50 protein-coding genes (1 of these 50 running past the window's edge) are annotated in these 56,198 nt (G+C 69.7%); 14 read left to right on the top strand and 36 right to left on the bottom strand.

Annotation, left to right across the window (positions count from 1 at the left end):
• Positions 1 to 185 precede the first annotated feature (185 nt).
• The 16 genes from H629_RS0104575 to H629_RS13965 all read right to left on the bottom strand — a co-directional run bounded on the left by H629_RS0104575 (position 186) and on the right by H629_RS13965 (position 15,669).
• Positions 186 to 1,670 carry an ATP-binding protein gene (locus H629_RS0104575; RefSeq protein ID WP_024356151.1) on the bottom strand — a complete coding sequence of 495 codons (1,485 nt, stop codon included), beginning with the start codon at positions 1,668 to 1,670 and terminating at the stop codon, positions 186 to 188.
• A complete protein-coding gene (locus tag H629_RS13970) occupies positions 1,667 to 2,518 on the bottom strand; it encodes a hypothetical protein (protein WP_017883884.1) in 852 nt (283 codons plus the stop codon). Before H629_RS13970 ends, H629_RS0104575 begins: the two co-directional genes overlap by 4 nt.
• A 61-nt stretch (positions 2,519 to 2,579) precedes the next feature.
• Complete coding sequence (locus H629_RS0104565) at positions 2,580 to 4,043, bottom strand: SCO6880 family protein (protein ID WP_017883883.1); 1,464 nt, start codon at positions 4,041 to 4,043, stop codon at positions 2,580 to 2,582.
• A 3-nt stretch (positions 4,044 to 4,046) separates the two neighbouring features.
• Positions 4,047 to 5,369 (bottom strand): TrbL/VirB6 family protein, encoded by a 1,323-nt coding sequence (locus H629_RS0104560; protein ID WP_017883882.1) that lies wholly within the window; start codon positions 5,367 to 5,369, stop codon positions 4,047 to 4,049.
• A gap of 17 nt (positions 5,370 to 5,386) precedes the next feature.
• Entirely contained in the window at positions 5,387 to 5,659 is a 273-nt protein-coding gene (locus tag H629_RS0104555) for a DUF6112 family protein (protein ID WP_017883881.1), read from the bottom strand.
• 83 nt (positions 5,660 to 5,742) lie between these two features.
• Complete coding sequence (locus tag H629_RS0104550; protein WP_024356150.1) at positions 5,743 to 6,009, bottom strand: DUF6112 family protein; 267 nt, start codon at positions 6,007 to 6,009, stop codon at positions 5,743 to 5,745.
• Positions 6,006 to 7,175 carry a M23 family metallopeptidase gene (locus H629_RS0104545; protein ID WP_024356149.1) on the bottom strand — a complete coding sequence of 390 codons (1,170 nt, stop codon included), beginning with the start codon at positions 7,173 to 7,175 and terminating at the stop codon, positions 6,006 to 6,008. Before H629_RS0104545 ends, H629_RS0104550 begins: the two co-directional genes overlap by 4 nt.
• A 16-nt stretch (positions 7,176 to 7,191) precedes the next feature.
• Positions 7,192 to 7,854 carry a hypothetical protein gene (locus H629_RS0104540; RefSeq protein ID WP_024356148.1) on the bottom strand — a complete coding sequence of 221 codons (663 nt, stop codon included), beginning with the start codon at positions 7,852 to 7,854 and terminating at the stop codon, positions 7,192 to 7,194.
• Positions 7,855 to 7,941: 87 nt separating this feature from the next.
• Positions 7,942 to 9,045 carry a ParB N-terminal domain-containing protein gene (locus H629_RS0104535; RefSeq protein ID WP_017883877.1) on the bottom strand — a complete coding sequence of 368 codons (1,104 nt, stop codon included), beginning with the start codon at positions 9,043 to 9,045 and terminating at the stop codon, positions 7,942 to 7,944.
• Positions 9,032 to 9,910 carry a hypothetical protein gene (locus H629_RS0104530; RefSeq protein ID WP_024356147.1) on the bottom strand — a complete coding sequence of 293 codons (879 nt, stop codon included), beginning with the start codon at positions 9,908 to 9,910 and terminating at the stop codon, positions 9,032 to 9,034. The genes H629_RS0104535 and H629_RS0104530 overlap by 14 nt, the downstream gene beginning before the upstream one ends.
• Positions 9,911 to 10,003: 93 nt before the next feature.
• Entirely contained in the window at positions 10,004 to 10,480 is a 477-nt protein-coding gene (locus tag H629_RS0104525) for a hypothetical protein (protein ID WP_024356146.1), read from the bottom strand.
• Complete coding sequence (locus tag H629_RS0104520; protein ID WP_200115068.1) at positions 10,453 to 11,313, bottom strand: DUF2637 domain-containing protein; 861 nt, start codon at positions 11,311 to 11,313, stop codon at positions 10,453 to 10,455. The genes H629_RS0104525 and H629_RS0104520 overlap by 28 nt, the downstream gene beginning before the upstream one ends.
• A 2-nt stretch (positions 11,314 to 11,315) precedes the next feature.
• Complete coding sequence (locus H629_RS0104515; RefSeq protein ID WP_029746569.1) at positions 11,316 to 12,221, bottom strand: bifunctional DNA primase/polymerase; 906 nt, start codon at positions 12,219 to 12,221, stop codon at positions 11,316 to 11,318.
• On the bottom strand, positions 12,221 to 13,327 hold the full coding sequence (locus H629_RS0104510) for an ArdC-like ssDNA-binding domain-containing protein (RefSeq protein WP_017883872.1): 1,107 nt from the start codon (positions 13,325 to 13,327) through the stop codon (positions 12,221 to 12,223). The genes H629_RS0104515 and H629_RS0104510 overlap by 1 nt, the downstream gene beginning before the upstream one ends.
• 232 nt (positions 13,328 to 13,559) lie before the next feature.
• Complete coding sequence (locus tag H629_RS0104505) at positions 13,560 to 14,507, bottom strand: helix-turn-helix domain-containing protein (RefSeq protein WP_051137809.1); 948 nt, start codon at positions 14,505 to 14,507, stop codon at positions 13,560 to 13,562.
• A gap of 379 nt (positions 14,508 to 14,886) precedes the next feature.
• On the bottom strand, positions 14,887 to 15,669 hold the full coding sequence (locus H629_RS13965) for a DNA cytosine methyltransferase (protein WP_017883870.1): 783 nt from the start codon (positions 15,667 to 15,669) through the stop codon (positions 14,887 to 14,889).
• Between the two features lie 334 nt (positions 15,670 to 16,003).
• On the opposite strand from H629_RS13965, the gene H629_RS14445 reads away from it, so the two are divergent.
• Entirely contained in the window at positions 16,004 to 16,447 is a 444-nt protein-coding gene (locus H629_RS14445) for a hypothetical protein (protein ID WP_017883869.1), read from the top strand.
• 342 nt (positions 16,448 to 16,789) lie between these two features.
• On the opposite strand, the gene H629_RS0104490 is transcribed toward H629_RS14445, so the two are convergent.
• From H629_RS0104490 to H629_RS0104480, 3 genes are all read right to left on the bottom strand, one after another.
• On the bottom strand, positions 16,790 to 18,979 hold the full coding sequence (locus H629_RS0104490; protein WP_076623916.1) for a heavy metal translocating P-type ATPase: 2,190 nt from the start codon (positions 18,977 to 18,979) through the stop codon (positions 16,790 to 16,792).
• Positions 18,980 to 19,084: 105 nt separating this feature from the next.
• The gene (locus H629_RS0104485; RefSeq protein ID WP_017883867.1) at positions 19,085 to 19,354 is read right to left on the bottom strand and encodes a YHS domain-containing protein; all 270 of its coding nucleotides are present in this window, start codon (positions 19,352 to 19,354) and stop codon (positions 19,085 to 19,087) included.
• A gap of 180 nt (positions 19,355 to 19,534) precedes the next feature.
• On the bottom strand, positions 19,535 to 21,109 hold the full coding sequence (locus tag H629_RS0104480; protein WP_024356143.1) for an MFS transporter: 1,575 nt from the start codon (positions 21,107 to 21,109) through the stop codon (positions 19,535 to 19,537).
• 162 nt (positions 21,110 to 21,271) lie between these two features.
• Between H629_RS0104480 and H629_RS0104475 the strand changes: the two genes are divergently transcribed.
• Positions 21,272 to 21,910, top strand: a complete 639-nt coding sequence (locus H629_RS0104475; RefSeq protein WP_024356142.1) for a TetR/AcrR family transcriptional regulator — start codon at positions 21,272 to 21,274, stop codon at positions 21,908 to 21,910.
• A gap of 27 nt (positions 21,911 to 21,937) precedes the next feature.
• Here the strand turns inward: H629_RS0104475 and H629_RS0104470 are convergent, their stop codons facing one another.
• The 4 genes from H629_RS0104470 to H629_RS0104450 form a co-directional block, all read right to left on the bottom strand.
• A complete protein-coding gene (locus H629_RS0104470; RefSeq protein WP_017882575.1) occupies positions 21,938 to 22,186 on the bottom strand; it encodes a hypothetical protein in 249 nt (82 codons plus the stop codon).
• A gap of 30 nt (positions 22,187 to 22,216) precedes the next feature.
• Positions 22,217 to 23,722: a multicopper oxidase family protein gene (locus H629_RS0104465; protein WP_017882576.1), complete on the bottom strand. Its 1,506-nt coding sequence runs from the start codon at positions 23,720 to 23,722 to the stop codon at positions 22,217 to 22,219.
• A gap of 44 nt (positions 23,723 to 23,766) precedes the next feature.
• Positions 23,767 to 24,531, bottom strand: a complete 765-nt coding sequence (locus H629_RS15545; protein WP_238560272.1) for a M23 family metallopeptidase — start codon at positions 24,529 to 24,531, stop codon at positions 23,767 to 23,769.
• Positions 24,532 to 24,963: 432 nt separating this feature from the next.
• The gene (locus tag H629_RS0104450; RefSeq protein ID WP_152424142.1) at positions 24,964 to 25,422 is read right to left on the bottom strand and encodes a DUF6153 family protein; all 459 of its coding nucleotides are present in this window, start codon (positions 25,420 to 25,422) and stop codon (positions 24,964 to 24,966) included.
• A gap of 788 nt (positions 25,423 to 26,210) precedes the next feature.
• Between H629_RS0104450 and H629_RS0104445 the strand changes: the two genes are divergently transcribed.
• The 3 genes from H629_RS0104445 to mobF all read left to right on the top strand — a co-directional run bounded on the left by H629_RS0104445 (position 26,211) and on the right by mobF (position 31,586).
• A complete protein-coding gene (locus H629_RS0104445; protein WP_024356141.1) occupies positions 26,211 to 26,819 on the top strand; it encodes a DUF305 domain-containing protein in 609 nt (202 codons plus the stop codon).
• Between the two features lie 141 nt (positions 26,820 to 26,960).
• A complete protein-coding gene (locus H629_RS0104440; protein WP_024356140.1) occupies positions 26,961 to 27,842 on the top strand; it encodes a sialidase family protein in 882 nt (293 codons plus the stop codon).
• A gap of 195 nt (positions 27,843 to 28,037) precedes the next feature.
• Complete coding sequence (gene mobF / locus H629_RS0104435) at positions 28,038 to 31,586, top strand: MobF family relaxase (RefSeq protein WP_476738431.1); 3,549 nt, start codon at positions 28,038 to 28,040, stop codon at positions 31,584 to 31,586.
• Positions 31,587 to 31,668: 82 nt separating this feature from the next.
• On the opposite strand, the gene H629_RS0104430 is transcribed toward mobF, so the two are convergent.
• The gene (locus H629_RS0104430; protein WP_017882583.1) at positions 31,669 to 31,866 is read right to left on the bottom strand and encodes a hypothetical protein; all 198 of its coding nucleotides are present in this window, start codon (positions 31,864 to 31,866) and stop codon (positions 31,669 to 31,671) included.
• Between the two features lie 262 nt (positions 31,867 to 32,128).
• Between H629_RS0104430 and H629_RS0104425 the strand changes: the two genes are divergently transcribed.
• Positions 32,129 to 32,506, top strand: a complete 378-nt coding sequence (locus tag H629_RS0104425) for a hypothetical protein (RefSeq protein ID WP_017882584.1) — start codon at positions 32,129 to 32,131, stop codon at positions 32,504 to 32,506.
• Positions 32,507 to 32,878: 372 nt separating this feature from the next.
• Here H629_RS0104425 and H629_RS0104420 read toward each other — a convergent pair whose 3' ends face one another.
• A complete protein-coding gene (locus H629_RS0104420) occupies positions 32,879 to 33,358 on the bottom strand; it encodes a hypothetical protein (RefSeq protein ID WP_051137801.1) in 480 nt (159 codons plus the stop codon).
• 68 nt (positions 33,359 to 33,426) lie between these two features.
• Between H629_RS0104420 and H629_RS0104415 the strand changes: the two genes are divergently transcribed.
• Both H629_RS0104415 and H629_RS0104410 read left to right on the top strand, forming a co-directional pair.
• Positions 33,427 to 34,752: a cryptochrome/photolyase family protein gene (locus H629_RS0104415; RefSeq protein ID WP_024356137.1), complete on the top strand. Its 1,326-nt coding sequence runs from the start codon at positions 33,427 to 33,429 to the stop codon at positions 34,750 to 34,752.
• Positions 34,753 to 34,790: 38 nt separating this feature from the next.
• Positions 34,791 to 35,246 (top strand): DUF3817 domain-containing protein, encoded by a 456-nt coding sequence (locus H629_RS0104410; protein ID WP_024356136.1) that lies wholly within the window; start codon positions 34,791 to 34,793, stop codon positions 35,244 to 35,246.
• A gap of 108 nt (positions 35,247 to 35,354) precedes the next feature.
• Here H629_RS0104410 and H629_RS0104405 read toward each other — a convergent pair whose 3' ends face one another.
• The 5 genes from H629_RS0104405 to H629_RS0104385 are packed head-to-tail and all read right to left on the bottom strand — an operon-like array spanning position 35,355 to position 42,379.
• Complete coding sequence (locus tag H629_RS0104405) at positions 35,355 to 37,040, bottom strand: dipeptide ABC transporter ATP-binding protein (RefSeq protein ID WP_024356135.1); 1,686 nt, start codon at positions 37,038 to 37,040, stop codon at positions 35,355 to 35,357.
• On the bottom strand, positions 37,037 to 37,942 hold the full coding sequence (locus H629_RS0104400) for an ABC transporter permease (protein WP_024356134.1): 906 nt from the start codon (positions 37,940 to 37,942) through the stop codon (positions 37,037 to 37,039). Before H629_RS0104400 ends, H629_RS0104405 begins: the two co-directional genes overlap by 4 nt.
• Entirely contained in the window at positions 37,939 to 38,979 is a 1,041-nt protein-coding gene (locus H629_RS0104395) for an ABC transporter permease (RefSeq protein ID WP_024356133.1), read from the bottom strand. The genes H629_RS0104400 and H629_RS0104395 overlap by 4 nt, the downstream gene beginning before the upstream one ends.
• Positions 38,979 to 40,640: an ABC transporter substrate-binding protein gene (locus tag H629_RS0104390; RefSeq protein WP_024356132.1), complete on the bottom strand. Its 1,662-nt coding sequence runs from the start codon at positions 40,638 to 40,640 to the stop codon at positions 38,979 to 38,981. Before H629_RS0104390 ends, H629_RS0104395 begins: the two co-directional genes overlap by 1 nt.
• Positions 40,637 to 42,379: an amidohydrolase gene (locus H629_RS0104385; RefSeq protein WP_051137800.1), complete on the bottom strand. Its 1,743-nt coding sequence runs from the start codon at positions 42,377 to 42,379 to the stop codon at positions 40,637 to 40,639. Before H629_RS0104385 ends, H629_RS0104390 begins: the two co-directional genes overlap by 4 nt.
• A 101-nt stretch (positions 42,380 to 42,480) precedes the next feature.
• Here H629_RS0104385 and H629_RS0104380 point away from each other — a divergent pair, with 101 nt between their 5' ends.
• A complete protein-coding gene (locus H629_RS0104380; RefSeq protein WP_240471040.1) occupies positions 42,481 to 43,185 on the top strand; it encodes a TetR/AcrR family transcriptional regulator in 705 nt (234 codons plus the stop codon).
• A gap of 216 nt (positions 43,186 to 43,401) precedes the next feature.
• Positions 43,402 to 44,787: a M20/M25/M40 family metallo-hydrolase gene (locus H629_RS0104375; protein WP_024356129.1), complete on the top strand. Its 1,386-nt coding sequence runs from the start codon at positions 43,402 to 43,404 to the stop codon at positions 44,785 to 44,787.
• A 33-nt stretch (positions 44,788 to 44,820) separates the two neighbouring features.
• Here the strand turns inward: H629_RS0104375 and H629_RS0104370 are convergent, their stop codons facing one another.
• Positions 44,821 to 46,011: an RsbRD N-terminal domain-containing protein gene (locus H629_RS0104370; protein WP_240471038.1), complete on the bottom strand. Its 1,191-nt coding sequence runs from the start codon at positions 46,009 to 46,011 to the stop codon at positions 44,821 to 44,823.
• 150 nt (positions 46,012 to 46,161) lie between these two features.
• On the opposite strand from H629_RS0104370, the gene H629_RS0104365 reads away from it, so the two are divergent.
• From H629_RS0104365 to H629_RS0104350, 4 genes are read left to right on the top strand one after another with little or no spacing between them, the layout of a single operon-like run.
• Positions 46,162 to 47,493 carry an MFS transporter gene (locus H629_RS0104365; RefSeq protein WP_024356127.1) on the top strand — a complete coding sequence of 444 codons (1,332 nt, stop codon included), beginning with the start codon at positions 46,162 to 46,164 and terminating at the stop codon, positions 47,491 to 47,493.
• A 53-nt stretch (positions 47,494 to 47,546) separates the two neighbouring features.
• Complete coding sequence (locus H629_RS0104360; protein ID WP_024356126.1) at positions 47,547 to 49,202, top strand: thiamine pyrophosphate-dependent enzyme; 1,656 nt, start codon at positions 47,547 to 47,549, stop codon at positions 49,200 to 49,202.
• 52 nt (positions 49,203 to 49,254) lie between these two features.
• The gene (locus H629_RS0104355; protein ID WP_024356125.1) at positions 49,255 to 50,904 is read left to right on the top strand and encodes an amidohydrolase; all 1,650 of its coding nucleotides are present in this window, start codon (positions 49,255 to 49,257) and stop codon (positions 50,902 to 50,904) included.
• Between the two features lie 24 nt (positions 50,905 to 50,928).
• Positions 50,929 to 52,203 carry a M20 family metallo-hydrolase gene (locus H629_RS0104350; protein ID WP_024356124.1) on the top strand — a complete coding sequence of 425 codons (1,275 nt, stop codon included), beginning with the start codon at positions 50,929 to 50,931 and terminating at the stop codon, positions 52,201 to 52,203.
• Here H629_RS0104350 and H629_RS0104345 read toward each other — a convergent pair.
• The 5 genes in view from H629_RS0104345 to H629_RS14440 are tightly spaced (at most 49 nt apart) and all read right to left on the bottom strand, a layout consistent with a single transcriptional unit that may run on beyond the window.
• Entirely contained in the window at positions 52,154 to 53,026 is an 873-nt protein-coding gene (locus tag H629_RS0104345) for an amino acid ABC transporter permease (protein ID WP_024356123.1), read from the bottom strand. The two genes, H629_RS0104350 and H629_RS0104345, sit on opposite strands and share 50 nt — an antisense overlap.
• Positions 53,023 to 53,670 (bottom strand): amino acid ABC transporter permease, encoded by a 648-nt coding sequence (locus H629_RS0104340; protein ID WP_024356122.1) that lies wholly within the window; start codon positions 53,668 to 53,670, stop codon positions 53,023 to 53,025. Before H629_RS0104340 ends, H629_RS0104345 begins: the two co-directional genes overlap by 4 nt.
• 49 nt (positions 53,671 to 53,719) lie before the next feature.
• Positions 53,720 to 54,622 carry a transporter substrate-binding domain-containing protein gene (locus H629_RS0104335; protein WP_024356121.1) on the bottom strand — a complete coding sequence of 301 codons (903 nt, stop codon included), beginning with the start codon at positions 54,620 to 54,622 and terminating at the stop codon, positions 53,720 to 53,722.
• Positions 54,623 to 54,666: 44 nt separating this feature from the next.
• Positions 54,667 to 55,425: an amino acid ABC transporter ATP-binding protein gene (locus H629_RS0104330; protein ID WP_024356120.1), complete on the bottom strand. Its 759-nt coding sequence runs from the start codon at positions 55,423 to 55,425 to the stop codon at positions 54,667 to 54,669.
• Positions 55,422 to 56,198 carry the 3' portion of an amidase gene (locus H629_RS14440; protein WP_024356119.1) on the bottom strand. Its footprint extends 411 nt past the window's final position, so only the last 777 of its 1,188 coding nucleotides appear in the window; its start codon lies off the right edge, out of view; its stop codon occupies positions 55,422 to 55,424. Before H629_RS14440 ends, H629_RS0104330 begins: the two co-directional genes overlap by 4 nt.

Raw genomic sequence — 56,198 nt, 5'->3', positions numbered from 1 at the left:
TGCACCCGCGACCCAGCAGCGGCACTCCCGCCCCCGCGGAGCCCTCACGACACCCGCACCGGCGGGCGCGGTACAGTCGCAGAGGAGGCAGTTCCTCGAACATCCACCCGCACCCACACCAAAACGACGGCACGGGCGGAAGTTCCCGCCAAAACCGTCAATATTCACCGGAACATCTAGGTTTTTTAGAGCATTCGGGCGCGGGTGTCGAAGAGTTCCAGTTCGGCGGGGTGTAACTGCACTTGCACGACGAAGCTGCGGTCTTTGATCTTCCAGAGGCCCTGCCCGATGCCGAGCCCAGGGAGAAGTGAGCGTTCGGTTCCGGTGAGTCCGAGGGTTTGTGCGGTGACGCCGAGCTGATCGCTCTCTTGCCGGTACACGATCCTCGTTTCGGCGTTCGCGAGCAGCGACGATGCGAGGGCGCGCATTCTGGAGCCTTGGTCGCCGACGTTCTCCAAGTCGGTGAGCTTGTGGAAGATGAGCAGGTTGCTGATGCCGTAGTGGCGGGCGAGCCGCCATTGCGCATCCATGCGGGCAAGCAAGCTTGGGTAGGACATGAGGCGCCAGGCTTCGTCGTAGACGACGAAGCGCTGACCGCCGGACGGGTCTTGGAGCGCTGATTCCATCCACGCCGCAGAGCAGGTCATGAGCACGGCGAGCAGGGCGCTGTTCTCCGAGACGCGGGACAGGTCGAGGGAGAGCATCGGCAGCGTCGGGTCGAACTTCTCCGTCGACGGCCCATCGAACAAGCCGCTGAGATCCCCGGCGACCAGCCGTCGGAGCGCGTGCCCGAGCATCCGCCCGTCTTCTGCGAGCCGGCCGTCGGGATCGTCCGCCGATGAGGGCGAGAGGATGCGGTCGACGACCATCGGTAGGATCGGCACCTCCGCTGATCTGACGGCGTCTGCGAGAGCGATATCGATCGCGGTGTGCTCGACCGGAGAGAGCCGCCGGTCGAGCACGGTCTCCGCGAGGGCGCCGATGAGATCCCGGCGGCGGGCTGCGACCTGTGTAGCCCAGTCGGCGTCCGGGATGCCCGCGGCCCGGTATCCCTCATCGAGCGGGTTCAAACGGGTCGGGAGCGAGGGGCCGAGGACGATCGCGCGGCCCCCGACGGCGCGGGCGACGGGGGTGTGCTCGCCTTTCGGGTCGCCGGGAACGTAGACGCGCCGCCCGAACGGGAGCGCCCTCGTGTAGAGCGCTTTCGCAAGCGACGACTTCCCGCTTCCGACGATCCCGGCGAGGATCAGGTTCGGGGCGGTGATGACGCCTTGCCGGTACAGCTCCCACGGGTCGTACACGAAAGATCCGCCGGAGTAGAGGTCTTGTCCGATGAAGGTGCCGGCGGAGCCGAGCCCGCCTTCGGCGAGGAACGGGTAATGCCCCGACAGCGTGGCCGAGGTGTCCTGGTGGCGCGGGAGCCGGAACCGGCCCGGCGTGCACAACGCCGCCGGTCCCTCCTCTCCGGCACGAGGCAGGTAGCGAGTGGCACGGCGGGCTTCGCGTGCTGCTGCCGCCTCCGCCCGCAACTTCGCCACAGTTTCGGCGCGGGCTTCGGCGTGGATGCGGGCGGCGGCCTGGGCGCGGGCTTTCCGGTGCCGGCGGAGCTCTCCTTCGGGCCCGACGAGCACCGAGGTATGCAGACGTCCCGGATCGGTGTCGTCGCTCATCGGCCGAGCCCCCGCCCCGTCTGCCTGCCGGGCTGCTCGCGGCGGATGGCCGGGGTGCCGAGGCGGTCTCGCCGCGACTGCTCCCGCGCGGCCTCGCGCGCGAGGATCGGCCCCGCCCGCACCCCAGACGGGGCGGCGATCGCAGACGACGGCGATTCGGTAGTGGTGGCGGCGTGGCGGGGGTCTTCGAGGCCGAGCAGCACCGGGGACGGGAGGACGTCCATGTGCCGGTAGAGGGCGAGGTGCCGGTGATCCTGGTTGTAGACCAGCGTGTAGGCGTCCAACTGGGCAGTGCAGTCGAGGAGGCCTTGCGGCGGCGTGTCGTAGACGTACCCGTTCTCGAGCGCGGCATCCACGGTCTCGTCACCGTAGTCGTAGCCCGCGAGTTCCTGGATCACGGCATCGGCGCCGCCCTGGTCGATGAGGTCGAGGAGCCGGTCGGCTTCGCCGCCTTGCAGGAAGACCACGTTGATCAGATGCCCGACTTCCGGCATTTCTGCGGCGGGGTGCCAGGCGATCCGGCCCGCCGCCGCGGATGCCGCATCGAGGCGTCGTTCCGCCTCACCGATGAGCGCCGCCGCCTGCCGCAGCTCCCCGGCGGTCGTGAGTGCATCGCGGACGCCCGTGGCGCGGTCTCCGGCGTCGTCGGCGGCGCGGTCGCGCGAGCTCTCGTGGGCGGTGGCGATCTGGGTGAGGACTTGTTCGAGGGATCGGACGCTGCCGAGGAGATCGCCGAGCACCCCGTACATGTCCTCCGGCTGCTCGAAGGTGCGGCTGGCGTGCGCGAGCGCCCGCATCGCCTCATAGGCTTCCTCCGCGTCAGCGACGGGATCGGTGAAGGTCAGCATGTCCGATGCTCCAATCGTGAAGATGATTCGTATGCCAGGTGCGCGAAGGTTCGCCGCTGGTTCAGATGGGGCGGCAGAGCGGGAGCGCGGCCGCGGTGAAGGCCTGCGCCTGCTGGCCGACCAGGCGGCGGGTTTCGCAGGACGCCTGGATCGCGGCCTGCTCGATCTGCGATACCGCGGCATCCAGTTCCCCATTGGTGGGTGCGGAGACGGAGACGAGGCCGACGACGCGGAGCACCCCGTGCCCCGCGGTCAGCTCAGATTCTTGTTGCAGCACGTCGCCGTATTCGGCGGTGGCCTGGGTGTCTTCGACCTGGCCGATCTTCCGGCGCTGGGCGGCGTCGGCGACCATCTCGGTCTTCTTCCGCCGCAAATCCCTGGCGGCCTGATCCGCCCGCACCGGCAGATAGTGCAGCGACAAGGAGCGCAGCACCCCGCCGGTCAGCACGAGCGGGGCGAGGAACCCGGGGAAGGTCTGCGCCCTCGGCCATTCGCTGATCCACAGCACCGCGTGGTGCGCGCTGTCGGAGCGCAGCCGGTCCCAGGCCTCGTTCACCGCAACCGGGCCCGCGGTCGCGAGCTCCCGGCCGAGCGCGCCGTGACGTTCCAAGGCGGGGCCGGCGGCGGGGTCATAGGCGGTGCGGAGGATCAGGGCGACATCACCCGGGGTGAGCCATCCCGTCATCTGCAGCTCGGCGGAGCGCAGCGCGGTCTGGAACGACTGCATCTCCTGCCCGAGCACCACCGCCGCTCCCTTCATGCCGCCGCCCGCGGAACGGATCTGCCGGGTAGCGGCTCGCATGTCAAGGGAGAGCGACACGGTGGTGGCGTGGCGTTCCCCGGCGGGGCCCGCCCGTTCGATGAGCTCCCGGTAGGTGTTCGCCGCCCAGGAGCCGTCGTCGTGGCCGTGTTCGCGCCACCACTCGGTCAGCCCCGACCCGGAATCGGGCAGGGTGCGCTCTTGCACCTGGATGCGGGCGATCCTCCCGGACCGGCACGCGGCCGCAAGGACGCGACCCCAGCCGGTGACACGGCGCTGCTGCTCGCCGGGGTCGAGAAGCACGAACGCGGGATGCGCCACCCCGCACACGACGGTGAGGGTCTGGGCGTGCGGGTCGTGGATCATCGCCGCCCCCGTCTCGGGGTCCACCCATTCCCGGAGCGCGGCGAGGTCGCCGGGGAGCGCGAGCGTGCCCGCCGGGCGCGGCTTCACCACCCTGCGCCGATACTGGGTTTGCTTCGCGCGGGTGCGGAGGAGCCAGCGGGTGACGATCGGCGCCCACTCGATCAGCTTCCGCCCGCCGACGGGCACCCACGCGATCACCACCAGGGATGCCCACGCCGGCGACGACCAGGCAAGGCCCTGTCCGCCGCCCGTGTAGAGGCCGGTGACGATGATGCCGAGCGCGGTCGCGAGGACGAGAAGCTGTGGCAGGGAGAGGCCGAGGAGCAGGCCGCGCTTGGTGAGGCGAGAGAACTGCACCGGACGCAGCTCGAGCGACGCTTCGGAGGTGTTCGCGCTCATGGGTTACTGCTTCCCGGTCGGGGCGGGCGGATCGGTCCTTGGCGGCGAGGGCGGCGGGAGCACCGCGGGCGGCTGCTGCACCGGCGGCCCAGGCGGCGGAGCCGCCGGCTCGGACGCACTACCCGCGTGCCCGTCCGCTGCGTCACCGATGGCCTCGCCGATCTTCGGGCCCGCGGTCGCGGTCTCTTTCACGACGACTCCTGCGGCGACGGCCGCCGCGACCGGCGGCGCAGCAGCCGCAGCCGGGGCGGCCGGTGCGGCCGTGCCTCCGGTGGCAGCCGGGGCTGCGGTGCCGGCCGCGGCAGGCGCCGCCGCTGGTGCTGGGGTGGGTGTGGGCTTCGGCGTTCCGGCGCCCTTGCCGGTGTCTGCGCCGTTGAGCACTTGCTTCGGGGCGGGGCCGTTCGGCTTCGACGGGAGCGGGACGGGCCGGTTGAGGGCGTTCTTCGCCTCCTGCTCCATCGAGGACGCCTGATACATGTCGAAGCCCACGAAGCTCAGGAACTTGTACGCCAGGTACGGGGCGAACGCGGCGACGAACAGCAGCACGATCCCGGCGATGGGTTCGGACAGGGATTTCAGGTCGAGGCTGATGGGTGCGGCGACCTGGGTGGTGGCGATGAGGAAGATCACCACGATCACGAGCTTCGACGCGATCAGCGCGACCACGAACGTCGCCCACTTCCCGAACCAGCCGCGGGACGCTTCCCAGGTGAGGCCGGCGAGCGCGACCGGGCCGAACACGATCGCGACCAGCAGCAAGGCCTTCCGGATGAGGAGGCTGAACCAGAGGATGAAGATCGCGGCGATCATGAGGCCCGCGAGAAAGATCGTCAGCAGCGCCCCCGCACCCCCAGCAACCGAGGTGATGGTGACCGCGGTGATGAGGAGCGCGAGCCGGTCGTCCATGCTCTCGATCGTCTGCCCGGTGGCCTGGATGATGCCGACGCAGAGCTGATCGGTGATTTCGAGCAGCAGGGCGGTGCAGGTGATGAGCACGAACGAGCCGAGCACCGATTTCGCGACCCCGAGCGCGGCGCGGGTGAGTGCGGACGGGTCGCGGCGGGCGAGGCCGGTGATGAGCTGGAAGCAGAAGAACAGGAGCGTCACGAACACGGCGATGCCGAACAGGATGTTGTAGACCTTCACGTATCCGTCGCTGGTGACGTCGACCGAGGTGGTGGTGGAGAACACGTCCCACATGCCCTGGAACAGGGTGGACACGGCGAGCCCCATCGCGGAGGCGATCCACCCGAAGAAGAGGCCGGCGGGGCCCTCGCCGATCGCGGTGCAGACGGTGGAGACGCCGGGGATGTCGCAGATACTCACCCTGAACCACCACCCGGCTAGTTGACGGCCTGGCCGACGGTCCAGAAGAAGTTGATGAGCGTGACGGCCGCACCAGCGAGCACCGCCGCACCGCACGACACGAGCACGCCCGTCTTTCCCCTCGACGCGAGGTGCGGGTTGCTGCTATTCGCGCCGAAGCCCCAGACGATCGCGGACACGATGAGCGCCAGCACGCTGAGGATGAGGCCGACGGTCATCACCGCGCCGACGATGTCGCGCAGTTGCGCGATCCCCGGAAGCCCGTTGCTGTTCGGGTCGATATCGATCATGGTTGGGCACTCCTGCCGGTCGGTGAAGCGGACGCGATCCGTCCGACAAGCAGGTGCACTCAGCAGGCCCGGTGGCCGAGCCCTTAGATGCGGTCGCCGATGGTGAGGAGAAAGTTCGCCCAGGCGATGCCGGCGCCGGCGAGGGCTGCGGTGCCGAGGGCGACGAACACGCCGACGCGGGCTTTCTGCGCCGTGTAGGGGTTCCCGGTGTGGGAGGCGATGGCCCAGATGGTTGCAGAGACGAGGAGGGTGAGCACGGCGCCGATGAGGACGTAGGTGAGGAGCGCGCCGATCACCGACGCGAACTCCCCGGATGCGCCGACGGCGCCGAAGTCGGGAAACACGTTCACCGGGCACCTCCAAGGTTCGCGCGACACCCGGGCGCGCCCGTCGTGCCGTCACTCGGGACCGCGCCGTGCTGCGCCAGCCACTCGACTGCGTTCACCGGGGGCTGGGCCTGCCCGCCGGGGCGGATCTCGACGTGCAGGTGCGGGCCGGTCGAGCGGCCGGAGGAGCCGACATCGCCGATGTGCTGCCCGGCCGCGACGGTCTCCCCGCTGGTGACGTAGATGCCGTCCTGCCACATGTGCGCGTAATAGGACGCGACCCGGGCGCCTTGGACGGTGTGTTCGATGACGATGAGGCCGCCCCATCCGGAGCTGAACTCCGCGACGGTCACGCGGCCGTCGGCGACCGCGTAGATCGGGGTGCCGTCGGCGGCGGCGAGGTCGGAGCCGGAGTGAAACTGCCGCTCGCCGGTGAAGGGGTCGGTGCGCCAGCCGAAGCTATCCGTGTTCGTGTAGGAGCCCTCGGGAAGCGGGAACACGACGCGGCTGGTCTCCGGCACCGCCCCGCCACGGTTCCCGCCGCCGCTGGGGGCGGGCTTGGTGAGGGCGGTGAGGATCGCTTCGGCGACGGGCTGCCAGTTCCGGTACCGATCCGGGAACGCCGACACTTCGACGGCTTGCGCGGCGGAGCCTGGGTCCATCTGCTGCCAGCCGGGAATGTCGAGCAGGCCCCGCGGCGAGGGGAAGTTCGGGCCCTGCTCACCACCGTAGAACGCCTTCGCCTGATAGGTCGGGTTCATAAGCTCAGCGACCGTACCCCAGCCCGCGGCCGGCCGCATCTGGAACAACCCCAGGCTGTCGTGATCGGAGGCGTCGCCGTCGTTCGGGTAGTTCCCGGATTCGGGGTAGGCGCCGGTGTTGGCGAGCATCCGCAGCCGGGACTCGGTGAGCGCCGCCATGAGCGCGATGCGCACACCCGCCTGGCCGACGCCGGGGATGCTCGCCCCGGTGGTGATGATCGTCGCCGCGTGGGTGAGCTGCCGCTTCTCGAGCGTAACCGAGGTGCCATCGGCAGTGGTCGCGGCGAGCTTGTCCGGGATCGGGCCGACCGTCAGGGAATCCGTGAGGCAGAACCCTAACGGGCCCATGAACGCTCCCATGCCGACCAGCGCGGTCGACGGTCCGACGCAGAACAGCACCAAGAACAGGACGAGCAGCTTCTTCACCATCACCGAGCCGTCCTCGCTATCGGAGCGGGGTGTCGAGAGCGGAGAGCCGCAGCAGCCGGCAGTCCTCGTCGTCCGGGCAGGCGGCGAAGATCGTGAACGACACCGGGCGCGCATCGGTAACGCCCTGCCCTTCCCAGACGCCGGTCCGGTGCCGGGTGCCGGTGACTGTGTACGCGGTCGCACCCGGCAGGAGCGTGCCGGGGCGGGCGTCGGCGGCGATGCCCGCCCAGCTCTCGGGAAAGGTGATCGTGTCGATGGTGAGCCATTGCCGGGTCGAGTAGTTCCGCAGTTCGGCCCAGGCGGCATCGTCTGGGAGGTAGGCGCGGAGGTCTGCGGCGAGGCCTGGTGCTTCGTCCGGGTCCGCGACATCGATGATCGCCTGCATGTACTCGTGCGGGCTGTAGCCGAGGCCGGTATCCCACGCGAACAGCCCCTCGGCTACGTCCCGCGCAAACCGTTCCGCGTCTGAGACGGCCGGGAGCTCGCGCGGCGAGAGATCCCGGTCAGCACCAGGCGTCTCGGACGCCGAGACGCGGGGGCCGGGTGATGATTCGGGGGCGGGGCCGCGCAGCAGGCCATAGATGCCGGCGCCGACGAGCAGGGCGAGGACGATGCCGCCGCCGATGAGGGCGATGCGCAGGCGCCGCGACGCCTGCTCCGGCTCGGTGGTCTGACGCATACGGGCTTCCTTCCGGCGAACGGGCGAGTTCGGTACCCGGAAGGTGCACACGCACAGCCGGCGGCTCGTAGCCGCCGGCAGGCAGGTTTAGACGGCCTGCACCTCCGTGCTGCCCGCCGCAGCGTTTTCGCGGGCGGCGCGGATGAGGGCGAAGAACGCGATGGTCTCGGCGAGCACGGCTTCGGCGCGCTCCCACTCCGCCCCGGTCAGTTCCGCGGCGAGGGTGCCCGGGTCGTATTTCTGGGTCCAGCCGTCCATGTCGGCCCAGAGCGCGACGAACGCGCGCGGCGGCAGCACCACGAGCGTCAGCTTCGGACGCTCCACCGGCCGTACCGGCTTCTTGCCCTTCTTGCGACCCGTGGAGGTGATGCGGGCGATCGCCGCAGCGGCGAGCTGCGCGAGCTCCGCCGTCCGTGCCTCCCTGGCGGCTGCGGCACGCACTTGCTCGGCAGAGGCGGCGGCCTGCATGCGCACGGGGTCCGGCTGGGCGGGGTTGACGGCGATCCGGTCGAGCTCGTGCAGGGAGAGGGCGGTGTTCATGCGCAGGTGCGCGCCGTGCACTTTCCCGCCGGCCTCGATCCGCGCCAGCTCCTCGACGGCCTGGGCGCGGATGTGCTCGGGTCGGGTGTCGTCGTTTGCGAGATCCTTCAATCTGCCGATTTGTTCGAGCATCGTCTGCGATCCGTGCCCGGTGACCATGCGGGCGGCCTGCACCCGGGCTTCCCCGGCGGAGCGCGGTGCCGTCGATTCGACGGCACCGTGGACTTCCGCAGAATCCTGCGGATTCTCGCCGTCGGCTCCGAACCGTGTTGCGGCCTGCCGGCGGGCGGCGTCTTCGGCGAGCACGACCTTCAGCTCCCGGTAGAGGGATTCGGCTTCGATCAGGGAGAGGGGTTTGTGCAGCGAGTTGTCGTTCTGTTCCGCGAGGAGCTGGGAGAGGCGGCCGGAGAGGTTCGACCGCACCCACACGTTCGTGGAGCGCTGCCCGAGCAGGCGCAGCGCTTCGAGGCGGCGGCGCCCGCAGACGAGCACCCCGTCCGGGGTGACGGTGATCGGCTGCAACAGGCCCTCTGCACGGATGGACTCGGCGAGCGCCGGAATGTCGCCGAGGTCGGTGCGGTGGCGCTTCCCGACGGTGATGGAGTCGAGGGAGCGTTCCAGCTCGATATGCCCCGGGCTACTGGCAGCCATGGCAGCCACCTCCGTCTGGGGTGGACAGCACCACCTCCGACAGCACCCGGTCGTCGGCGAGGAGCGCGCGGAGGGGTTCGCCGGTGACCAGGCGGTGCAGGATGCCGCGTGCGGCGCTGGTGTGCGCCTGGTTCGGGTCCGGCGTCCCCAGCGCCACCCGCAGCATCGCAAGCCACGAGGCGGCGGGGATGTCGAGGAGGGCGCGGGCGTGGTAGTCGCGGCGCAGCGACTCGAACGCGGAAGCCCGCGACGCTGATTCTGCGAGCCGGGTGATGATGTACTCGATCCCGCCCCGTGCAGCCTCGACCGGCCAGCCGAGCAGATGGAACAGCGCGACCGCGTCTTCGACGGCCTGCCCCACCCGGGCGGGGGTCTCGTCGTGCTCGGGTTCCTCGATGAGGTCGGGGGCGGGGATTGTGAGGCTGTGGTGGTAGTCGGTCAGCGGGTTCTCCCGGTCCGAGAAGCGCTCTGCGTCGTGGTGGGTGGAGAACTTCGGTCGCCGCGCCTGATGCACGGAGCACAGCAGCCCGTTCGCGCGTTCCTCGGCGATGCAGGTCACTTTCACTGCGCGGGTGATGACGGCCCAGGGGTCGTCGGCGCGCCTCACGGCGCCGGTGCGCATCGCGTCGAACGCCGCGGCGGCCGCTTCCCACGGGTCGAGGCCGTGCCGGCGCGCGAGCGCGGCGTACTTGTCGGCCGCGTGCCGCATGAGGGCTGCGACTTCGGGGTCGTGCCGCCACGCCCATCGGCCTTCCTCGTGCAGGCGGATCAGCAGGGCGCGGAGCCCTTCGGAATGCTCGAACCCCCACCGCGCATCCCGTTCGGGACGTGCGGCAGGGGTGCTCTTCGTGCGGGTCTGGTTCATGATGACGGCACCTCCTACATGGCAGGTGCGCCCCGCGTGCCTGGGGCCGGGAAGGTCCTGCGCGAACCGGGCTGCTGACTCGTGCATGGCGGATCACCTCAGCCCCATCCCCGAACGCGCGGGCTCCGGTCGTGTCTGGCGTCTGCGGCCCCGGATCGACAGATCGGGCAATCGCGATGCCCGCTCACTCCGGACCGCACGCTGTTCGGCGCGGTCCTGCTTGCGGTCGGCGCGGGCGTCGCGGAGGCGCTGGGCGAGCTCGGCCCGCAGATCGAGCCCCCACCCGGTCGCGCGGGCGCCGCCCTGCATCGCCAGCTCGGTCGGCCGCACCCACCGAATCTGCGTCCGCCGCTTCGCCTCAGCATCCGGCTCGGCTTCTACCGTGTCGCGCTCGGCGCGGTCGCTCCCGGTCAGGGAGGGGTCGCGGTGTACGGCGAGCATCGACCGCTCCGCCTCCACCTGCTCAGGCCCGCCCGGCGAGGTTCGTTCGGCGTTCATCGCCGCAGCGAGCGCGGGATGCAGACGCGACCGCGCCGCCTCCGCTACTTCGGGGCCGTGTTCGTGGTACATGACGGGTCCTCCTCGTCTCTGGGGTCATCTGCAGCCGTCGCGGCTGCTGCATCGGTCGTTGGCATAGCGATGACTGGCTGTTCGGTGCCGGGCTCGGCTTCCGGCGTGGGGCTGGGTTGCGGGAGCCAGCGGCCGACGGTCGAGGGGTGCACGTCGAGGTAGCGGGCGATCTTCTTGTTCGACCAGCCGCCCGCCCGCAGCACCTCCGCCACCTCACGCCGCGACCACCCATCCCGCCCCTGCTCTGGCATCGGCGGATCACCCGCTTCGGCGCCGGGCTCCGCATCGGGCGCCAGCACCGCAGCGAGCACCGGCGCTCGGAGCGCCGGTTCCAGCGACGCCACCGGCACCGGCCCGCCCGGCCGCTCCGCGGCCTCGACGTGCAGTTCCGCGGCTTCCTCAGCAGCCGTCTCAGGGGCCGGTTTGGGTTGGTGGCGGGTGAGGATCACGGTGAGGTGCGTGATCGCGAGCAGCACCAGCGGTGGCACTGCCGCAACCGACGCCGCGAGCACCGCAGGCACATCCGCATCGGCGGCGACGATCGCGTGGATCGAGTTCGCCGTCACCGACAACCCAGCTCCAGCGATGAGCAGCATCCAGGGGTACCAGGCGGTGCGGGTGCCGGCGAGCGCGACGACGGCGACGGTCGCAACGACGATGACGCCGTCCACGATCAGCGGCCACGCCCACGCCTGCCCCTCCTCGATCCCGGAGCGGCGGGCGAGATCGGCCAGCGCAATGAAGGAAAGCCAGAACGCCCCGCACGCGATCAACACCGTCCCCGCCACCGCCGTCACCACGGCGAGCCAGCCACCCCGGCGCTCCCTCCTCATGTTCATGCGAGCACCCGCCCTCGATCAACTGGGGCACGCTGCGCAACCGGGCGCGCCGTGGCAGGTGCGGGTGCTGCCGGGGTGGTGTTCGGAGTGCGGTAGGCGGAGCGGATCGTGCGCTCGATCTCCCGCGGCGGCAAGCCAATCCCTTCCGCAACCGGCCCGAGCGCCTGAAACGCTTCCGCCAATGTGGCGCCGTTCTCCGCGAGGCGGCACGACGCCCAGAACAGGCCCTGGTTCCGTTCGCCTTCGCCTTGCCCTTCCAGCCATGCCGCGATCCGCTTCGCCCGCTCCTCCACAGTGCCGCGGAACGGGCGCGCCTCCCACGACGACCGCACGGGCCTCGGGTCCAGAAACTCCCGCAGCGCGCCCGCGTCGACGGGATGCACGTCGCCAGTGGCGAGGTCGAGGAGCTGATACGCGACCGTCTCGCCGTCGATGATCGTTCTCGACGGCGGGGCGACGATGTAACCAGCGGTGCCTCGGAAATCGAGCTGCGCCGCCCCCGACGCCCACGACCGCTGCTCGATGGCGGCTGCCGGATAATAGGCGTGCAACCCGCCCGACGGGGTGACGACCTGCACCGCCCACCCATCGAGCAGGCCCGCCTCGGTGGCCTGCTGCCAAGAGGCGGGACCGCGCGGCGGGTCGCCCTTCACATCGACATCGACAACCTCGATCCCCGAGATGGGGCCGGTCGGGATGCCGATGTTCGCATCCGGCCACCGCCGCCACCACGCCTCAACCTGCGCGGGATCGGTGCTGGCATCCTTGAAACCATGCGCGACGAGCGGCCGCTTCTCACCCGGCACACAAGGAAACACCGGCACCCCCAGCGAAACATAGTGGCGGGCGGCGTCCGCGAGACTCATGCGGGCGACCGGCGCGAGGAGCTGTTCGACGTCCATCACAGCCCCCGCACCAGCGACGAGGAACGCGCCGACCGTGCCGCAGCTGGCTTCCGCGCGGACGAGCGGGCCGACGGCTTACGCTCGACCTGCTTCGCCGCCGAGACTTCGGGACCCTCGCGGGTGAGGCCCGGCGGGGTGCCGTCGCCAAGCTGTTCGGTGTCGAGCCGATCCAGGATCTCGACGGCGACCTTCCGCACCCGCTCCGCGGTCGCCTGCACCACCTGGATCGGGTTCTTCCCGTCGGCGGCCATCGCCCACCCCGACACATACGGGATCGTGAAGGCGGTCGTGTCCATCCCGTGCGCGGCCCCGACCATGAGCGCGACGGACTCGGCTTCGACTTCGCCGATCCCGCGATGCTGGCGGGCTTCCTCCTGGTCGGGGCCGTGCATCTTCACGTGCGCGAGCTCGTGCACGAGGGTCTTCACCTGGGCGGCATCGTCCATATTCGTCCGCACCGCCACCTGCCGAGTGTCGAAGTTCGTGCTGCCGTTCGCGCCGTGGATCATGCCCTCGTGCGGCACCGGCAAGAACTGGAACCCAGCCTCGGCAACCTGCCGGATCAGCCCATCACGAAGCCCCGCCGGGGCCTCGCCTTCGAGAAGCTGCGGCGAAGGCGGGAGCGGCACATCCGGGCCGCTGGTTTGAGAGATGTCGAAGACGTAGGCGACTTTCGCGCCGATCATCCGCGACCTGACGACCTCGCCCGGCTTCGGCTGCTCTTTCGGGGCGAGCTTGCGCCACGACATCGGACCAGCAGGAGTCTTCGACGCGAACTTCCCGGTCACCGGCGCGAGAATCGCGTACCCCTTCTGCCCCTTCTGAACCTGGCGGCCGAGCTGCTCCCACTGCCGGAACCCGGCCACGTACGTCGGCATCGGCTCGGGCACCCGGCCGGCTTCCCAGGCGGCCTGATGCTGGGCGAAGATCAGCCACGAGTTGTTCACGCTGCGGGACCGGAACTTCGCCGCAAACGTCAGCGCCTGCTTCCAGTCTTCACCGGTGACCAGCTTCTCGACCTGCGCGTTCAGCTGCTCGCGCACCTCGTCGAGCTTCGCCTCCCGCGCGGCGCGCGCCTCTTCGGGGGTTCTCCTCGCAGCCATGACCGCCTCCTCTCGTCATCGGGGCGGCCCGAGAACGGGGTGCCCGTGCAAGCGAGGTACGCCGGGGATGCCGGCGGCGGGTCGAGACGGTCAGCGAACAGTAAGAGGTAGGTTGGCCGTCAGGACCCAACGGCACCTGACGTAGGACTACCGATAGCAGCCCATGAGAGATTCGTTCCCGCGGTCGGGCGAACTGCGTCCATTCCCTGCGCAGAGAATGTCTAAATGCTGGTCACAACGATTTTTCTTGCATCGCCCGGTACCGGCCCGGAGTGAGACCAGTGCATTCCCGAAAAGCCGTCGCAGCACGATTCCGACTCACCCACCCAACCAGGTTGCCGGCCTCGGCAATCGACACTCCAGACTCACGAAGGAGCCGCGCCATCTCCTCAACACGGAGCATCGTGAGATATGCCAGCGGCGTCTTCCCGTAAGCGTTCGTGAACACTCGGACGAGTTGCTTTTCGGAAAGGTGTACCGCTCCTGATAGTTCCGAGAGCAACCATGCACGGCGCACATCAGAGGCCAGGAGCTCTCGCACAGCACGGGCCTCGGCCCGCAGCGGTGCGAACCGCCGCCCACGCGGGACCGACGGGCGCGTGCGCGCCCGCTGAGCCGGAAGAGTGCGAGTCGGCGAGACGTGGATGAACGGGGACACCTGGTCGATCACCGCGTGCCAGAGCGCCTGCATCCGGTGGAATCGTTCCCGGTACTGCCCGTCGACGCTGAGCGCGACCAACTCATCAAGCCACGGCATCAGCATCCCGATCCGATCCTCACCAAGCCCCATCAACTGTGCGGGCTCGGTGTAGATCGTGTCCGCGACACTCTGCGACGCGAAGCGATCCTTGACGATATCGATGTACTGCCAGAAGAACTGATCCAGGATGAAATCGAGATCGAGATAGATCACCGTGACGGTGACGTGGCCCTCGGGTTGCGCGCCGCAGAGCACGTTCGCGCCGAGCAGCAGCACGTCACCGACCTTCGCGTGCTTCTCCCCAAACTCGCTGTAAACGATTGCCGATCCGTCGCGCACGGTGGCGAGCTTTACGCAGTTATAGGTCTCGGGGCCGACTGGTCGGTGAAAGGTGCGGGTGCGGGCGAGCAGTGGCTGGTAGCCACCAGTAGCCACCAGGTCCTGATTCGCCAGCGAAAGCCGATCGTTCCCGCTACTCATCGCTGACGCGCTCATGGTGAGCCCGGCCAGATCAGAGAGCGGGCTCCCCATGAGCGCGTCAGAGGACTTGAGCGGGACACCTGGCTTCCTTCCGTCGAATTACTCCCATTGTCGCAGGAGGGCTTCGAGAGCCGCGGCCGCTTGGAGCGGGAGCACGCCGTTGCCGAGCGCGGTTATCTGTTGGTTCGCGGTCAGTACGTAAGCCGGGCCCGTAACCCAGCCCCGTTCAAGTCCCATCAGCCATTCGAGGAACGCCGGGGCCGGTCTCGGTCCGCCGGACTCATGAAGGAGTGCCGGGCTCGGAGCCGCACTCCCTGTGATGTACTCCCATCGGGCTATGGCGTCGGCGTATCGTCCCCAGCGGTGAAGATGCCATCTATCAGCGACCACAGACTCTCCGACTCGTTCCGACATTCGGTCGAGCCATTCGGCCCGTGCAAGGCGAGGTCGATGACCTGATGAGAGAGCGCGATTGTTCCCGCTCTCCCCGCCGCGGGAAGCGTCCGAGGCGAGCGGCGTGCGAAAGAGAATCGGCGCGATGCGCGAGAACGAAGACGCGGAACCGGGGATGCGGTGCGCCGATGAGGGAAGCGGGTAGGCCGATCCAGCGCGCGTCGTACCGGAGGTCGGCCAGGTCTCCGAGTACGGCGCCGAGCGCCCGGAGAGGTCGAGCTGGCTCGTCTCCCACACCCCAGAGGCCGGGTTCCAGATCGCGAAGGGTTGCGGGGTCAGGGGTTGCATCGGAGACTCCTTCGGGGGTTGCACGAACGGCGGATGCGGAGAGCAGACCGCGCACGTTCTCGATCACGACGTACTCGGGGCGCAACCGGTCGATCGCGTCGGCCATGTGCGACCAGAGCCCGGAGCGGGTGCCAGGTGTGAGGCCGGCCATCTTCCCGACAGTCGAGACATCCTGACAGGGGAACCCGCCGCAGAGGATATCCACCGGCGGCACGTCCGCCCAGTTGATCGTGGTGATGTCGCCGAGGTTCGGCGCGTCCGGCCAGTGGTGCGCGAAGACGCGCTGCACGGGACTGATCTCGGAGAACCAGACCGTCTGCGCGTGGAGGGCATGTTCGACGGCGAGGTCGAGACCGCCGTAGCCGGAGAACAACGACCCGACGCGGAGAAGCGCGGCGCTTGGGGCGGGGTCTTCTCGCATCGGGGCTCCCGGTGATCGGTGCTCCCGGCCCGCACGCCCAGTGCTGCCGGATGGTCACCTCTCAGGTGCACCCCGCGCCCACCTCGAACGCTCGGAACTCTCACTCGCAAGTTCCGTCGCCGACGCACGCCAGCCTGACCTCGCCGAGGCGCAGGCGATCAGCTCGTCGTACGTCTCGTTCCTGACCTTCCACGCGTCTTGCATCTGCGGTTTGACGCGTGCATCACTCGCCTCAGAAGTCACACGCTGCTCGCGCCGATCTGCTCGTTGCGCCGTAGCTGTCTACGCGCACCTTCTTCCTGACCGAGACTCCACGGAGGAAGGGACGCGCGCCATGAGCACGGGAGCACCGAGGTACCAGCCAGCCCAGTTCGAGGCGTCGGGGTGGGAGTCGGGCACGCCGGAGCGCAAGGCCCGGTTCGTGAACTCGCTGCTGCGGTTCATCGCTGCTGACTTCCCGCGTGAGCGCTTCACCCGATCCCTGTACGGCGGGTTTTCCACTCACGGCTGCTTCGGGTTCATCGCGCACTACAACCTCGACGGCTTCTACGAAGCCCAGCTCTCCACCCCAGACCGACGCGCCCGCTTCCTCCACGACCTGCGCCAGGAATGCGAACGCGACGCCCGGCATGATCGGCCTGATCTATGGAGCGACGTGAAACGCGTGCTCGCCGAACGTCTGCAACCCCAGGAACTGCAGCCACCAGCCCGACGGCTGCCAGCACCTACGCGGCGGCACTCCTCGCCGAGCAGGCGCGACTGCCGGACGCTCTTCTGACCCGGCACCGGGGTTGCGTGAGGTTGCACAGTGCAACCTCACGCAACCCGATTGCACCTGCTTGTGGGGAGAGCGGAGCCGTTTGAGGCGATGGTTCAGTCGCTAGCGCGAGGGGACTTGAACTGACCTCGACCCCCTCGCGCCGCGAATCTCGGGCGAGCATTCTACTGTATGAAATCAACGATCTACGGCATCTAACCTGTGGATAACTCCACCGCGATACCCCGACCTACAGGCTGCTTAGCACTTTCGTTAGCACTTTTCGCAGCCCGAGCTAGGAGTCGTGCAAATTGCAGAGTAGCTAGCCACCGCATAGGCATGATGGGGAAGTTTCACGGGCTCTCAAGCTGAGCGATCCAGGATCCGGGCGGTGCTGGCCTCTGGGGTGAGGTCGAGCCTGCGGAGTAACTGCGCGTTGAGGGCGACGACGACGGTGGAGACGGACATGAGGATCGCCCCGATGCTCATCGGCAGTACGAAGCCGATCGGCGCGAGGACGCCCGCGGCCAGCGGCACGGAGACGAGGTTGTAGCCGGCCGCCCACCACAGGTTCTGCTTCATCTTCCGGTACGCCGCGCGGGAGAGCTCGATGACGGACAGCACCGACCGGGGATCGGAGGAGGCCAGGATCACACCCGCCGAGCCGATCGCCACGTCGGTGCCCGCCCCGATCGCGATGCCGACGTCGGCCTGGGCGAGTGCGGGAGCGTCGTTCACGCCGTCGCCGACCATGGCGACCCGGCGACCTTCGTGCTGCAGCTCGGCGACCTTGGCGGCCTTGTCCTCGGGGCGCACCCCGGCGAACACGCGGTCGATGCCGAGATCCCGCGCGACCGTCTCGGCGACGGCCCGCGCGTCGCCGGTGATCATCACGACCTGGACCCCGGCGGCGTGCAGCGCGTCGACGGCCTCGCGCGACTCGGGTCTGATCTCGTCGGCCAGCCGCAGGGCGCCGATGACCTTGCCGTCGGCGATCACGTGCAGGATGATCGCGCCCTCTTCGCGCCAGGTGTCGGCGACGGGGAGTTCGTCCGCCCCGTGCTGGTCGAGCAGGTACGGTCCGCCGACCTCGATGACGATTCCATCGACGGTCGCCTTGACGCCGACCGCCGGGGAGGATGAGAAGTCCGAGGCCACGGGCACGTCGAGCTCCCTGGCGCGCGCGGCGCCGACGATCGCGCGGGCGAGCGGGTGCTCGCTGTCGGCCTCCGCGGCGGCGGCCAGGGCCAGCACCTCGGCCTCGGTCCGGGTGTCGGCGGGATCGATGGCGGTCACCGTCGGCTCGCCCTTGGTGAGGGTGCCGGTCTTGTCGAACAGAATCGCATCCACGGTGCGCATAGACTCCAGCGCGAGGCGATCCTTGACGAGCACTCCGCCGCGGGCGGCGCGTTCGGTCGCGATGGACACCACCAGCGGGATCGCCAGGCCGAGCGCGTGCGGGCAGGCGATGACCAGCACGGTGATCGTGCGCACCACGGCGGCGTCGGGCAGCCCGACGAGCGACCAGATAGTGGCGGTGATTGCCGCCGCGCCCAGGGCGAACCAGAACAGCCACGCCGCCGCGGTGTCGGCGATCCGCTGCGCCCGGGACGAGGACGCCTGAGCGTCTGCGACGAGCTTCTGGATACCGGCGAGGGCGGTGTCGTCGCCGGTGGCGGTGACCTCGACGCGCAGGCCGGAGTCGGTGGCGACGGTGCCGGCGACCACCTGATCGCCGGTCTCCCGGCGCACCGTCTTCGACTCGCCGGTGACCATCGACTCGTCCATCGAGGCCGCCCCGTCGACGATCCTGCCATCAGCGGGTACCGAGGAACCCGGGCGCACGATCACCACGTCGCCGACGGCCAGATCAGCAGGAGCGACCTTTGCTACGTCGTTGCCGTCGATTTTCTCGGCCTCGTCGGGCAGCAGCGCGGCGAGCGAGTCGAGGGCGGAGGTGGTCTGCGCGAGCGAGCGCATCTCGATCCAGTGCCCCAGCAGCATGATGACAACCAGCAGCGCCAGCTCCCACCAGAAGTTCAGCTCGTGGTGCAGCATGCCGAGGCTCGCACCCCAGGAGGCGAGGAATGCGACGGTGATCGCCAGTGCGATGAGCAGCATCATGCCCGGCTTGCGGGAGCGGATCTCGCTCAGCCCGCCCGAGAGGAACGGCCTGCCGCCCCAGAGGTAGACGACCGTGCCCAGGATCGGCGACACCCACGGCACCCACGCGGCCTCGGGCAGCTGATAGCCGACGAGGTGGGCGAACATGTCGTTGCAGGCCACCACCGGCACGGCGAGCACGAGCATGATCCAGAACAAGCGCCGGAATTGCCCGACGTGATCCCCGTGTCCGGCATGCCCATGATCATGTCCGCCGTGTCCCTCGTGGTGCGCGTGGGCGTCGTGGTGATGGCTGGAAGGCTCGCCGTGACTCTGGTGGTGGTCGTGCGAGTGGTGACCGGAGTGGGTGTTCGGCTCGTCGTGGTGCGCGTGCTGAACGTCCACGTGCTCAGGATGCGCGTGCGATCGTGTCGAGGGATCGTTGCTCATGGTCTCGTCTCCTTCGTTCGTCACCCCAGCCCAGAGGCGAGACCGGGGCGAAGGTTCCGCGCTCCCGTGCACGTCCGCACGTCGGGAGCGCGGAACCAGATGCCGTCAGGCGGCGTAGGCGTAGCGGTCGGGGTCGGCGTCGAACAGGGGCCCGCAGGCCGCGCAGCAGAACCAGTACCGCTGCCCGTTGTGGTCGCGGTAGAGTCCGGCGGCCTCAGCGTCGGCCTTCACGACCGGGGTGCCGGCCATGACCTGGCACTCGGTCATCGCATCGGCCGGCGTCTGGGCGATGGTCTCCGCACTGGGCGTATGGTCGCAGCAGCTGCCACCCGTGGCGGAGGTGTCGGTGAGGTTGAGGTTCTCGTATGCAGTCATCAGGTAGATCTCTTCCTTTGGTTGATTACGGTTCGATCGGATACGGATCAGATCGCAAGTGAGCGCCCGGCGGCTTGTAGTTGCATGTATCTGCCACTCATTATGGTGACTCGCTCCCGCATTCTCGTGACAATCTTCTCGGGCTTTCGCTAGGACATGGCTCCTCCAACACAATACCCCTTAGGGGTATTCCTGGCTGGTGTGAAATTCCTCAGCGAGGCGCTGCGCTTGCCCGGTGGGACGGATGTGACGCAGGCGGGTAGCGGCGATGATCGCGGCCACCGCGGCGATGACCGCGGAGACGATCGCCGCCATGTTCAGGCCGCCGGAGAAGGCCGCCTGTGCGGCGGCGATCAGCTGTTCGCCCAGCGCGCCGGGCAGTTCCGCAGCGGCGGCGAGGGCGCCGTCGATGCTGTCCGACGCGGCGGCCGCGGCCTCCGGGGAGAGCCCGTCGGGCAGGGTGCCGTCGATCCGGTTGCGGTAGGCGGCGAGGCCGACGCTGCCGATGACGGCGACACCGAGCGAGATGCCCAGGTCGTTCGCCGTGGTCGCCAGCCCCGAGGCGCCGCCGGTCTTCTCCGGGGGCACCGAGCCCACCACGAGCTCGGTGGTCAGTGCCATCGAGGGGGCGACGCCGGGGTAGGTGATCACGAAGCTCGCGATCACCAGCGCCAGGCCTGTGCCGGCGTCGAGCTGGGTGAACAGGATGTAGCCGACGACCTGGGTGAGCAGGCCGATCCCGATCACGTTCCCGGGCCGGAACTTCCGTGCGAAGACCGGCGAGAGGGTCGAGACGACGATCAGCACCGCCGCCGCAGGCAGGATCGCCAGGCCCGCCTGCAAGGGCGAGAGGCCTTGCACCGTCTGGAGGTACTGGGTGAACAGCGAGTACACCCCACCCAGTGCCGCCGCCGAGAGCAGGAACACCGCCAGCGCACCGGAGACGGTGCGATTGGCGAACAGCCGCACGTCCAGCAGGGGCTGCTTGGCGCGCAGCTGCCGGAGCGTGAACCACAGCCCGATCAGCACGCCTGCGGCGAGCAGCCCGAGTGTGGGCCCGACGGGCTCTTGGGCGGCGAAGCGCTTGATGCTGTAGATGATCGCGAGCAGCCCGCCGACCAGCAGCAGGGCGCTGAACAGGTCGATCTTCGCCGACGGATCGCGGTGCTCGGGCACGAGGATTGGGGCGCCGATGGCGACGAGCGCCATGATTGGCACCGCGACGAGGAACGTCGCCTGCCAGCCAAACCCTTCCAGCAGCAGGCCGGACAGGAGTGGGCCGAGGGCGACGCCGGCGGAGATACCGCCCGCCCAGACCCCGATGGCGACGCCGCGCTGTTTCGCGTCGGCGAAGATCACGAAGATCAGTCCGATCGTTGCGGGCACCATCATCGCTGCGGCCAGTCCGAGGACGGCGCGCCAGACGATCATCAGCTCGGGGATCGTGGTCAGGGACGCCGCGATGGAGACGGCAGCGAACAGGGACGCGCCGATGACCATGAGCAGGCGCTTGCCCACCCGGTCGCCGAGCACGCCCATCGCGACGAGGAACCCGGCCATCACGAAGCCGTAGATGTCGAGAATCCACAGCAGCTGCGTGCTCGTCGGGTTCAGGTCCGCGGCGAGGTTCGGGGCTGCCAGGAACAGGATCGTCAGCATCATGAACAGCAGCGTCGAGGGGATCACCAGCACGGCGAGCCCCCACCACTGCCTCGCCCCGGCCTTCGGGGCCGCGGGGGTGCCGGGCGCGCTCATGTCGCACCCCCTCGGGGTGTGCGTGTCGTGGTCATGGTCGTGTGCTCCTCTCTGCCGGATCGCCGCCCGGGCGGGCGACCTCCCGCACAAGTCGTATATGTGTGTACGAGTTGCAACGAATACAATATCTCATACATTCCAGTACGACTTGTGAGGTAGAGCATGGCGACGAAGAACGCCCAGCCGACCGGCGGCGCTCGACGTGGCCCGGCGACAGTGAGCCGGGCGGCTAACCAGCGCGCCGACGCGCAGCGCAACCGGGTAAAGATTCTGGCCGCGACAGTGACCGCGATCCGCAAGAACCTCGACGCGTCGGTCGCCGACATCGCTGCTGAGGCGGGAGTGGGCCGGATGACCCTTTATGGGCATTTCCAGACTCGCGCAGAGCTCATTGAGGCCGCACTGGTAGACAGTCTGGAACGCGCCGAGGACGTGCTCAGTCAGATCCCGCTGGACGGCGACCCGCGTGCGGCCTTCCAGCGACTCATTGCCTCCAGCTGGATGTTCGTCGACCAATCCCGTGCCCTGCTGGCCGCGGCACAGAAGGAACTCTCCGCCGCCCGCATTCGCGAGCTGCACGAGAAGGCTGAGGCGCGCATGCGCGGACTGCTGCTGCGCGGACAGCGCGAAGGTGCCTTCCGCGCCGACTTGCCGGTGTCCTGGCTGCTGACCACCACGCACGTCGTTCTCAACGGTGCGGCCGAGGAGGTGCGCACGGGCCGGATCGACCCTGACGATGCGCCATGGTTCATCGACGCGATCTTGCTGCCGGCCTTCACCGCCCCGCCGTCGGCGAGATGACCTCGCCCGCGTATTGCAGGGGCGAGGTCAAGGGGCTTTGCGTCCGGCGAGGACGCCACCGCCGAGGAGGAACAGGGCGCCCATCGGGTAGCCGGCGACGAGGTCGACCCAGCCCTCGGGCTGGGCGGGGCCGAAGGTTTCGAGGTGCGCGAGCCAATGCACGATGAGGATCACCGCACCGAGCGCCAGGAGCAGTTGACCTAGGCGCACGAAGCGGCGGTGTCGGCGGTAGGCGGAATCGGGGCCGGGGACGCCGGCTGGCTGCTGAGATTTCATGAGGTTGTGTGCTTTCACGCTGTGGATGGGCTACTGCTGGTAGGCGATAGTCGCCATCATCCCGGCTTCGCCGTGGTAGAGGTTGTGGCAGTGGGTGAGCCACCGGCCAGGATTGTCGGCGTCGAACTCGAGGCGGAAGCTCTGGCCGGGAAGCACGATCGAGGTGTCCTTGCGAGGGCCGCCATCGGGGTGCTGGTAGGTGTGCCCGTGCAGATGCATGGGATGCCACATCGTGGTCGAGTTCGTGATGGTGAGCGCGACCCGCTCCCCTTCACTGATCGCGAGGGCGTCGCGGAGGGGGTCGTCCATGTCCAGGCGGGTGCCGTTGATCGCCCAGTCGTATTTCTCCATGGTGCCCGTGAGTTCCAGGGCGATCGTGCGATCCGCGCGCTTGGGGGCCAGCGCCACCTCCTCCGCGGCCGTCAGGTCGGCCGCGATCGTGGGGGTGCGGGCCTGCGAGAGGGTGGTGCCTGCCGGGGGCGGGGAGCCGGCCCCTGTGGAGAGGATCGCGAGGGCCTGGTCGACTTTGCCGAGCGCCTCGGCGACGACGGCGAACATGCCGTCGCCGGCGGTGAGGATCGCGTCGTAGCGTTCCCCCATCCCAATCACGATGCTCTCCGCCTCGTGCGGCGCGACTGGGTACCCGTCGGTGTGGGTGATCGTAAGCTGATGCCCGGTGACCCCGAAGCGGAAGGCTGTGTCGCCACCGGCATTGATGATCCTGAGCCGGATCCGTTCCCCGGGTTTCGCAGTAAAGGTTTCAGGATCGAGCTGGGGGCGTCCATTGATGAGGTAGAGCGGATAGTAGACGTCGCCCGCATCGCCGCCGAGGAGGTCGGAGGTAGCACCCATGAGGGTATTGCCCATCCGCATCGGCATGCCGCCATGATCCATTCCGCCCATCCCGCCCATGCCGCGGCTGAGCTCAGCGAATACGTCGTCGGGGGTGGCGTTGATGCCGTCGAGCCAGTCGTCGAGCACGATCACCCATTCCCGGTCGTAGTCGCCCCGCTCCCGGGGGTCGTCGATGATGAGCGGCGCGTATAGACCCCGGTCGAGCTGCGTGCCGACATGGGGGTGGAACCAGTAGGTGCCCGCGTGCGGCAACGCGAACTCATAGGTGAACGTGTCGCCAGCCGCGATGGCAGGCTGCGTGAGACCCGGCACCCCGTCCATGTCGTTGCGCAGAGCGAGGCCGTGCCAATGCACGGTCGTCGGATCGGGGAGGTCATTGGTGAGGGTGACACGGAGCAGATCGCCGACGTTGCCGCGGATCGGCTCCGCAGCCGTCACACCCCGGTATCCCCAGGTCTTGACGGTCTTCCCGCCGAGATCCAGGGTGACCGGCTCAGCAGAGAGCGTGCGTGTGACTGTCTGACCCGTGGTCAGTCGGCTCGCCTCGGCCGCATCGACCGCGTCCGCCGTGGGCGAGAGGAACGCAGAGCTCTGCCTCGGGGTGCAGGCGGCCAAGCCCATCGCGGCAAGCGTCAGCGTGCCGGCGGCGAGGAACTGGCGGCGATTCAAAGAGCCGGTCATCAGTGGTCTTCCCGTGGTCGAGGATGGTTTGTGCGGTGCGGGGGTCATTGCGCGTTCGCTTCGATGAAGGGGAGCGGGTCGATCGGCTCACCGTTCAAGCGCAGCGCGAGATGCAAATGCGCACCGAAAGACATACCGGTGTTGCCCACGCGCCCCGCCTCATCGCCGATACTCACCCGATCGCCGACCTGATAGGCATGGGACTCGCCCTCCATGTGGCAGTAGCGACTGGTGAGGTCTTGCCCGTCGACGAGATGCTGCACCTTGAGCGAGAACCCGCAGCCGTCGCTCGCCCAGCCCGCTTCCACGACTACCCCGTCGCCGATAATACGAATCGGGGTGCCGTTGGCGGCAGCGATGTCCTGGGCATCGTGGAACTGCGCCACGGGAGCAGTGCGATATCCGAAACCGTCGGTGAGGGGCATGGTCTGATCGAAGGGGTAGCGCAGCTTCGTATCCGTCAGCTGATCCGGATCGACGAGGCCCTGCTCGGTGTTCACGCGTCGCGGTGCGACGGGGGCGGCCTGAACTTCGACCGCACCGATCGCATTGAACGTCTCGGCGCCGATTGCGGCGGGCGCGCCGACGAGCTGCTGCGCGGGGAGCTCGGCGGCGGCCGCCGCGGACACTGGGGCGAACGGGGCGGGGAAGGCGACGGGGCTCATCATGCCAGCCACGCTCAGCACCGCCGTCGCGGTGGCCATGAGGCTGCGCCGTGCCCGCTGTTGGGGTGGGGTGCCGCCGCCAGTGCCGTCAGTGAGGAAGTCGAACGACGGCATAGGGGTGAGATAGATCTGCTGGCCGTTCACGCGAAGAGCCCTCCGATGACGTAGTAGTTGCCGATCGCGACCGCGATACTCAGGGCGAGGGTGCTGGGAATGAAGACGACGGGGTTCTTGAATGGGTTTCGACGGGTATGCATAACTGTTCCGTGAGTCGGTGGCCAGGGAAGCGAAGGGTTCGAAGCTGCGACAGGGAAGCCGCAGTCACTCGGGCGCATGAGCGACAGGCACACGCACCGGCGGGGTGGGCGTGATCGAACTGCGCGCCTTAGCGAGACGCTTGGAGGACGACGGCCGGGCAGCGACGCGCGCCAGGCACACGCTGCGTGCAGGCCCTCGGCCAGGGTCGGCGTCCGGCCCGGTTGATCCCGGAGAAGGCCGGGCGTCAGTCGATCAGCCGCACCGCTCGTCGCGGCTCAGTGCCGGGGTGCGCGGGCAGGCTCGTGCCGAGATCCTAGTTCAAGTGCGGCTGATCGACAGTGCGAACAACGACGGCGGACGGGCCGCCGGAGGCGCGGGAAGTGCGCGGTTCAGCCAGCCGGCGGACTGTGCGGCGGCGCGGGAGAGACGGAACAGGGCGGGCCTGAGCAGGAAGAGCACTCCGGTCAACAGGGCCAGCATGCACAGCATGAGCATGCTCAGGTGCCCGTGATCAGGAACTGTGCCGTGCGCGCAGCTCGCGTCACAGCCAGCGGACGCTCCGCTCACTGAGCCGTCTAAGGTTAGCGCGTCGGCCGCGCGTACTGTGTCGCTGGCGGTAGCTGTGCCCGCGGGCACGAGCGCGTCGCGCGCTGTAGCGTTGCCGGACAGGGAGTGCATCGCCACCAGGCCAAAGATGAGCATCAGCACGATCGCGAAGACCGTTCCGGCGCTCTGGATAAAGGGGCGCGTGGTCGCACGGTTCACCGCATCTCGCACACCAGCCCCTTTCGTTATGGTTTTGTTACCGTATCATGCTCGCCTGAGCCGTCGCCAGCTGCCCCTCACAGGCATGCCCTGCGATCCTCCTGGGGGTCGCGGCTCCCAGCCTGTGTCTCCCGGAATGCCCTAGCGTAGAACTAGGACGCTCCAGCGATCTGCGGGTGCGGTGCGCGGCAAAGGAGAGGAGGCGGCGATGCTGACCTGTGGTGGAACGCCGCACAGAGACTCGCCTCGCCGACGCCTAGTTTCCTTCAGTCTGCTCGCTCTGGTGCTGGCAGGAATCTTCGGTATGCATGTCCTGAGCAGCTCGGCCGGACACGGCGGCCACGACACGAGATCCCCCGTCGCGCTTATCACGAGCGATCACGAAGCCGCGGATGTCGGCATGGGCGGCAGCTTGGGCACGTTAGCGGGGGCGCACGCATCCGGCACAATGGCCGCACCGGATGTGGCACCGGGAGATGCGCAGTGTCCCAACTCGTGTGAAGATCCGGCGCCTGGTCATGCCGCTCTGATGGTGGGGTGTGTACTCGCTCTGTTGGCGGGCGTCGTGCTGCTACTCATTCCGCTCGTGCTGGAGCACTCCTGGCGCTCCCTCGTCCTCGCGATCCGCTCCCTGCCACTTGCGGGCACTGTGTTGCCGCGACCACGGCCGCCGTCTCTTCTCGTTCTGTCGATCAGTCGCACCTGATTCGCGCCCGCTCCGGCCTCGGCTGGAGCACGGCTGCGCCCTGCCCGGGGCGCGATTCTCTGACTTTGTTGACTGAATGAAAGGACGCATACTGATGCGTATTCGCACGCTTGCGCTGGCTTCGGCCGCGCTGTCCACCGCCCTCCTGCTGGCCGGCTGCTCCCCGAGCGGAACGTCGGACGGGATGGCCGGCATGGATCACGGATCCACCGCTTCTAAGACGCCGACTGAGTCCGCAGCGCAGTTCAATGCAGCCGACCAGATGTTCGTGACGATGATGATCCCGCACCACGAGCAGGCGATCGAGATGGCCGACATGCTGCTCGCCAAGGACGGCATCGACGAACGGGTGGTTGCCCTCGCGCAGCAGATCAAGGACGCCCAGGGGCCCGAGATCAAGACTATGCAGGCCTGGCTCGACAATTGGGGCGTCTCCGCCGATGATTCGTCGACGGGCGGCATGGATCACGGCGGCGGCATGATGTCGGAAGACAGTATGACCGCCTTCGAATCAGCCACCGGAACCGAGGCGACGCGCCTGTTCCTCGAAGGCATGATCGAGCACCACACCGGCGCGATCGAGATGGCCCAGTCCGCCCTCGATGGCGGCAAGAACCCGGACGTGCTCGAGCTTGCGCAGCAGGTCATCGACGACCAGAGCGCAGAGATCACCACGATGCAGGAGCTCCTGAACAGCCTCTGATTCCGGCCTTGACCCGGGTCCCCGCCCACGCAGGAGCGGGGACCCCGCCCGCATCCTCGCAGCTCGCACCGCTCCCCAGTGCCCCCTGCATCCTCTCCGTTGACCGGGCCGCCCGCCCGCGTCCCACAGAAAGATGATCCAATGCCCGCATCTCTCCTCTCCAGCACGCCCCGCCTGCGCGGGCGGCTGCTCGTCACCGCGGCGACGGCTGCCCTCGCCATCGTGCTGACCGGCTGCGCCGCTGTCGCTCCCGCTGCGCCAGCATCCTCGCCACCGCCAACCTTCGGCCATATTCATGCCGTGATCCCAGAAGCCGGGGGAACCCTCCTCGTCGGCACCCATACCGGCCTCTACCGCGTGGACGAGGACGGTGCAGTGGACGGCCCACTCGGCGACTACGACTTCGATCTAATGGGACTCACCGACACCCAAGGCGCGCTGATCGCTTCCGGGCACCCAGGCCTTGAAACCCCGACGGAGCTGGGCTCCCCGAATCTCGGCATTATCCGCAGCGACGACACCGGGAAGAAGTGGCACCCGGTCGCCTTCACCAACGATGAGGACTTCCACGTCCTCACTGCCAGCCCGGACGGTCAGCTCTACGGCATCGGATCAACCAGCCCCGCGCTGCGAGTCAGCAACGACCTGGGGACCACTTGGGAGTCCCGCACCGAGCTCGACGCCGTTGATCTCGCTGTAACCACAGATGGCACGATCTACGCGGCCACCCCTGAGGGCGTGCGCACCAGCACCGACGGCGGGGCATCGTTCACGCCACTCGGAGATGCGCCGCTGCAGTACCTGCTCGAAGCTGCCGGAGACACAGTCGTCGGGGTCGGCACCGACGGACAGATCTGGCAGCGAGTCGGTAAGGGCGAGTGGAAGGCAATCGGATCAGCGACGGGCACCGTCGAAGCATTGGGGCTCTCCCCGGCCGGAGACGTCATCCTCGTCGACGAACGCGGCATCGTTGCACTCGACGACGACGCCACGATCATCCTGCCCGCACTATCGAGCCCCTGACCGATATCGAAGGAGCCCTCACACCCTGAACCTCCAAGCCTCAGCGACTGCTTTCGCACCCCGGTCTCGCCACTCCGACACAGCCTCCTTAGCGCCACATGTGATACCCCTGTTCTGCTGTATACACATAGGCTACGAATCGTAGGCAAAGGCGCGCAGGACTTGGCTTCGCACCTGTCTTCTGTGACGGTCTCGATGCGGGTGATGAGCGCCGGTGACGGCTACAAGTACCTCCTGCGCTCCGTCGTCACCGGCGACTGCGACCGCTCGCTGTCCACACCGCTCACGCGCTACTACGCCGAAGCCGGGACCCCGCCCGGCAGGTGGCTCGGCGCCGGGATCGCGCAGCTCGCCGGCGGTCAGATCACGACCGGCGATGAAGTGTCGGAGGAACAACTGCAGCTCCTCATCGGCATGGGCCGAGATCCCGTGACCGGTGATCCGCTCGGGCAGGCCTACCCGGTCTATTCGACCCCGGTAGAGCGCGTCGACGCACGGGTCGAAGCCCTCGACCCCGAGCTCGGCCCTGCCTCCCGCGCGGAGGCTGTCGCGCAGATCGAGAACGAGGAACGCAAGCGCGGCACCCGGAAGGCGGTCGCAGGCTACGACTACACCTTCTCGTTGCCGAAGTCGGCCTCCGTGCTCTGGGCGGTCGCCGACGCGGGCACGCAAGCGCTGATCGCCGACGCGCATCACGCGGCGATCGCGGAAGTGATCGAGTTCATGGAACGCGAAGTCGCTGCCACGCGTGTCGGCTCGACCGGCGCCGACGGCGGCGCGGTCGCCCAGGTCGATACCTTCGGGCTCGCCGCGACCGCCTACGACCACTACGACTCCCGCGCGAACGACCCGCACCTGCACACGCACGTGGTGGTCTCTAACAAAGTGCGCACGGTGCTTGATGGGAAGTGGCGGTCGCTCGACGGCCGCCCTATGCACGCCGCCACGGTCGCGCTCTCCGAGTTGCACGAGGCGGTCATCGCCGACCATCTCACCCGGCTTCTCGGCGTCGAGTGGGAGGCACGCGAGCGGGGCCGGGGCCGGAACCCGGCATGGGCGATCGCGACGGTCCCGGAAGACCTCGTGCTCGAGTTCTCGACCCGCTCGTATCAGATCGATTCGGAGAAGGATCGCCTGATCGCCGAGTACGTGCAGCGGCATGGGCGGCAGCCGTCGGCGGCGACGGTCATCAAGCTCCGCGCTCAGGCCACGCTCACGACCCGGCCAGAGAAGAAAGTGCGCTCGCTCGCCGACCTCACGACCGAATGGCGCAAGCGCGCCACCAGGAAGCTCGGCCGGGATGCCGGCGAGTGGGCGCGCGAGGCGATCCCGGCGGGGATGATGCGGGTGCTGCGGGCGGATGACGTGCCGCTCGATGAGATCGAAGCGATCGCGCTCTCCGTGGTCGAGGCCGTTGGGGCGAAGCGGTCGACCTGGCACCGCTGGAACCTCACCGCCGAGGCCGCACGGCAGACGATGGGGTATCGGTTCGCGACGACTCGGGATCGGGAAGCCGTCAGCGGCATGGTCGTCGATGCGGCCGAGCGCGCCTCGCTGCGCCTCACCCCACCCGAACTCGCCTCCACCCCGGCACGGTTCCAGCGCCCGGACGGCACCTCGGCGTTCCGGCCCCGCCACTCGACCCTTTACTCCTCGACCGAACTCCTGGAAGCGGAAGCACGGCTCTTGAAACGCTCCCGCACCCTGACTGGGCCGACGCTGCCGCTCGCGGTGATCGAGCGCGTCACGGCCGCCCCGGATCGGGACGGGCGGATGCTTGGCCCAGACCAGGCCGACGCCCTCACCAAGATCGCCATATCGGGGCGAGTGCTCGACATGCTGGTCGGCCCCGCCGGCACCGGGAAAACCACCGCTATGAACGCACTCCGCCGCGCGTGGGAAGCCGAGCACGGGGCGGGGTCGGTGGTGGGGTTGGCGCCGTCGGTGGTCGCGGCGGAAGTCCTCGCCGACGACCTCGGCATCAAGACGGAGAACACCGCACGATGGTGGACGCTCCACAACCTGGGCCGGGTGTCATTCCGGGCAGGGCAGCTCGTCATCATCGATGAAGCCAGCCTCGCAGGCACCCTCTCACTCGACCGCATCACCAAGATCGCCGAAGAAGCCGGCGCGAAAGTCCTGCTCGTCGGCGACTACTCCCAGCTCCAAGCCGTCGAAGCCGCCGGCGCCTTTGGGCTCCTCGCGGGTGACCGCGACGACACCCCGGAGCTGTCCACGATCTACCGGTTCACGAACGAGTGGGAGAAGATCGCATCCCTCGGGCTCCGCCTCGGCCAAACCGATGTGATCGACACCTACCAGGATGCGGGCCGGATCGCCGGCGGCGATACCGAGGATGTGACCGCCCTGGCGTATGAGGCGTGGCGTGCCGACCGGGAGGCGGGGGTCGCGTCGATCCTCGTCACCGATTCCAGCGAATCCATGACCGCGCTGAACCTCCGCGCCCGCACCGAGCTGATCCTCGCGGGGGTCGTGCAGCCGATCCGTGGTGAAGTCGCCCTCGACGGCGGCGCGACCGCCGCGGTCGGGGATGTCGTCATCACGCGGGATAACCGCCGGGATCTCCGCTCACGGTCGGCGTGGGTGCAGAACGGGAACCGGTGGACCATCACCCGTGTGCGGCGCGACGGCTCCGTGACGATCCGGCCCGCCGCCCAGGATCGGGGCGGGTCGATCGTGCTGCCCGCCGACTACGTCGCCGAGCACCTCGACCTCGGCTACGCCGTCACCGCCTACCGCGCCCAGGGCGTCACCGTTGACACTTCGCATGTGCTGGTCGAGCCGTCGATGACCAGGGAGAACCTGTACGTCGCCATGACTCGCGGCAGGGACGGGAACTACGCCTACGTCGCCGTCGACACCCCAGACGACGCGCACCGGCACCCGCACGAAGCCTCGGATGTGGAGGAGGCCGCACGGCGGGTGCTGTTCGGGGTGCTCAATCATTCCGGTGCGGAGCTGTCGGCGCACGAGACGACCGAGCGGGAGCAGGAGAAGTGGGGGTCGATCCGGCAGCTCGCCGCGGAGTACGAGACCATCGCCACCGAAGCTCAACACGACCGCTGGGCCACCCTCATACGTGCATCTGGCCTCACCACCGCCCAAGTAGGCGCCGTGCTCGACTCCGATACTTTCGACGCCCTCGTCGCTGAACTCCGCCGGGCCGAGGCGAACCATCACGACGTTGACCGGCTTCTCCCACGCCTGGTGAGGGCTCGGGGCTTCGATGACGCCGACGACATCGCCTCCGTCCTGCACTGGCGACTCGCCACCGCCACCGAACACCCTGCCAGCAGCGGGCGCGCGGCGCAGGTGCCGAGGTTGATTGCGGGGCTGATCCCCGTCGCTGGCGGCATCACGGAACCGGATATGCGGCAGGCGCTCGCGGAACGGCATCAGCTCATCGAACAACGCGCCGCGGCCATCGCTGAGCAAGCCGCGGCAGATGGTGCGCCGTGGGTGCGGGCGCTCGGGGCGCGGCCGGATGATCCACGCAAGCAGGAGGCCTGGGTACGGTATGCGCGCACGGTCGCCGCGTACCGTGACCGATACGGCATTACGAGTGACGATGCTCTCGGGCCGGCTCCGGATGGGCTCGCGCAGAAGATCGACCAGGCCCGCGCCACGCAAGCGATCCAACGCGCGCGAGCACTCACGACTCAGCGGGCGCGCCCGAAGTCCGCGTCGAACGCGCTCACCAGACGGGGCGCACGGTCACTCTGATGAAATGCCCGCACATTATCGGCGGGTGCATGACAAAGGCGAGAGCGCCGTTCAGGTGCCCCCGCCTGTATCGGGAGCAGTGCTATTCGGGCAGCTGCGAGGTGGACAGCACAAGTCGGTATGCCTCGGTGTTCTCGTCGCCGTAGTCAACGACATCTTCCAGCGTCATGATGTTGCGCACGTGCTCGATGGCCTCTGCCTGGGTCATCGGCGGTTCGTCGCCCCAGTCGTTCTGGTTCTGATCAGCGGTGACGATCGCTGCCGCTTCTTGGAAGTCCATCGTCGCATCTCCACGCTCGGTCTGTTCGGTGATGTGTCTTCAGCGCAACGTAGCGCCTCCTACTGGGTGCGCTCTCGTCTTCACCATCGCCAGGCGGCGGCCAGTGACGAGGGTTCCGCTTCCGCGCTGGCCGACGTACAGTGGAGGCGTAGGCAGTCTCTACAAAACGTTCGCCGCTATCGGATGTAGTGGCACGGCCACCCGGGAACGGGAAGCCCTTTTCAAATGACTCACTGCCGAGTGATCTGAAAGGGCTGTCCTCATGCTCTCGACCATCTTCTCCGGCGTCGTCCGCTGCTACTACTTCCTCGCGAGGTACGCACCCGGCCCTCGGCTCATCTCTCGCATCCTCCGTCGCGACGGATTGAAGTGGGGCACGCCCGCGATGCTCGTCGCCGCCCCGTACTACTTCCTCGCGAACTTCCTCAAAGGGCTCATCGAGCAAGGCGGTGACGCCTGGCTCAGCTTGCCGATGCTGTGGTGCCTCGTCATGGGAACCGTGTTCCTCGTGCTCGGGCCGGTCAGCCTTCTTAAGCTAGCAAAGGCTCGCATACTAGAAGCTGTGCAGGCACGCCGCGGCGACCGCAAGAAGGGCGTCCCTGCGACAAAGAACCCCGCGCCCGCGAGCAATGACGAGTAAACTTCGTAGTGTGTCACCGGTTCGCTCAGGCGAACGGAACCAGGTTCCGACGCGAGTGGCACGCAGGTGGCATACAGGTAGTGACGGGCTCAGAAAACCGCATGATTCCGCGCCTCTTGTCAAAACTGGGACTTCTGATCCGTGCTCGCCGCCCCGCCGGGGCGGCGAGCGGCATCCCGTTGAGGGTGCCCATCGCCGTATGCAAAACCATCGCAACTTTCTGAACCCGGGCGAAACCTCCTGATCAGAAAGTCTCTGCTCCACGCGTAGCGTGGATGTTCCCGAGCTGGCAGCACACCATGAGCGTCACGTTCCGCTCTGTTCCTCGCCGCCGCGGTGGTCGCCTCCCGCCCGATCCACCGCCAATAAGACCTACGCCCACCCCTGCGCGAGCCGCCGTAGCTTCAGCGCGCGCCAGCGCCACATCGGCCAGAGCACGGCGGCGGCCAGCGGTGAGAACCATCCGCCGATCGTGAGTTCGTCGCGCCATACCGCGGAGCGCGGGCCTGCCGGGATGATCGTGATCTCGTGATTCCAGGAGCTGATCAGTGCGAGGGGGCCCGAGAGCGGTCGCCCTGCGTCCCGCATGGTTCTCGCCTGCGATCCGGCCCCGCGCGCAACGAGATCCTCGATCGCTATGCGCTGCGTACCCGCCGGGAACGCCCCGAAGATGCGCAACGCGACATCGATGCGGCTGCCCGTCTTGAACGCCGCAGGGAACCGCTCGCTCCCTCGGGGCCGCATCTGCAGGAGCGGCCGGTAGAGCTGCGCGGCCGCGGCAGGGGAGTGCGCCGCCCGCCACGCGGCATCAGCCGAACACCCGAGCGCGGCCTCGACTGTGATCTGCACCATGCCCCGGACCTCCTCGCAGCGACGAGCGGCTTCCGCGGGTCGTCGGCTCTCAACGCTACCCTGAAGCGATGACAACGCTCGTGTGGCTTCGCGATGACCTGCGGCTCGCCGATCACCCGGCGCTCACCGCTGCCGCCCAAGACCCTGATGGTCTGATCGTGCTCTACGTGCTGGAAGACGCATCCGAGCATGTGCGGCCCCTCGGCGCTGCTGCACGGTGGTGGCTGCACCACTCACTTGTCTCGCTGCGAAACTCGCTCGAACGGCACGGCATCGAGCTGGTGCTTCGGCGCGGTGTGGCCGAGACCGTGGTTCCGGCGGTGGCACGCGAATCCGGCGCCGACCGGGTGCTGTGGAACCGGCGCTACAGCGGGGCGCGGGCGCATGACGCCAACATCAAGGCGGCCTTGAGAGAGGCCGGTGTGGAGGCGCACTCCACCCCGGGCGACCTGCTCTTCGAACCGTGGCGCATCGCCAACGGAGAGGGGAACCCGTACCGGGTGTACTCGGCGTTCTGGCGCGCCTGCACCTCCGGTCTGCCGCCGGCGGCACCCCTCGACCCACCCGAAACGCTCACCGCGGCCGCTGCCAGCGTCGACGGCGACGCGCTGGAATCCTGGGGGCTGTTGCCGCACGCACCGGACTGGTCCAGGGGGATCGCGGAGCGCTGGACCCCCGGCGAGAGCGCGGCCCGTGACAAGCTCACAGCGTTTCTCGCAGATGGAACGCAGCACTACGCGCGCCGCGACTTCCCGGCGGAGCGCACCGGTTCGGAGCTGTCACCGCATCTGCGCTGGGGAGAGATCAGTCCGCGGCAGGTCTGGCATGAGGCGCTGCGTGCCGGCGGCGATGTCGGACTGTTCCTCTCGGAGCTCGGGTGGCGCGAATTCGCGAAGCACACCGCCTATCATTTCGGCCCGCTCGAGTCGCGGAGCCTCGATCCCCGGTTCGAGGGGTTCCCCTGGCGCACGGTCGTCGCAGATGAGCTCCGCGCCTGGCAACAAGGCCGCACCGGCTTCGGCATCGTGGATGCCGGCATGCAGGAGCTCTGGCAGACCGGATTCATGCACAATCGGGTGAGAATGGTCGTCGCTTCGCTCCTGACCAAGAACCTTCGCTTCGACTGGCGCATCGGGGAGGCGTGGTTCTGGGACACGCTGGTCGACGCCGACGAAGCCAGCAACCCGTTCAACTGGCAGTGGGTCGCCGGGTGCGGGGCAGACGCGGCCCCCTACTTCCGTGTCTTCAACCCCGACCTGCAGCAGAAGAAGTTCGACCCCGAGAGCCGCTACGTCGACCGGTGGGCGCCGTACAGTGCCGGTCTCCCCCGCATCCTCGACCTCAAGACCTCCCGAGCCGAAGCCCTGCAGGCGTACCAGTCGATCACGCGCTGAGCCCACTCTCCCAGCCGCATCTCGATACCCTGGGAGGCATGTCGCCGCGCCTCCTCTTCCGCATCTTCGCGTTCGCCGAACTCGTGACCTGGGCGGGGCTCATCACCGCACTGGTGCTGCGGGGCACCGGCGTCTCCGAGGCCCTCGTCGCCCCGGCGGGCGGGGTGCACGGCTTCGTGTTCCTGTCGTACTGCGTGATCACCGTGTTCGTGTGGGTGAACGATCGATGGTCGTTCGGCACGGGCGTGCTCGGCCTCGTCACCGCGGTGGTGCCGTTCGCGACGCTGCCGTTCGAGCTGGTCATGGATCATCGCGGCAAGCTCGGGCGCAGCTGGCGCCTCGGCGCGGGCGGCGAGCAGCCGCGCAACTTCATCGAGCGGGTGCAGGCGTGGGTGCTGCGGCATCCCTGGTGGTCGCTCGTGATCCTCGCCGCCGGGGTGACGGCGGTGTTCTCGCTGCTGCTCTGGATGGGGCCCCCGATCCCGAAGAGCTGACCGAAGCCGGGCGGCGAAGCGCCGACGGGCAACGCACAGACAGCGCAGCCGAAACGAAGATGGCCGGGGCGGATCCGATCCGCCCCGGCCATCGCCGTTCCGCCGCGACTACGCGGCCTGCTCCCAGAGCGGTTCGGGCCGTGAGGCGATGAGCCTGCGGGTGTACTCTTCGCGGGGCTCGCCGAGGATCTGCGCGGTGCGTCCGTGCTCGACGACCCGCCCGCGCTGCATCACGATCGTCTCCTCGCACACGCGGGACACCACGGCGAGGTCGTGGCTCACGAACACGATCGTGAGACCGAACTGCTCGCGCACCTCCTCGACGAGTTCGAGCACCTGCGCCTGCACCGACACGTCGAGGGCGCTCGTCGCCTCGTCGAGCACGAGCATGCTCGGCTGGGCCGCCAGCGCCTTCGCGAGGGCGACGCGCTGCCGCTGACCGCCCGAGAGACCCCTGGGCCGTGACGCCAGCTGCTCGGGGCGGATGCCCACCCGGTCGAGCAGCGCGCCGGCCTCCCGCTCCGCCTCAGCGCGCGAGGCGCCCCGGTGCAGGCGCACCACGTCGGCGACGGCGCGGCCCACGGCGATGCGAGGGTCGAGCGAGAGATACGGATCCTGGAACACCATCTGCGTGTGCGCGGCGAGCGCGCGCCGCTCCGCCGCGTTGAGCGGGCGCTGCGGGCGCACGCCCCCATCGACCGCGAGCGTTCCCGTGCTCGGCTCCTCGAGGCCGACGATGATGCGGGCGAGCGTCGACTTGCCCGATCCCGATTCGCCCACGATGCCGAGCGAGCCGCCCCGGGCCAGCTCGAAGCCCACCTCGGAGAGTGCGAGGACGTCGTCGCGACCCGGGATGCGATAGCGCTTCGAGATGCCCTCGGCGCGGATCGCGGCGGGCTGGGCTGCAGAAGACGCTGCGGCGGCGGGCTGCGCGGCCACCGGAAGCGCACCCCCGAAGCGGTCGAGCTCGATGCGCGGCGTCGCGGCGAGCAGCTGCCGAGTGTACGCCTCCTGCGGGTCGCGGAACACCGCCTCGGTGGCGCCCTCCTCGACGACGAGGCCGCCGCGCAGCACGACCACCCGCTCGCAGAGCGAGGCCGCGAGTCCGAGGTCGTGCGTGATGAAGAGCATGCCCATGCCGCGGGCCTGCTGCTGCTCGCGCAGCAGCTCGACGATGCCGGCCTGCGTGGTGACGTCGAGCGCTGTCGTGGGTTCGTCGCAGAGCAGCAGCTCGGGCTCGTCGAGCAGCGCGGCCGCGATCATCACGCGCTGCAGCATGCCGCCCGACAGCTGGTGCGGGTACTGCTCCAGCAAGGCAGAAGCGCGCGGCAGCCCCACCTGTTCGAGCTGTGCGACGGCCTTCGCCGCAGCATCGCCGCGACTGAGTCCGTGCCAGCGCACGAGCGTCTCGGTGAGGAAGTCGCCGAGGGTGCGCACGGGGTTGATGCCGGAACGCGGATCCTGGAAGATCATCGACGCGCGGGTGCGGCGGATGGCCCGCAGCTCGGCGGGCGTCGCGGTGACGGCGTCGATCCCCGCGACGCGCACCGAGCCGGTGAGCGTCGCGTGCTCGGGGAACAGGCCCAGAGCGGCGCGGGTGGTGAGCGACTTGCCCGATCCTGACTCGCCGACGAGCGCCACCGACTCGCCGGCCCCGACCGCGAGGGAGACGCCGTGCAGCAGGGGGCCGCGGCTGGGGACGCGCAGGGTGAGGTCGTCGATCTGCAGCAGCGGATCGCCTGCGCCGGGCGCGGCGGCAGCGCCGCCCGTGCGGGGGTGAGATGCAGCGGTCATGAGAAGTTGCCTCCGATTCGGTCGGACAGTTCCTCGCCGATCACGTTGATGGCGACGACCACGAGCACCACCACGGCGGCGGGCACGAAGGTGGGAAGCAGCGCACCGCTCATGAGCGCGCCGCGGCTCTCGTTGATCATGGAGCCCCAGTCGGCGGTGGGCGCCTGCACGCCGAGGCCGATGAACGACAGGGCGGCGAGGTCGGCGAGCACGTAGCCGAAGTTGAGGGTGGACTGCGCGCCGACGGTGGGCACGACGTTCGGCAGCACCCGGGTGAAGGCGATCCACGAGCTGCGGAAGCCCAGCACCCGGTACGCCTGCACGTAGGGGCGGGTGCGCTCGGTGATGATGAGACCGCGCGTGAGCCGCGCCACGTAGGGCACATAGGCGATCGTCATCGCGAGCACGGGCGCGAAGAGCCCCTTCCCGAACAGTGCGACGCCGAGCATCGCGAGCAGCATGGCCGGGAATGAGAACAGGAAGTCGAACACCCGCGAGAGCACGGCGTCGAGCCAGCCGCCGCGCCAGGCTGCGACGAGGCCGAGCACCAGCCCGAGCACGGTCGAGCCGAGCACGACGATGAGCGGGCCGATCAGCGAGGTGCGCGCGCCGAACATGAGACGGGTGAGCAGGTCTCGGCCGAGCGCGTCGGTGCCGAGCCAGTGCGCCCAGCTGGGGCCGGCGAGGATGTTCTGCAGGTCGACGTGGTCGGGGTCGTAGGGCGCGATGACCGGCGCGAGCGCTGCGGCCAGCACGACCACCGCGACGAAGACGACCGCGATCCGCCCGGTCACTGTGAACAGGCCGCGCCGCTTCACCGCGACGGGCACGGTGAGTGCGCGGGTGCCGTCGGGCGGCACGGGCGCCGCTGCGGGGCTCGAGGGGCTGGTTGCGGTGCTCATCGGGTCTCCGTTCCCGCGGCTATGCGCGGATCGATCAGCGGTTGGATGAGGTCGACGATGGTGTTGACCGTGACGAAGGCGACCACCACGACGAGCACGATCGCCTGCACGACCGGGAAGTCGAGACGGTCGACCGACTGCACGAGCAGCGAGCCGATGCCCGCGAGGCCGAAGGTCTGCTCCACGATCGCGCTCGACACGAGCAGGCCGGCGACGAGCACGCCGCTGACGAGCAGGATCGGGCTGATCGCGTTGCGCAGCACGTGCCGCAGCACGACCGACGACTTCGTGAGGCCGCGGCTCGTGGCCACCTCGACGTGCTCGCGCACGAACTGCTCGTTCATCGAGGAGCGGGTGACCCGTGCGACGAGCGCCACGAAGGCGAGGCCGAGCGCGAAGGCCGGCAGCACGAGGTGCACGAAGCGGTCGATCCCCTCGTGGCCGCTGCCGAACGACGGGAACCAGCCCAGCTGCACCGAGAAGACGGCGATGAGCAGGATCGCGATGACGAACGACGGCACCGCGCCCAGGGCGGTGGAGGTGATGAGGATCGCGCGATCCGCGAACCGTCCGCGCCGCAGGCTCGCCCAGATGCCCGCCGCGAGCCCCAGCACGGTGATGATCACCGCGGCCATCGCCACCAGCTCGAGGGTGACCGGGAGGCGCTGCAGGAGCACGTGCGAGACGTCGTCGCGGTACTGGAGCGAACGGCCGAAGTCGCCGCGCAGCACGCCGCCGATCCAGCTGAGGTACTGCTCGACGGGCGACTTGTCGAGCCCGTACTGGCGCGTCACCTCGGCGATGGCCTCGGGGCTCGGGCTGCGCCCGCGCAGCAGGAAGCGGGCGGGGTCGCCCGGCACGACGAAGCGGGAGAAGAACACCACGAGCGACGCGGCGAACAGCGTCGCGACGAGACCGACGATGCGGCCGGCGATGAAGCGCGCGGTGCGCGCCCCTCGGCCCGATCCGCTGCGTCGTTCGTTCTCCTGCAGGCGCACGGCCCGCGTCTGCGGAGCCCCCGTTGCGGTTTCGCTCATCACTCGGCCCTTCCGATCGTCGCGGCCCAGGGGTAGTACATGTAGGAGATGGACGGGTCGACGCCCGTGATCCGCTCGCCCAGCCACAGCGTGGTCGGCAGGTCGATCAGCGGGATCCAGGGCAGTTCCTCGCTGGCGAGCTGCTGCGCTTCGGCCGACAGGAAGGACCGCTCCCCGTCGTCGATGGTCTGCAGCGCCCGGTTCACCACGTCGTCGAACTCGGGGTTCGACCACTGCCCGTAGTTCGAGAACTCGCCGGTGCGCAGCACCGCGTACATCTCGAGCGGATCGGTGCTTGACAGGTACCAGGTGGTGGCGAACAGGTCGACGCCCTCGATCGCGGAGGGATCCGAGAAGAGCAGGGTGTAGGCGTTCGGGGTGCGGGTCTCGATCTCGATGTCGAGGCCGATCTCGCGGCCCGCGGAGGCGACCGCCTGGGAGATCACGTCGAACGACGAGTCGAGCGGGGCGGTCACGTAGGTGATCTTCGCGCCCTCCGCGCCGGCCTCCTTGATCAGCTCGCGCGCGGCGTCCAGGTCGTAGTCGTGGGAGGGCAGCTCGTCGAACGCGAGGCGGGTGGCCTCGGGGTCGCCGTTCATCCACACCGATTCCGAGGTGAGGGCGTTCGTGGCGGTGCCGTAGCCCTGCACCGCGGCGCGCACCAGTGCCTCGCGGTCCAGTGCCATCGTGAGGGCCTGGCGCACGCGCACGTCGCCGAGCGGGCCCTCCAGGTTCGACACGACGAGGCTCTGCACGGTCGTGTTGGTGCCGAAGTAGACGGACCCGGTGTCGCTCGCCCGCAGCACGTCGATCGCGTTGTAGGGGATGGTCCAGGCGCCGTCGATCTCGCCGGTCTGCAGAGCGTTGACGCGGGCGTTCGCATCGTTGAGGATCACGAACGTCATCTGCTCGGCCTTCGCCCGCAGCTCGGGATCCCAGTAGTCGTCGAAGCGGTCGAGGGTGATGGACTCGCCTGAGCGCCACTCGCCGAAGGAGAACAGCCCGGTGCAGTTGACCCCGGTCGACTGGTTGCCGTAGTCGGGGCCGGCGGCCTCGGTGGTCGCGGCCGACTGGATCACGCCGGGCGCTGCCGACATGAGCTGGTTGAACTGCGAGTCGGGCACGATCGTGCGTACGGTGACCTCGTGCTCGCCGGTCTGCTCGATGGACTCGACGTTCTTGAAGGAGTCGTACCAGAACGAGGCGACCTCGGGGTCGAGGTGGCGGCCCAGCGAGACGACGACGTCATTCGGGGTCATCGTGGTGCCGTCGTGGAACTTCACGCCCTCTCGGATCGTGTAGACCCAGCTGAGGGGGTCGGGATGGTCGACGCCGGTGGCGAGGCCGGGCGATTGCGACAGTTCGGAGTTCCAGCGCAGCAGCGACTCGCACACGTTCGCGAGCACCGTGTTGTCGGCGTAGTCGAAGGCGTAGGCGGGGTCGAGCGAGTAGGGCTCGGTCGAGAGGGCCCAGGTGAACGAGTCGATATCGCCGGCGGGCGCCGGCGTGTGCGCCGTGAGCTCGAAGGTGCCGGCGTTGCGCGCGGCGGCGCTCTGTCCGCACCCCGCGAGGGCGCCGACGGCCAGGGCGCCGGCCCCGATGACGGCGATGATGCGGCGGCTGCGGGCGGCGCGGCCTGCCCGGCGGATCCGAACCGTCACGCGGCGGCCCCCCTCGGGGCGGCCGCAGCGCCGTGCGCCGCAGCGCCGTGCGCCGCGGGTCGGGAGTAGACGCGCTCGCCGCCGACCCAGGTCTCGTCGACGGCGGCGCTGCCGATCTGCTCCGCGGGCAGCTCGAAGAGGTTGCGATCGATGATGGCGAGGTCGGCGTAGTAGCCGGGGAGGAGGCGGCCGGTGGCGTGGTCGAGGTGGTTGATGCGGGCGGTGCCCTGCGTGTACGCGTCGAGGGCTTGCGCGAGGGTGAGCTTCTGGTGCTCGGCGCCGAGGGGCGGGCGCTGCTCGCCGTGGGCGACGCGGTTCACGGCGACGTGGATGGCCTGGAGCGGATCCGGGCTGGAGACCGGCCAGTCGCTCCCGGCCGCGAGAGCGGCCCCGGCTGCCGCGAGTTCGCCGAAGGGGTAGTGGTGCGCTTCGGCGTCCCCGGCCAGGAACGGGAGGGTGAGCTCGTCGAGCTGGTCCTCGTGGCACGCCCAGAGGGCCTGCATGTTGGCGGTCGCGCCGAGCGGGGCGAAGCGGGCCACGTCCTCGGAGCGCACGACCTGCAGGTGGGCGAGGTGGTGGCGATTGTCGCCGGGACCGTTCACCGCGCGCGCCCGCTCGATGGCGTCGAGGGCGTCGGTGACGGCGCGGTCGCCGAGCGCGTGGAAGTGCACCTGCACGCCTTCGCGGTCGAGCGCCGTGACGAAGTCGGCCATCTGGCGCGGGTCGAAGAACGAGATGCCGCGGTTGTCGGTGGCGTGGCCGTGGTGGTCGAGGTAGCAGTCGTGCATGGCGGCGGTGAAGTTCTCGGCGACGCCGTCGACCATCACCTTCACCGAGTTCAACGAGAGGCGTTCGGGGTCGCACTCGGCGGCGGCCTCGTCGCGGCGGGCGAGAATGGGGGCGAGCTGGGCATCCCCGTCTTCGCGGTTCCACCACTGCGCGCCGCGCACCCGCACCTTGAGCGTTCCGTCGGCGACGGCGCGGTGGTAGACGGGCACGGTGTCCGGGCTGCCCATGAACTCGCCGACGGCGGCGTCCTGCCAGGCGGTGATGCCGAAGGAGAGCAGGTACTCCTGCGCTGCGAGCAGGCCGTCGTAGGCCTTCTGCTGGGTGGCGCGGGGGCGGGCGGCGGTGAAGAGGCTCATGGCGCCCTCGTGGGCGGTGCCCGCCGGGGTGCCGTCGGCTTCGCGTTCGAAGCGGCCGTCCACCGGGTCGGCCGTGGCGGCGTCGACGCCGGCGAGCTCGGCGGCACGGGTGTTGAACCAGGCGCCGTGGTGATCGCGGTTCTCGAGGAAGACGGGGCGGTCGGGCACGATCGCGTCGAGCATCTGCCGGGTGGGGGTGCCTCCGGGGAAGAACTCCATCGACCATCCGGCGCCCAGGATCCAGTCGACCTCGGGGTGGGCCTCGGCATAGGCGGCGATGGTGGCGAGGGCCTGTTCGGCGGTGTCGCACTCGGTGAGGTTGCAGCTCAGCAGTTCGATGCCGGCGCTGACGGGGTGCACGTGCGCGTCCTGGAAGCCGGGGATCAGCAGGCGGCCGGCGAGGTCGACGCGCTCGGCGGCGGTCTCGGCGAGGCGGGCGACCTCGTCGGGGTCGGTGCTGAGGATGCGACCGTCGGCGACGGCGATCCCGCCCGGTCTGGGCTGCGCGTCCGTGCCGGTGTAGATCCAGCCGTTCTCGAATACGACGTCTGCGTGCGGGGTATCGGTCACCGGGGCCTCCTGGGGTATCGTCATCGATCCGTGCTGCCACAGTAGGTGGATCGCCCGGTAATGTCAATTACGTTGACATGTCCATTGACAGAACACTGGCGCTGTCGGCTCCCAGGCCTACACTGGTGTCAGGAATCCGAACGACAGGGGTCGAGATGGTGGAGGCTGCGGGCGCGCGACGCGTGCGACTGGATCAGCGCGTGATCGTCGACGCGATGCTGCGCCTGGCGCGGGACGAACCGCACGCGCGGATCACCTTCAAGCGACTCGGCGACGCCCTCGGCGTGGACGCCACGGCCATGTACCGGCACTTCCGAAACAAGGACGAACTGCTCAAGGCCGCGCTCGACCGCATCACCGGCTGGGCCACGGAGGCCGGGCGCGAGAGCTCGGGCAGCTGGCGCGAGCGGCTGGAGGCCCACCTCATGCGCACGGCCGAGCTCGCGCTCGAGTACCCCTCCATCGGGGCTGAGGGGGCCGTCATCGACCCGGGCGGGCCCGGCGACACCTCGGCCGTCGAGTTCATGCTCGAGATGCTCGCCGAGGGCGGGCTGCGCGACGAGGAGCTGCTGCGCGCCTACGCCGCGGTCTCGGGCTTCGCGCTCTCGCAGAGCGCAGCGCTCGCGAACGACGTGCTGCGCAACCCCGATGCCGCGCGCGACGGCACCGAGCCGTGGATCAGCACCTTCGGCTCGGTCAACCTCACCGAGTACCCGCTCGTGAACCGGCACCGCGACGCGCTGCTCGCGATGGACGGCATGACCGTCTACCGCGCGGGCATCGCGGCGATCCTCGACGCCGTGGCGGCGACCCCGCCTAACCCTGCCTGATCCTGCTCGGCCCCTGCCCGATCCTGCCCGGCCCGTCGATATGGATTCTGCCGAAAATATGACGGGTCCCATCTCCTGCGCCATATTCACGGCAGATCCCATATGCACGGACGGCTCCTCCGCACGCTCAGACGCCTGAAAACGGGAGCGGAGGGGTGCCGGGGCTAGGGTAGAAGGGGTCGAGGCCCGATCCTCGATGCGAGCGGAGGTGCGACGGTGACGGAGGAGCGGATCAGCGGATCCGGCGGCGCCGACGAGGCGATCGAGCTGCTGCGCGCGCTCATCCGCGAGGGGTGCGTGAACGACGGCACCCCCGCGTCCGGCCAGGAGATCCGCAGCGTGCGCGTGCTGCAGCGCTTCCTCGCCGACGCGATCGCACTGGGTCGCATCGAGACCCACGTGCTCGAATCTGCGCCCGGCCGCGCCTCCCTCATCGCGCGCGTGCACGGCACCGACCCGACGGCCCCGGCGCTCGGTCTGCTGGGCCACCTCGACGTCGTGCCCGTCGACCCCGACGGCTGGACCCGCAACCCCTTCGGCGGCGAGCTCATCGACGGCGAGATCTGGGGTCGCGGCGCCGTCGACATGCTCTACCTCACCGCCGCGTTCGCGTGCGTGCTGCGCGAGGTCGCGCTCGCCCCGACGCCGCCCCGCGGCGACCTCGTGCTGCTCGCGGTGGCCGATGAGGAGGCGGGCAGCAGCCTCGGCATGCACTGGCTGGTGCGCGAGCACCCCGAGACCGTGCGCGTCACCGAGGCCCTCTCGGAGTCGGGCGGCATGCGCATGGGCCGGCACGTCGCCATCGAGGTCGCCGAGAAGGGATCCGCCGGACGTCGGCTCGTGGTGCGCGGCAAGCCCGGCCATGCCTCGATCCCCTTCGGTGCGACGAGCGCCGCCTACCGCATGGGCGAGGTGCTGCAGCGCTTCGAAGAGGTGATGCCGGCGGCGCAGCTCGGCGAGCTGTGGAACGCCTTCGTCGACGCCCGCATCGACGACCCCGTCCTCGCGGAGCGGCTGCGCGATCCCGTGCGCCTCGATGGCGCCCTGCCGCAGCTCGGCGGCATCGCGGGATATGCCCACGCGGTCTCGCGGATCACGATCTCGCCCACCGTGGTGCGTGCCGGATCCGTCCACAACGTCATCCCGGGGTCGGCGTCGATCGACCTCGACATCCGCACCCTGCCCGGCACGAGCGACGAGGAGGTCGACGAGCTGCTCGTCGCCGTGCTCGGGCCGCTCGCCGAGCAGGTGGAGATCCGCCATCTGCACGGCTGGGCGGCGACCGGGTCGAGCCCGCACACGCCGCTGTTCGGGGCGATCATGCGCGCCATCGCCGAAGTGGCCGACGCGCCCACGGTGCCCATCATGGCGGCCGGCGGATCGGATGCGCGCGTGCTGCGCGAGCTCGGGATCCCGGCCTACGGCTTCGGCCTGCTCGCCCCGGGCTGGAGCTACGAGCGGTATCGCGAGGGCGTGCACGGCAACGACGAGCGCATCGACGTCACCTCGGTGGAGCTGTCGATGGCGGCGCTGCGCAGCATCGTCGCGGATCGCATCGGTTCGGGCGCGTCTCGCGCATCCTCGCCTCCTGCGCGTGCCTGAGCGCGGCCCTCAGTCCGTCAGGTCCTCAGGCCCTCAGGCCCAGCCGACCACGAGGCGGGCCGCCTGCTCGGGCACCGTCGGGTCGACTCCCGTGAGTTCCGCGAAGCGCCGCAGCCGGTTCGCGAGCGTGTTGCGGTGGCAGAACAGCTCGGCGGCCGAGTCGCCGATGCTGCCCGTGCGGAGGTAGCTGCGCGCCGCCTCCTCGAGGCGGACTCGCTCGGCCTCGCCGCAGCCCGCGAGCGCCGTGTGCACGTCGGAGAGCACGGGGCGCCCGGCCGCGAGCAGGCTGCGGGCTGCGATCCTCGCCCACCCCCGGTTCCACGTCATGGCGCCGTCTTCGCCGGGCTCGAAGACCCGCGCGAGCTCGCGGACGGTGGCGGCGGTGCGGCCGAGTCCGGCGAGGCCCTCGGTCGCGGTCATCGCGCCGATGCGCAGCTCGAGCAGGCGGCGCCCGAGCTCTTCGAGTCGCGAGCCCGGCAGCTCCAGTCGTCGGGCGAAGGCGACGAGGGTGTCGCCGAGGTGGTGGGTGAAGACCCGCCCGCCCGCCCGCTCCAGCTCCGACACGGCGACGCGCAGCGGAGCGATGTCCTCCTCGACGGCGGCGAGTACGACGAGCGGGGCGTCGACGGGCAGGTCGAGTTCGTCGGCGATGCGCTGCAGCTGCGGGCCGCCGGGCAGCGGCTCCTGGAAGAGCGAGGCGATGAGGCCCTGTCGCACGGAGGCCCGCTCCTCGCGCATGCGCTCCCGCTCCGCCGCGTAGGCGCGCTGCGTCTGGCCGACGTACTCGTCGACCGTGCGCAGCACGATGCCCGTGTGACGCACGATGAGTTCGGCGTCGTCGGCGTCGGCGACACGGGTGAGCGCCTCCCAGAGCACGGTGAAGTCGTGCCGGATCGCGGTCATGAGCGCGGGCAGCGGGATGCCGGCGCGCGCCCGCGAGACGCCGACGTCGGTGGCGGTGGGGATGGGGGCGTCGAGCCCGCCGGCGCGGAGGCCGTCGATGAGGGTCATGAAGGAGAGGCGGCCCGTGCGGCGCAACTCGGAGATGGGGATCGGTGCGGGGTCGTAGCCGGAGACGCTGCCCACGAGCGCGAGGAAGGTCTCGGTGAGCTCGACGGGGTCGAGGCGGTCGAGCAGCTGGAACCAGCGCTCGCGGTCTCCCGGGGCGGGGGTGTCGCTCAACGCATGAGCGGTTCTCAGCGGATCGATGGGTTCGGGGGCCACGCAGGCAGTATATGTGCGTATGCACAATAATGATCGGGAATCCGGGGGCATTTTGTGTCTGCAACAGTGCGAAATGCTTGAGATTCTGGAACGCGAGGCCGCCGCGACCGGCGCCCGCATCCGGATCCGCATCCTCGACGGAGAGAGAGCATGAGCGAGACAACCAGAACGTCGGCGATCGAGTACGACGCCACGCAGGAACTGAGCATCAAGGACGCCAACAAGGTCGCCCTCGGCGCTCTGATCGGCACCGCACTCGAGTGGTACGACTTCTTCCTGTTCAGTGCCGCAGCGGCGCTGGTCTTCAACGTCCAGTACTTCACGAGCGAGAACGCCACCGCGGCGGCGCTCGCCTCATTCGCCACCTTCGGCGTCGGCCTCGCGGCCCGCCCCATCGGCGGCATCATCTTCGGTCGCATGGGCGACCGCATCGGCCGCCGCAAGGTGCTGATGATCACGATCGTCGGCATCGGTCTCGTGACCGGCCTCATCGGCATGCTCCCGACCTATGCCGCCATCGGCATCGCCGCGCCGATCCTGCTCGTGCTGCTGCGCGTGCTGCAGGGCCTCTTCGTCGGCGGCGAGTGGTCGGGCGCCATGACCATCGTGGTCGAGAACGCGCCGCTGCACCTGCGCGCCCGCTACGCGGCGATCCCGCAGATCGGCTCCCCGATCGGCACGATCCTCTCGTCCGGCGGCTTCTTCATCATGACGCTGGTCTTCTCTCAGCAGAACTTCGACGCCTGGGGCTGGCGCATCCCGTTCCTCATCGCGCTGCCGCTGCTGCTCGTGGCCGTCTACATCCGCTCGAAGCTCGAGGAGTCGCCCGTCTTCCGCCAGCTGGAGGAGTCGGGCGAGGTCGTCAAGAGCCCCGTGCTCACCACCTTCCGCGACAGCTGGCGGCAGATCATCGTCGGCATGGCCGCGGCCCTGCTCGGCGTCGGCGGCTTCTACCTCGTGACGGCGTTCTGCGTCTGGTACGGCGTCAACGTGCTCGGCTACGACTCCTCGCTGATGCTGCTCGGCTCGATGGTCGCCGCAGCGGTCGAGATCTTCGTGCTCATCTGGGGCGGCAACCTCGGCGCCAAGTACGGTGCGAGCCGCGTGATCCTGTGGGGCGGCGTGCTGTCGGCCGTGGTCGCGGTGCCCGCCTTCATGATGCTCTCCTCGGGCAACCCCGTGCTCGTGGTGATCGCGATGACCCTCGCGGTGTCGGCGCTCTCGCTGCCCTACGCCGCCTCGGGCACCGTGCTCACCGGCCTCTTCCCCGCGAAGACCCGCTACACCGGCGTCGGCCTCGCGCAGAACACCGCAGGCATGCTCTCGGGCTTCATCCCGCTGCTCGCCACCGGTTTCGTGGCGGCCGCGGGCGATCACTGGTGGCCCGCCGCGGCGATGCTCGCCTTCCTGTCGCTGTTCACGGCCGTCGCCGGCGCCATCGCCCCGGGCCTGAGCGTGAAGCTTCCCGGCTTCAAGCACTGACCCGCCACCCGCATCCCACCCGTATCCCTGCAGTCCCCCGAGAGGAACGAACCATGTCGCAGTCCGCCGGACACCTGATCGTGCGCACACTCGAAGCGCACGGCGTGGAGCGCGTCTACGCCGTGCCCGGCGAGAGCTACCTCGACGTGCTCGACGGCCTGCACGACTCGGTGATCGAGACCGTCGTGTGCCGCCACGAGGGGGGCGCCGGCTTCATGGCGCTCGCCGAAGGGCGGCTCACGGGGCGGCCGGGCATCGCGATGGTCACCCGCGGCCCCGGCGCCGCGAACGCCATGATCGCGATCCACACCGCGTGGCAGGATGCGACGCCCCTCGTGCTCTTCGTCGGCCTCATCCCGGTCGCCGACCGCGAGCGCGAGTCGTTCCAGGAGTTCAGCCTCGCGGGCTGGTTCGGCACGACCGCCAAGCGCGTGATCACGATCGACTCGCCTGACCGTGCGGGCGAGCTGGTCGACGAGGCGATGCGGATCGCCGCGGCCGGCCGGCCCGGCCCCGTCGTGGTGGGACTGCCGGAAGACCTGCTGGTCGAGCTCACCGAGGCCCCGGTCGCGGGGCCGACCACCGCGCCCGCCCCGACGCCCGCCGCATCGGAGATCGCGGTGCTCACCGACCGCCTCGCCCGCGCCGCCCGTCCCGCCTTCGTGGTCGGCGGCGACGGCTGGCAGTCGGGCTGCGGCGACGAGCTGGCGGCCTACGCCGCAGCGGCGGGGGTGCCGGTGTTCGCCGACTGGCGCGCCTACGACGCGGTGCCCCACGACAGCGGGGCCTGGGCCGGCTGGCTCGGCTACGGCCGCGCCGACGCCGTCGCGCAGGGCTACGCGCAGGCCGACCTGCTCGTCTTCGTGGGCTGCGGCCGCGCCGACGTGCTCAGCGACGGCTACACGCTCGGCTTCGACGCGCAGACGGTGCTGGTCACCGGAGATCCCGAGGGCAAGGCCCACGCCGGCCGCATCGACCAGCAGATCGTCTCGACCCCGGCCGCGTTCACGAGCGCGCTCACGGCGACCGAGCCGGCCGCTGCGCGCGGCGCCCGCGACGACGCCTGGCTCACCGGCCGCGCCGCCGCGCAGGCCCGCTTCGCCGAGCCCCGCGCCGACGCCTCCGTGCCCGGCGCGCTCGCCGACGCGGGGGTCGATCTCGGCGTCGCATTCGGCGAGCTCGACGAGCGCCTGAACGGCGAGGCGATCCTCGCCTTCGGCGCCGGCAACGCGACCATCTGGGCGCACCGCTTCGTGCGGCACCTCGCGCCCGCCAGCCTCGTCGGCGCCCGCAACGGCGCGATGGGGCTCGCCGTGCCGGGCGCGGTCGCCGCCTCGCTCGCGTTCCCCGACCGTCGCGCGGTCGCCGTCTGCGGCGACGGCGACTTCCTCATGAACGGGCAGGAGATCGCCACCGCGATCGCGCACGGCGGCAAGCCGCTCGTGATCGTGGTCGACAACGGCATCTACGGCACGATCGTGCAGCACCAGGAGAAGCACTACCCGGGACGCCCCTCCGGCACCCGCATGGCCAACCCCGACTTCGCGGCGTGGATGCAGTCCTTCGGCGGGCACGGCGAGCGCGTCGAGACCACCGAGGAGTTCGCTCCCGCCCTCGACCGCGCCCTCGCGGCAGACGCCCCGGCCCTGATCCACGTGCTCATCAGCAGCGAGGTCATGCCGCCCGCCTCCGACGAGATCGCGGGCTGAGGGCCCGTCCTCCCGCCCCGCCGACCGCTCGACAGCCCAAGGAGCCCGCACCATGAAGCTCGACCTGATCCTCACCGCACGCGAGATCCTCACCATGGACACGGCGCGTCCCACCGCCCGCGCCGTGGGTGTGCTCGGCGGCCGCATCGCCGGCTTCGACGAGCAGATCGCCGGGCTCGACGCCGAGCGCAGGGTCGACTTCGGCGACGCCGTCGTCACACCCGGACTCATCGACGCCCACTGCCACACCGCCTGGTGGGGTCTCGGCCTCGCCTCGATCGACCTCGCCCGTGCGCGCGGCCTCGACGAGCTCTATGCGCTGATCGAGGCCGAGGTCGCCCGGCTCGACGAGCTCGGCGACGCCGAGGCGTGGGTGCACGGCACCGGGTTCAATCAGGCCCACCACGGCGGCGCGTTCCCCGATCTCGCGCGCCTCGACGAGATCACCGGCGCGCGCCCCCTCTACCTGCGGCACACCTCGGGCCACGCGTCGATCACGAACTCGGCCACGCTGCGCCTCGTCGGCGCGCTCGAACCCGGCTTCGAGAACCCGGTGGGCGGCGTCGTAGTGCGCGACGCCGAGGGCGCTCCGACGGGGCTGGTCGAAGAGGCGGCGCAGGGCCTCGTGCAGGCGCTGCTGCTGCCCTACTCCACCGAGCGCCTCGTCGAGGCCCTCGACGCGGCCACCCGCCGCTACGCCGCCGAAGGCATCACGAGCTTCTCCGAGGCCGGGGTCGGCGGCGGCTGGATCGGCCACAGCCCCGTCGAGGTCGCCGCCTACCAGGCCGCCGCCGAGCGCGGCCGCCTGCACGCCCGCGCCCAGCTCATGCCCGCGATCGACGCGCTGCGCCCCATCGCGGGCCACGCCGCCGACTTCCACGGCGAGGGCCGGGGCCGCGGGCTCGACCTCGGCATCCGCTCCGGCTTCGGCGACGACGCCGTGCGCTTCGGGCACGTCAAGGTGTTCCTCGACGGCTCGCTGCTCGGCGCGACCGCCGCCGTCACCGAAGACTTCTGCGGCCACGATCACAACCGCGGCTACCTGCTCGACGAGCCCGAGAGCTACCGCGAGCGGGCCTTGGGCGCCTACCGCGCCGGCTGGCCGCTGGCCCTGCACGCCATCGGCGACGCCGCCATCGACCTCGCCCTCGACCTCATCGAGGAGGCCCAGGAGCGCTACGGGCGCCTCGCCGCCCCCTGCCGCATCGAGCACTTCGGCATCGCCCGCCCCGATCAGGTCGAGCGCGCCGGCCGGCTCGCCATCGCGGTGACGCCGCAGGCCGGCTTCATCGGCCCCATCGGAGATCAGATGGCGGATCGCGTGGGCCCCGAGCGCGCCGACTGGCTCTACCGCGGTCGCAGCGTGGTCGACGCCGGCGTCGTGCTCGCGGGATCCTCGGACCTGCCGGTCGCCGACAACAACCTGCGCCGCGGCATGCAGTCCGCGGTCGACCGTCTCACCGAGAGCGGCGCCGCGCTCGGCGCCGCCGAGGCGCTCACTCCCGAGGAGGCGCTGCGCACGCACACCGAGTGGGCGGCGCGGGCGACCGGCCAGATCGCCGACAAGGGCACCCTCGAACGCGGCAAGCTCGCCGACTTCGCCGTATTCTCGGACTCGCCGCTCACCGCACCGAGCATCGCGCGGATCGACGTGGTCGCCACCGTGCTCGGCGGCGAGTTCACCTTCGACTCACGATCCTGATCCGCCCTCCCGAAAGGAACCATCATGACGGAGCACCCCACCACGCAGCACGACGCGTTCCTCGCCGACTGGGCCGTGCACTCCCGCTTCGGCGCCGTCGAGGGCACCGGGGGCGTCGAGCGCCAGGCCGCGAGCGCCGCCGACGGCGAGCAGCGCGCCTGGTTCGCGCAGCTGCTCGAATCACACGGCTTCACGGTGCGGCGCGACGAGATCGGCAACCAGTTCGGCCTGCTCGAACTCGTGCCGGGCGCGCCCTACGTGCTCACCGGCTCGCACATGGACTCGCAGCCCACCGCCGGCCGCTTCGACGGTGCCTACGGGGTCATGGCCTCGGCGCACGCGTGCTTCCGCGTGGCCGACGAGCTGCGGGCCTCGGGTGAGACGCCGCGCTGCAACCTCGCCGTCGTCAACTGGTTCAACGAGGAGGGTTCGCGCTTCAAACCCTCGATGATGGGCAGCTCGGTGTTCACCGGCAAGCTGCCGCTCGCCGACGCGCTCACGACGCCCGATCCGCACGGCGTGACCGTCGCGGAGGCGCTCGACGCCATCGGGGAGCGCGGCGACGCCGCGGTGTTTGGCGGCGACGGGCCCCGGGTCGCCTCCTACGCCGAGATCCACGTGCAGCAGGGGCGCAGCATGGAGGAGGACGGCGTCACCATCGGGCTCGTGAACGCCACCTGGGGGGCGCGCAAGTTCGAGTTCAAGGTCACCGGCGAGCAGGCGCACAGCGGGTCGACGCTCATGGCGGATCGCCGCGATGCGCTGCTCGGCGCGGCACGCCTCATCGTGGCCGCCCGCGAGCTGGTCGACGAGTTCGAGCCGGGCGCGCTGCACACGGCCTGCGGCGAGATCAACGTCTACCCGAACTCACCCGTGGTGGTGGCGAGCGAGGTGCAGCTGCTGTTCGATCTGCGCTCGCCGAGCAGCGAGGTGCTGAGCGCCGCCTACGACAGAGTCATGGAGACCGTCGAGCGCGTGCAGCGCGAGGACCGCGTGCAGATCGAGATCGTGGCCGAGCACAGCTGGGATCAGAACCCGTACCCCGAAGCGGGGCTCGAACTCGCCCGCGAGGTGGCGCAGGAGCTGGGGCTCACCCACGACCGGGTGATGACCGTGGCGGGGCACGACTCGACCAACATGAAGGATCAGGCGCCCACCGTCATGCTCTTCGTGCCGAGCGTCGACGGCGTCTCGCACAACCTGAACGAGTTCACCCGCGACGAGGATCTGCTCGCGGGCGTCGATCACCTCACGGGCGTGGTGCGGCGACTCGCCGGGGGAGCGCTCGTCGCCGAGTAGGCGCTGCACCCCGCAGGCGCGCTTCCGTGGCGCGGGCGAGCCACGACAGCAGTCCGTTCACGACGAAGAAGATCGCGCCGATGAGCAGGTACATCTGCAGCGGGTTGCCGAGCGACTGCACCGCGATCTCGCCGCGGCGCAGCAGCTCCTCGAAGCCGATGATGAAGCCGAGCGCGGTGTCCTTCACCACGATCACGAGCTGCGCGATGAGCGAGGGCAGCATGATGCGGAACGCCTGCGGCAGCACGATGCTGCGCAGCGCGCGGCCGCGGCTCAGGCCGAGGGCGAGGGCAGACTCGGTCTGGCCCCGTGGCACCGCGTGGATGCCGGCGCGCACGATCTCGGAGATCGCCACCGAGTTGTAGATGGTGAGCCCGATCACGAGGTACCACAGCAGCGGCAGGTCGACGCCGATCACCGGCAGCGCCCGCGAGGCGAAGAAGATCGAGATCACCACGGGCACGGTGCGGAAGAACTCGGTGACACCCACGATGCACCAGCGGTACCAGGGCAGGGCGGTCACCCGCAGCAGCGCCAGCGCCGTGCCGATGGCGAGGCCCAGCACGATCGAGATCGCGCCGGCCGAGGCCGTGTTGCCGAGCCCGCCGAGCAGGAACTTCCAGACGGTCGTGAACTGCGGGTCGAAGGGGTTGAACAGAGGGGACCAGTGCCGGGCTTCGAGCTGCCCCGACTGCTGCAGACGCACGCCCACGTAGGCGGCGACCGAGAGCAGCGCGGCCCCCACGACGGCGGTGATGATGTGCGTGCGGCGGCGGCCCCGCGGGCCGAGCCTGTCGAAGAGCACGGAGGGCGAACCGGTCATCGGAGGACCGCCTTTCGTTCTGCGAGCGAGAACAGCGCACTGGTGGGTGCGATGATGAGCAGGTAGCCGATCACGACGCCGCCGAGCACCGGGATGACGTCGAGACCGCGCGTGGCCGCAAGGGTGTCGGCCACGCTGAACAGGTCGCCGCCCACGCCGATCGCGCCGACGAGCGCCGAGTCCTTGATCATGGCGATGGAGGTGTTCGCAAGCGGTGGCACGGCTGCGCGGAACGCCTGCGGCAGCAGGATCTGCGAGAGCGTCGTGCCGAAGCCGACCCCCAGCGCGCGGGCGGCCTCGGCCTGCCCGATCGGCACCGCGTTGATGCCGCTGCGCAGCGCCTCGCAGACGAAGGCGGCCGTGTAGACCGCGAGCGCGCTCGTGCCGAACCAGAAGTACGAACCGCGCACGCCGATCTCGGGCAGGCCGAAGGCGAAGAAGAACAGCACGACGGCGAGCGGCACGTTGCGCATGGTGGCGACCCACCCGGTTCCGATCCGGTTGAGGATCGGAACCGGGGTCACCGAGCAGACGGCGAGCAGCGATCCGAGCACGAGCGCCCCGAGGCCGCCCCACAGGCAGATGCTCAGCGTACGCAGCATCCCCTCGCCGAAGAGCGGCAGGTTGTCGAAGATGACGGACACGTCGAGGTCCCTTCAGATCAGTGCGCGTCGTCCGCGCGTCGGCGGAGCGTTACGCGCAGGCGATGAACTCGGGCAGCGACGGCACTTCCGGCACGACCGTGCCGGCCGTGCGCTTCCAGGCTTCGGCGAAGCGGCCGTCCTCGACCGCGGCGTTGAGGGTGTCGTCGATGAACTCGCAGAACTCGACGTCGCCCTTGGTGATGCCGATGCCGAAGAGCTGGTCGAGGTACGACTCGCCCACGATCTTGAACTCGCCGTCGGCCTCGTCGGCGAGGCCGAGCAGGATGGTGCTGTCGGCCGCGATCGCGTCGACCTGGCCGGTGCGCAGCGCATCGGCGCACTTCGAGTAGACGTCGAAGAGCACGAGCTGGGCGGCGGGGTCGGCGAGGTGCTCGGAGATGGCGTCGAGGTCGGCGGATCCGGTGGCGCCGCACACCTTCACCGAGGCGTCGCCCACCGACTCGATACCGGTGATGGCGTCGTTGTCGGCGAGGGCCATGGTGAGCGTGCCCGCGTTGTAGTAGGGGCCCGCGAAGGTGACGCGCTCCTGGCGCTCCTCGGTGATCATGTAGGTGGCGATGACCATGTCGGCCTTGCCCGACATCACGGCCTCGTCGCGCACCTTCGTGTTCGTCTCGATGAAGTTGATCTTGTCGGCGGGGATGCCGAGCTCTCCGGCGATGATCTTGCCGATCTCGACGTCGAAGCCGGTGGGCTGGTTGTCGAGCCCCTTCAGGCCGAAGAGCGGCTGGTCGAACTTGGTGCCGATAGTGACGGTGCCGGCCTCGGCGAGGCGCGCCATGGTGGAGCCCTCGGGGAAGTCGGTGGAGCTCGCGACGGCGGGCGCCTCTGCGGCGGCGGATCCGGAGTCGCCGCCCGAGCAGGCGGTGAGCAGCAGCGCGCCGGCTGCGAGAGCGGCGAGCGCCGCGGCGGTACGGGTACGGTGCAACATGACAGTTCTCCTTTGATGCTGTGTGGTTGTTGACGGGGTGTGGTTCAGTGCTGCAGCACGCGCGACAGGAACTCCCTGCCGCGTGCGGATGCGGGTCTGGTGAAGAACGACTCGGGGGTGGTGTCCTCGACGATGCGCCCGTCGTCCATGAAGAGCAGGCGGTCGGCCACCTTGCGGGCGAAGCCCATCTCGTGCGTCACCACGAGCATGGTCATGCCTTCACGGGCGAGCTCGGTCATCACGTCGAGCACCTCCTGCACCATCTCGGGGTCGAGGGCGCTCGTGGGCTCGTCGAAGAGCAGCGCCTCGGGCTGCATGGCGAGCGCGCGGGCGATCGCGACGCGCTGCTGCTGCCCGCCCGAGAGCTGGTGCGGGTGCTTCTTCGCGTGGGCGGTGAGGCCGACGCGTTCGAGCAGCCGCTCGGCGGTGGCCCGCGCCTCGGCGCGCGGCACGCGGCGCACCCGGGTGGGGGCGAACATGATGTTCTCCTCGACGGTCTGGTGCGCGAAGAGGTTGAACTGCTGGAAGACCATGCCGACCCGGGCTCGCAGCCGGGTGAGGGCGCGCCCCTCCTCGGGGAGCAGCTCGCCGCCGATCCTGATCTCGCCGGCGCGGATCGGTTCGAGACGGTTGATCGACCGGCAGAGCGTCGACTTGCCCGAACCGGAGGGGCCCACGACCACCACCACCTCACCGGGGGCGAGCTGCAGGTCGACCTGCTTGAGCACGTGGTGGTCGCCGTAGTAGGTGTCGACGCCGCGCAGGCTGATGAGCGCCGTCGTCTCGGGTGCTTCGTCGGTCATGATCCGCTCCGATCTGCCTGCGGCGACGCCGCATGCGAGTGTGCCCCGCGCGTGAGCGCGGCTTCGAACTGTGAGGCGCATTCCAGCGCGGTCGCCTCGTCGCGCGCCACGATCTGCAGGCCGCCGACGCAGGCGACTGCGGCGTCGAGCGCGGAGAACAGGGCCGAGGGCCATCCGAGCTCGGCGCGGATCGAGGCTTCGTCGACTCCTGCGGCGGGAATGCTCCGGCCGAGTGCGGGCGCGAGCACGGCGTCGTAGGCGTCGAGCGTGCGCGCGAATACGTCGCGGTGCTCGGCGAGCCGGGCTCGCGCGACCGCGGTGTCGCCGACGGAGGCCGCGGCGGTCGCGAGCTTCGCGCGGATCGCCGGCCCGTAGCCCTCGGCCCCTGCCTCGTACCGCACCCGGTGGGTGCGGTAGGACTCGGCGTGCATGACGGTCCAGAACGCGTCGAGCGCCACGCGATCGATTTCGATCTCAGCGACGGGGCCCCAGTGCGCGGGGGTGGCGGGCGGGCTCCAGCGGGGCAGATGCATCGCTGCGACGCGCGGGGCGTCGAGCCGGTCGCCGCCGCTGGTGCCGCTCATCGCCTCCCAGGCCAGCCGCAGCAGCCGGGTATCGCAGGCGAGCGGTCCCACCACGTCGAACGACGGGGCGAGCGGGTGCACGCCGTCGCGTGCCACCGTTCCGGTGCGCGGGCGCAGACCCACCACGCCGCAGCAGGCGGCCGGGATGCGAATCGATCCGGCGGTGTCGGTGCCGAGCCCGATGTCGGC

Source organism: Leucobacter chironomi DSM 19883 (genome assembly GCF_000421845.1).
Taxonomy (GTDB): domain Bacteria; phylum Actinomycetota; class Actinomycetes; order Actinomycetales; family Microbacteriaceae; genus Leucobacter; species Leucobacter chironomi.
Note: the sequence above shows the minus strand (reverse complement) of the source record. Positions and strands in the feature narration are given on the sequence as shown.

Excerpts from the sequence above, each read along its gene's own strand:
- H629_RS0104575 (WP_024356151.1), bottom strand. The coding sequence starts at position 1,670 with ATGAGCGACGACACCGATCCGGGACGTCTGCATACCTCGGTGCTCGTC.
- H629_RS13970 (WP_017883884.1), bottom strand. The coding sequence starts at position 2,518 with ATGCTGACCTTCACCGATCCCGTCGCTGACGCGGAGGAAGCCTATGAG.
- H629_RS0104565 (WP_017883883.1), bottom strand. The coding sequence starts at position 4,043 with ATGAGCGCGAACACCTCCGAAGCGTCGCTCGAGCTGCGTCCGGTGCAG.
- H629_RS0104555 (WP_017883881.1), bottom strand. The coding sequence starts at position 5,659 with ATGATCGATATCGACCCGAACAGCAACGGGCTTCCGGGGATCGCGCAA.
- H629_RS0104545 (WP_024356149.1), bottom strand. The coding sequence starts at position 7,175 with ATGGTGAAGAAGCTGCTCGTCCTGTTCTTGGTGCTGTTCTGCGTCGGA.
- H629_RS0104540 (WP_024356148.1), bottom strand. The coding sequence starts at position 7,854 with ATGCGTCAGACCACCGAGCCGGAGCAGGCGTCGCGGCGCCTGCGCATC.
- H629_RS0104535 (WP_017883877.1), bottom strand. The coding sequence starts at position 9,045 with ATGGCTGCCAGTAGCCCGGGGCATATCGAGCTGGAACGCTCCCTCGAC.
- H629_RS0104530 (WP_024356147.1), bottom strand. The coding sequence starts at position 9,910 with ATGAACCAGACCCGCACGAAGAGCACCCCTGCCGCACGTCCCGAACGG.
- H629_RS0104525 (WP_024356146.1), bottom strand. The coding sequence starts at position 10,480 with ATGTACCACGAACACGGCCCCGAAGTAGCGGAGGCGGCGCGGTCGCGT.
- H629_RS0104520 (WP_200115068.1), bottom strand. The coding sequence starts at position 11,313 with ATGAGGAGGGAGCGCCGGGGTGGCTGGCTCGCCGTGGTGACGGCGGTG.
- H629_RS0104515 (WP_029746569.1), bottom strand. The coding sequence starts at position 12,221 with ATGGACGTCGAACAGCTCCTCGCGCCGGTCGCCCGCATGAGTCTCGCG.
- H629_RS0104510 (WP_017883872.1), bottom strand. The coding sequence starts at position 13,327 with ATGGCTGCGAGGAGAACCCCCGAAGAGGCGCGCGCCGCGCGGGAGGCG.
- H629_RS0104505 (WP_051137809.1), bottom strand. The coding sequence starts at position 14,507 with ATGAGTAGCGGGAACGATCGGCTTTCGCTGGCGAATCAGGACCTGGTG.
- H629_RS13965 (WP_017883870.1), bottom strand. The coding sequence starts at position 15,669 with ATGCGAGAAGACCCCGCCCCAAGCGCCGCGCTTCTCCGCGTCGGGTCG.
- H629_RS14445 (WP_017883869.1), top strand. The coding sequence starts at position 16,004 with ATGAGCACGGGAGCACCGAGGTACCAGCCAGCCCAGTTCGAGGCGTCG.
- H629_RS0104490 (WP_076623916.1), bottom strand. The coding sequence starts at position 18,979 with ATGAGCAACGATCCCTCGACACGATCGCACGCGCATCCTGAGCACGTG.
- H629_RS0104485 (WP_017883867.1), bottom strand. The coding sequence starts at position 19,354 with ATGACTGCATACGAGAACCTCAACCTCACCGACACCTCCGCCACGGGT.
- H629_RS0104480 (WP_024356143.1), bottom strand. The coding sequence starts at position 21,109 with ATGAGCGCGCCCGGCACCCCCGCGGCCCCGAAGGCCGGGGCGAGGCAG.
- H629_RS0104475 (WP_024356142.1), top strand. The coding sequence starts at position 21,272 with ATGGCGACGAAGAACGCCCAGCCGACCGGCGGCGCTCGACGTGGCCCG.
- H629_RS0104470 (WP_017882575.1), bottom strand. The coding sequence starts at position 22,186 with ATGAAATCTCAGCAGCCAGCCGGCGTCCCCGGCCCCGATTCCGCCTAC.
- H629_RS0104465 (WP_017882576.1), bottom strand. The coding sequence starts at position 23,722 with ATGACCGGCTCTTTGAATCGCCGCCAGTTCCTCGCCGCCGGCACGCTG.
- H629_RS0104445 (WP_024356141.1), top strand. The coding sequence starts at position 26,211 with ATGCGTATTCGCACGCTTGCGCTGGCTTCGGCCGCGCTGTCCACCGCC.
- H629_RS0104440 (WP_024356140.1), top strand. The coding sequence starts at position 26,961 with ATGCCCGCATCTCTCCTCTCCAGCACGCCCCGCCTGCGCGGGCGGCTG.
- mobF (WP_476738431.1), top strand. The coding sequence starts at position 28,038 with ATGCGGGTGATGAGCGCCGGTGACGGCTACAAGTACCTCCTGCGCTCC.
- H629_RS0104430 (WP_017882583.1), bottom strand. The coding sequence starts at position 31,866 with ATGGACTTCCAAGAAGCGGCAGCGATCGTCACCGCTGATCAGAACCAG.
- H629_RS0104425 (WP_017882584.1), top strand. The coding sequence starts at position 32,129 with ATGCTCTCGACCATCTTCTCCGGCGTCGTCCGCTGCTACTACTTCCTC.
- H629_RS0104420 (WP_051137801.1), bottom strand. The coding sequence starts at position 33,358 with ATGGTGCAGATCACAGTCGAGGCCGCGCTCGGGTGTTCGGCTGATGCC.
- H629_RS0104415 (WP_024356137.1), top strand. The coding sequence starts at position 33,427 with ATGACAACGCTCGTGTGGCTTCGCGATGACCTGCGGCTCGCCGATCAC.
- H629_RS0104410 (WP_024356136.1), top strand. The coding sequence starts at position 34,791 with ATGTCGCCGCGCCTCCTCTTCCGCATCTTCGCGTTCGCCGAACTCGTG.
- H629_RS0104405 (WP_024356135.1), bottom strand. The coding sequence starts at position 37,040 with ATGACCGCTGCATCTCACCCCCGCACGGGCGGCGCTGCCGCCGCGCCC.
- H629_RS0104400 (WP_024356134.1), bottom strand. The coding sequence starts at position 37,942 with ATGAGCACCGCAACCAGCCCCTCGAGCCCCGCAGCGGCGCCCGTGCCG.
- H629_RS0104395 (WP_024356133.1), bottom strand. The coding sequence starts at position 38,979 with ATGAGCGAAACCGCAACGGGGGCTCCGCAGACGCGGGCCGTGCGCCTG.
- H629_RS0104385 (WP_051137800.1), bottom strand. The coding sequence starts at position 42,379 with ATGACGATACCCCAGGAGGCCCCGGTGACCGATACCCCGCACGCAGAC.
- H629_RS0104365 (WP_024356127.1), top strand. The coding sequence starts at position 46,162 with ATGAGCGAGACAACCAGAACGTCGGCGATCGAGTACGACGCCACGCAG.
- H629_RS0104360 (WP_024356126.1), top strand. The coding sequence starts at position 47,547 with ATGTCGCAGTCCGCCGGACACCTGATCGTGCGCACACTCGAAGCGCAC.
- H629_RS0104355 (WP_024356125.1), top strand. The coding sequence starts at position 49,255 with ATGAAGCTCGACCTGATCCTCACCGCACGCGAGATCCTCACCATGGAC.
- H629_RS0104350 (WP_024356124.1), top strand. The coding sequence starts at position 50,929 with ATGACGGAGCACCCCACCACGCAGCACGACGCGTTCCTCGCCGACTGG.
- H629_RS0104345 (WP_024356123.1), bottom strand. The coding sequence starts at position 53,026 with ATGACCGGTTCGCCCTCCGTGCTCTTCGACAGGCTCGGCCCGCGGGGC.
- H629_RS0104335 (WP_024356121.1), bottom strand. The coding sequence starts at position 54,622 with ATGTTGCACCGTACCCGTACCGCCGCGGCGCTCGCCGCTCTCGCAGCC.
- H629_RS0104330 (WP_024356120.1), bottom strand. The coding sequence starts at position 55,425 with ATGACCGACGAAGCACCCGAGACGACGGCGCTCATCAGCCTGCGCGGC.